The organism is Photobacterium pectinilyticum (genome assembly GCF_024357955.1).
GTDB classification, from domain to species: domain Bacteria; phylum Pseudomonadota; class Gammaproteobacteria; order Enterobacterales; family Vibrionaceae; genus Photobacterium; species Photobacterium pectinilyticum.
Genome location: NZ_JANEYT010000004.1, coordinates 1 through 57,671, shown reverse-complemented (window position 1 = coordinate 57,671; position 57,671 = coordinate 1). Strand labels below are relative to the sequence as shown.

At 49.4% G+C, this 57,671-nt stretch carries 52 protein-coding genes (1 of these 52 running past the window's edge); 16 read left to right on the top strand and 36 right to left on the bottom strand.

What is annotated here, in order from left to right; translation table 11 throughout:
- The 15 genes from rodZ to trmJ form a co-directional block, all read right to left on the bottom strand.
- On the bottom strand, nt 1-281 hold the start of the coding sequence (gene rodZ / locus NHN17_RS02980; protein ID WP_255040646.1) for a cytoskeleton protein RodZ. 697 nt of this gene lie to the left of the window's left edge; 281 of the gene's 978 nt are visible here — the first part of the coding sequence; its start codon is at nt 279-281; its stop codon lies beyond the left edge, outside the window.
- Complete coding sequence (gene pilW, locus NHN17_RS02975; protein WP_255040645.1) at nt 271-1,029, bottom strand: type IV pilus biogenesis/stability protein PilW; 759 nt, start codon at nt 1,027-1,029, stop codon at nt 271-273. Before pilW ends, rodZ begins: the two co-directional genes overlap by 11 nt.
- A gap of 77 nt (nt 1,030-1,106) precedes the next feature.
- Nucleotides 1,107-2,228: a dual-specificity RNA methyltransferase RlmN gene (gene rlmN, locus NHN17_RS02970; RefSeq protein WP_255040644.1), complete on the bottom strand. Its 1,122-nt coding sequence runs from the start codon at nt 2,226-2,228 to the stop codon at nt 1,107-1,109.
- 319 nt (nt 2,229-2,547) lie between these two features.
- Nucleotides 2,548-2,976, bottom strand: a complete 429-nt coding sequence (gene ndk / locus NHN17_RS02965; protein WP_255040643.1) for a nucleoside-diphosphate kinase — start codon at nt 2,974-2,976, stop codon at nt 2,548-2,550.
- Nucleotides 2,977-3,007: 31 nt separating this feature from the next.
- Nucleotides 3,008-4,285: an aminopeptidase PepB gene (gene pepB / locus NHN17_RS02960; protein WP_255040642.1), complete on the bottom strand. Its 1,278-nt coding sequence runs from the start codon at nt 4,283-4,285 to the stop codon at nt 3,008-3,010.
- A 53-nt stretch (nt 4,286-4,338) separates the two neighbouring features.
- A complete protein-coding gene (gene pepB / locus NHN17_RS02955; RefSeq protein ID WP_255040641.1) occupies nt 4,339-5,634 on the bottom strand; it encodes an aminopeptidase PepB in 1,296 nt (431 codons plus the stop codon).
- Nucleotides 5,635-6,001: 367 nt separating this feature from the next.
- Nucleotides 6,002-6,202: a Fe-S cluster assembly protein IscX gene (iscX, locus tag NHN17_RS02950; RefSeq protein ID WP_255040640.1), complete on the bottom strand. Its 201-nt coding sequence runs from the start codon at nt 6,200-6,202 to the stop codon at nt 6,002-6,004.
- Between the two features lie 140 nt (nt 6,203-6,342).
- Nucleotides 6,343-6,681: an ISC system 2Fe-2S type ferredoxin gene (gene fdx / locus NHN17_RS02945; protein WP_255040639.1), complete on the bottom strand. Its 339-nt coding sequence runs from the start codon at nt 6,679-6,681 to the stop codon at nt 6,343-6,345.
- Between the two features lie 2 nt (nt 6,682-6,683).
- Nucleotides 6,684-8,534 (bottom strand): Fe-S protein assembly chaperone HscA, encoded by a 1,851-nt coding sequence (hscA, locus tag NHN17_RS02940; protein ID WP_255040638.1) that lies wholly within the window; start codon nt 8,532-8,534, stop codon nt 6,684-6,686.
- Nucleotides 8,535-8,572: 38 nt separating this feature from the next.
- On the bottom strand, nt 8,573-9,088 hold the full coding sequence (hscB, locus tag NHN17_RS02935; protein ID WP_255040637.1) for a co-chaperone HscB: 516 nt from the start codon (nt 9,086-9,088) through the stop codon (nt 8,573-8,575).
- Nucleotides 9,089-9,181: 93 nt separating this feature from the next.
- On the bottom strand, nt 9,182-9,505 hold the full coding sequence (gene iscA, locus NHN17_RS02930) for an iron-sulfur cluster assembly protein IscA (RefSeq protein WP_255040636.1): 324 nt from the start codon (nt 9,503-9,505) through the stop codon (nt 9,182-9,184).
- 18 nt (nt 9,506-9,523) lie between these two features.
- Entirely contained in the window at nt 9,524-9,910 is a 387-nt protein-coding gene (gene iscU / locus NHN17_RS02925) for a Fe-S cluster assembly scaffold IscU (protein ID WP_107350527.1), read from the bottom strand.
- Between the two features lie 36 nt (nt 9,911-9,946).
- Nucleotides 9,947-11,161, bottom strand: a complete 1,215-nt coding sequence (locus NHN17_RS02920) for an IscS subfamily cysteine desulfurase (RefSeq protein ID WP_255040635.1) — start codon at nt 11,159-11,161, stop codon at nt 9,947-9,949.
- A 31-nt stretch (nt 11,162-11,192) separates the two neighbouring features.
- Nucleotides 11,193-11,699, bottom strand: a complete 507-nt coding sequence (iscR, locus tag NHN17_RS02915) for a Fe-S cluster assembly transcriptional regulator IscR (RefSeq protein ID WP_255040634.1) — start codon at nt 11,697-11,699, stop codon at nt 11,193-11,195.
- Between the two features lie 113 nt (nt 11,700-11,812).
- The gene (gene trmJ, locus NHN17_RS02910) at nt 11,813-12,544 is read right to left on the bottom strand and encodes a tRNA (cytosine(32)/uridine(32)-2'-O)-methyltransferase TrmJ (protein WP_255040633.1); all 732 of its coding nucleotides are present in this window, start codon (nt 12,542-12,544) and stop codon (nt 11,813-11,815) included.
- Between the two features lie 234 nt (nt 12,545-12,778).
- Here trmJ and suhB point away from each other — a divergent pair, with 234 nt between their 5' ends.
- A complete protein-coding gene (suhB, locus tag NHN17_RS02905; RefSeq protein ID WP_255040632.1) occupies nt 12,779-13,579 on the top strand; it encodes an inositol-1-monophosphatase in 801 nt (266 codons plus the stop codon).
- A 301-nt stretch (nt 13,580-13,880) separates the two neighbouring features.
- On the opposite strand, the gene NHN17_RS02900 is transcribed toward suhB, so the two are convergent.
- Nucleotides 13,881-15,125 carry an RNA-guided endonuclease InsQ/TnpB family protein gene (locus NHN17_RS02900; protein ID WP_255040631.1) on the bottom strand — a complete coding sequence of 415 codons (1,245 nt, stop codon included), beginning with the start codon at nt 15,123-15,125 and terminating at the stop codon, nt 13,881-13,883.
- A 37-nt stretch (nt 15,126-15,162) separates the two neighbouring features.
- Between NHN17_RS02900 and tnpA the strand changes: the two genes are divergently transcribed.
- Complete coding sequence (gene tnpA / locus NHN17_RS02895; RefSeq protein WP_255040630.1) at nt 15,163-15,558, top strand: IS200/IS605 family transposase; 396 nt, start codon at nt 15,163-15,165, stop codon at nt 15,556-15,558.
- A 124-nt stretch (nt 15,559-15,682) separates the two neighbouring features.
- Here tnpA and secF read toward each other — a convergent pair whose 3' ends face one another.
- From secF to NHN17_RS02865, 6 genes are all read right to left on the bottom strand, one after another.
- Nucleotides 15,683-16,630, bottom strand: a complete 948-nt coding sequence (gene secF, locus NHN17_RS02890) for a protein translocase subunit SecF (protein WP_255040629.1) — start codon at nt 16,628-16,630, stop codon at nt 15,683-15,685.
- Between the two features lie 12 nt (nt 16,631-16,642).
- Nucleotides 16,643-18,490: a protein translocase subunit SecD gene (secD, locus tag NHN17_RS02885; RefSeq protein ID WP_255040628.1), complete on the bottom strand. Its 1,848-nt coding sequence runs from the start codon at nt 18,488-18,490 to the stop codon at nt 16,643-16,645.
- A gap of 25 nt (nt 18,491-18,515) precedes the next feature.
- Nucleotides 18,516-18,848, bottom strand: a complete 333-nt coding sequence (yajC, locus tag NHN17_RS02880; protein ID WP_255040627.1) for a preprotein translocase subunit YajC — start codon at nt 18,846-18,848, stop codon at nt 18,516-18,518.
- 16 nt (nt 18,849-18,864) lie between these two features.
- The gene (gene tgt, locus NHN17_RS02875) at nt 18,865-19,995 is read right to left on the bottom strand and encodes a tRNA guanosine(34) transglycosylase Tgt (protein ID WP_255040626.1); all 1,131 of its coding nucleotides are present in this window, start codon (nt 19,993-19,995) and stop codon (nt 18,865-18,867) included.
- Nucleotides 19,996-20,259: 264 nt separating this feature from the next.
- The gene (gene queA, locus NHN17_RS02870; protein ID WP_255040726.1) at nt 20,260-21,312 is read right to left on the bottom strand and encodes a tRNA preQ1(34) S-adenosylmethionine ribosyltransferase-isomerase QueA; all 1,053 of its coding nucleotides are present in this window, start codon (nt 21,310-21,312) and stop codon (nt 20,260-20,262) included.
- 102 nt (nt 21,313-21,414) lie between these two features.
- Nucleotides 21,415-22,512, bottom strand: coding sequence for a S1 family peptidase (locus tag NHN17_RS02865; protein ID WP_255040625.1), 1,098 nt, complete (start codon nt 22,510-22,512; stop codon nt 21,415-21,417).
- Between the two features lie 228 nt (nt 22,513-22,740).
- Here NHN17_RS02865 and NHN17_RS02860 point away from each other — a divergent pair, with 228 nt between their 5' ends.
- Together NHN17_RS02860 and NHN17_RS02855 are read left to right on the top strand one after the other, a co-directional pair.
- On the top strand, nt 22,741-23,199 hold the full coding sequence (locus NHN17_RS02860) for a CBS domain-containing protein (protein WP_255040624.1): 459 nt from the start codon (nt 22,741-22,743) through the stop codon (nt 23,197-23,199).
- Between the two features lie 49 nt (nt 23,200-23,248).
- Nucleotides 23,249-23,827: an acyl carrier protein phosphodiesterase gene (locus tag NHN17_RS02855; protein ID WP_255040623.1), complete on the top strand. Its 579-nt coding sequence runs from the start codon at nt 23,249-23,251 to the stop codon at nt 23,825-23,827.
- A 74-nt stretch (nt 23,828-23,901) separates the two neighbouring features.
- Here the strand turns inward: NHN17_RS02855 and aceA are convergent, their stop codons facing one another.
- From aceA to NHN17_RS02840, 3 genes are all read right to left on the bottom strand, one after another.
- Nucleotides 23,902-25,209: an isocitrate lyase gene (gene aceA, locus NHN17_RS02850; RefSeq protein ID WP_255040621.1), complete on the bottom strand. Its 1,308-nt coding sequence runs from the start codon at nt 25,207-25,209 to the stop codon at nt 23,902-23,904.
- Between the two features lie 170 nt (nt 25,210-25,379).
- Entirely contained in the window at nt 25,380-26,978 is a 1,599-nt protein-coding gene (aceB, locus tag NHN17_RS02845; protein WP_255040620.1) for a malate synthase A, read from the bottom strand.
- Between the two features lie 680 nt (nt 26,979-27,658).
- A complete protein-coding gene (locus tag NHN17_RS02840; protein ID WP_255040619.1) occupies nt 27,659-28,555 on the bottom strand; it encodes a hydrogen peroxide-inducible genes activator in 897 nt (298 codons plus the stop codon).
- Between the two features lie 131 nt (nt 28,556-28,686).
- Between NHN17_RS02840 and NHN17_RS02835 the strand changes: the two genes are divergently transcribed.
- From NHN17_RS02835 to NHN17_RS02810, 6 genes are all read left to right on the top strand, one after another.
- A complete protein-coding gene (locus NHN17_RS02835) occupies nt 28,687-29,295 on the top strand; it encodes a peroxiredoxin C (protein ID WP_036817749.1) in 609 nt (202 codons plus the stop codon).
- Between the two features lie 245 nt (nt 29,296-29,540).
- Entirely contained in the window at nt 29,541-30,287 is a 747-nt protein-coding gene (locus NHN17_RS02830; RefSeq protein ID WP_255040617.1) for a copper homeostasis protein CutC, read from the top strand.
- Nucleotides 30,288-30,476: 189 nt separating this feature from the next.
- A complete protein-coding gene (gene ppk2, locus NHN17_RS02825; protein ID WP_255040616.1) occupies nt 30,477-31,280 on the top strand; it encodes a polyphosphate kinase 2 in 804 nt (267 codons plus the stop codon).
- 84 nt (nt 31,281-31,364) lie between these two features.
- Nucleotides 31,365-32,306: a LysR family transcriptional regulator gene (locus tag NHN17_RS02820; protein WP_255040615.1), complete on the top strand. Its 942-nt coding sequence runs from the start codon at nt 31,365-31,367 to the stop codon at nt 32,304-32,306.
- 148 nt (nt 32,307-32,454) lie between these two features.
- Nucleotides 32,455-32,979: a porin family protein gene (locus NHN17_RS02815; protein WP_255040614.1), complete on the top strand. Its 525-nt coding sequence runs from the start codon at nt 32,455-32,457 to the stop codon at nt 32,977-32,979.
- 124 nt (nt 32,980-33,103) lie between these two features.
- Nucleotides 33,104-33,664, top strand: a complete 561-nt coding sequence (locus NHN17_RS02810) for an outer membrane beta-barrel protein (RefSeq protein ID WP_255040613.1) — start codon at nt 33,104-33,106, stop codon at nt 33,662-33,664.
- Between the two features lie 53 nt (nt 33,665-33,717).
- Here the strand turns inward: NHN17_RS02810 and phoU are convergent, their stop codons facing one another.
- The 4 genes from phoU to NHN17_RS02790 form a co-directional block, all read right to left on the bottom strand.
- Nucleotides 33,718-34,428: a phosphate signaling complex protein PhoU gene (phoU, locus tag NHN17_RS02805; protein WP_255040612.1), complete on the bottom strand. Its 711-nt coding sequence runs from the start codon at nt 34,426-34,428 to the stop codon at nt 33,718-33,720.
- A gap of 10 nt (nt 34,429-34,438) precedes the next feature.
- Nucleotides 34,439-35,257 carry a phosphate ABC transporter ATP-binding protein PstB gene (pstB, locus tag NHN17_RS02800; protein WP_255040611.1) on the bottom strand — a complete coding sequence of 273 codons (819 nt, stop codon included), beginning with the start codon at nt 35,255-35,257 and terminating at the stop codon, nt 34,439-34,441.
- A gap of 18 nt (nt 35,258-35,275) precedes the next feature.
- On the bottom strand, nt 35,276-36,889 hold the full coding sequence (gene pstA, locus NHN17_RS02795) for a phosphate ABC transporter permease PstA (RefSeq protein ID WP_255040610.1): 1,614 nt from the start codon (nt 36,887-36,889) through the stop codon (nt 35,276-35,278).
- Between the two features lie 64 nt (nt 36,890-36,953).
- Nucleotides 36,954-39,173 (bottom strand): ABC transporter permease subunit, encoded by a 2,220-nt coding sequence (locus NHN17_RS02790; RefSeq protein WP_255040609.1) that lies wholly within the window; start codon nt 39,171-39,173, stop codon nt 36,954-36,956.
- Nucleotides 39,174-39,434: 261 nt separating this feature from the next.
- Between NHN17_RS02790 and NHN17_RS02785 the strand changes: the two genes are divergently transcribed.
- The 3 genes from NHN17_RS02785 to ppx are packed head-to-tail and all read left to right on the top strand — an operon-like array spanning nt 39,435 to nt 43,581.
- Complete coding sequence (locus tag NHN17_RS02785; RefSeq protein ID WP_255040608.1) at nt 39,435-39,938, top strand: glycine cleavage system transcriptional repressor; 504 nt, start codon at nt 39,435-39,437, stop codon at nt 39,936-39,938.
- A gap of 32 nt (nt 39,939-39,970) precedes the next feature.
- On the top strand, nt 39,971-42,061 hold the full coding sequence (ppk1, locus tag NHN17_RS02780; protein ID WP_255040607.1) for a polyphosphate kinase 1: 2,091 nt from the start codon (nt 39,971-39,973) through the stop codon (nt 42,059-42,061).
- A complete protein-coding gene (gene ppx, locus NHN17_RS02775) occupies nt 42,058-43,581 on the top strand; it encodes an exopolyphosphatase (protein WP_255040606.1) in 1,524 nt (507 codons plus the stop codon). The genes ppk1 and ppx overlap by 4 nt, the downstream gene beginning before the upstream one ends.
- A gap of 217 nt (nt 43,582-43,798) precedes the next feature.
- Here the strand turns inward: ppx and NHN17_RS02770 are convergent, their stop codons facing one another.
- The 5 genes from NHN17_RS02770 to NHN17_RS02750 all read right to left on the bottom strand — a co-directional run bounded on the left by NHN17_RS02770 (nt 43,799) and on the right by NHN17_RS02750 (nt 52,408).
- Nucleotides 43,799-44,794, bottom strand: a complete 996-nt coding sequence (locus tag NHN17_RS02770) for a PstS family phosphate ABC transporter substrate-binding protein (RefSeq protein ID WP_255040605.1) — start codon at nt 44,792-44,794, stop codon at nt 43,799-43,801.
- Between the two features lie 92 nt (nt 44,795-44,886).
- On the bottom strand, nt 44,887-46,191 hold the full coding sequence (gene phoR, locus NHN17_RS02765; RefSeq protein WP_255040604.1) for a phosphate regulon sensor histidine kinase PhoR: 1,305 nt from the start codon (nt 46,189-46,191) through the stop codon (nt 44,887-44,889).
- A gap of 218 nt (nt 46,192-46,409) precedes the next feature.
- Nucleotides 46,410-47,099 carry a phosphate regulon transcriptional regulator PhoB gene (gene phoB, locus NHN17_RS02760; protein ID WP_107350498.1) on the bottom strand — a complete coding sequence of 230 codons (690 nt, stop codon included), beginning with the start codon at nt 47,097-47,099 and terminating at the stop codon, nt 46,410-46,412.
- Between the two features lie 195 nt (nt 47,100-47,294).
- Nucleotides 47,295-51,137, bottom strand: a complete 3,843-nt coding sequence (locus tag NHN17_RS02755; protein ID WP_255040603.1) for an AAA family ATPase — start codon at nt 51,135-51,137, stop codon at nt 47,295-47,297.
- Nucleotides 51,134-52,408, bottom strand: coding sequence for an exonuclease SbcCD subunit D C-terminal domain-containing protein (locus NHN17_RS02750; protein ID WP_303629308.1), 1,275 nt, complete (start codon nt 52,406-52,408; stop codon nt 51,134-51,136). The genes NHN17_RS02755 and NHN17_RS02750 overlap by 4 nt, the downstream gene beginning before the upstream one ends.
- Nucleotides 52,409-52,561: 153 nt before the next feature.
- Between NHN17_RS02750 and rdgC the strand changes: the two genes are divergently transcribed.
- The 3 genes from rdgC (at nt 52,562) to NHN17_RS02735 (ending at nt 55,375) form a co-directional block, all read left to right on the top strand.
- Nucleotides 52,562-53,473 (top strand): recombination-associated protein RdgC, encoded by a 912-nt coding sequence (gene rdgC, locus NHN17_RS02745; RefSeq protein WP_208113437.1) that lies wholly within the window; start codon nt 52,562-52,564, stop codon nt 53,471-53,473.
- 250 nt (nt 53,474-53,723) lie between these two features.
- The gene (gene trhP, locus NHN17_RS02740) at nt 53,724-55,115 is read left to right on the top strand and encodes a prephenate-dependent tRNA uridine(34) hydroxylase TrhP (protein WP_255040601.1); all 1,392 of its coding nucleotides are present in this window, start codon (nt 53,724-53,726) and stop codon (nt 55,113-55,115) included.
- A gap of 5 nt (nt 55,116-55,120) precedes the next feature.
- Complete coding sequence (locus NHN17_RS02735; protein ID WP_255040600.1) at nt 55,121-55,375, top strand: YfhL family 4Fe-4S dicluster ferredoxin; 255 nt, start codon at nt 55,121-55,123, stop codon at nt 55,373-55,375.
- A gap of 49 nt (nt 55,376-55,424) precedes the next feature.
- On the opposite strand, the gene mepA is transcribed toward NHN17_RS02735, so the two are convergent.
- Both mepA and NHN17_RS02725 read right to left on the bottom strand, forming a co-directional pair.
- Nucleotides 55,425-56,264, bottom strand: a complete 840-nt coding sequence (gene mepA, locus NHN17_RS02730; RefSeq protein ID WP_255040599.1) for a penicillin-insensitive murein endopeptidase — start codon at nt 56,262-56,264, stop codon at nt 55,425-55,427.
- A 109-nt stretch (nt 56,265-56,373) separates the two neighbouring features.
- Nucleotides 56,374-57,354, bottom strand: a complete 981-nt coding sequence (locus tag NHN17_RS02725; RefSeq protein WP_255040598.1) for a sugar-binding transcriptional regulator — start codon at nt 57,352-57,354, stop codon at nt 56,374-56,376.
- Between the last annotated feature and the right edge of the window lie 317 nt (nt 57,355-57,671).

Below are 57,671 nucleotides of genomic sequence, written 5' to 3'. Positions count from 1 at the left end.
TGAGGTTGAGCGTGACCTTGCTGGTCAAGTTTGGCCAGTATCTCAGCCTCATCAAGGCCGACAAATTTGGCATAGGAACGCACATAACCACGAGTAAACGTGGCCAGTTGCGCTTCTTCGAAATGGTTATCTTCGATATCACTGACAACCGAGAGGCGGAGCCTCAATCGGCTTGCAACATCCTTCTGTGAATAGCCTAGCTTCTCTCGAGCCTGACGCAGCATATCCCCTGGAAGAATGATATCTTCTGTTGATCGTTCTTCGTTCTGTTCAGTATTCATTGGCTAGATATTTTTGATATTGCTGAGAGTTTGGGTATTGGGCTTTGAGAATACCAGCGTATTTATCCGCTTGGCTATCAGAGCCAGCCAGCTGCTCTAGCTGGATCAACAGCCAAAGGCTGTCGGCTTTATACCCGTATCTTTTGTTAAATTTAAACAGCCTGACGCGGGCTTCCTTGAAGTTCTGCGTCTCAATGTCCAACTTCGACAGATTCAGCATCGACCTTGCCCGGTATGGATCGTAAGACAAGGCCTTTTCAAAGTAGCCGCGAGCTTGTGGTTGGTTGCCTTGCTCTAGACTACACAGTGCTGCATTTTCATAACTGGCCGAAGTCAGGTAGTAATATGGTTGCTTGATAGCACGCTCAAATTCATTGATCGCATCATCATAGCGCCCCTGACTACACAAGAATACACCATAGTTGTTTCTTACATCGCCATTTTTTGGCGAATCTTTCAGCGCCTGGCGATACATGGTTTCAGCTGATTCAGGTTCGTCCACCCGCTGGTAGTAATAAGCCATCGCATTTTGCGCCCGGTAATAACGTGGCGCATAGCGCAGGGCGAGCTCAAAATTATCACGCGCCCGCTGCCATTGTCCTTTCTCTAAATACCCCAGCCCAAGAGTGACTCTGGCTTCTGAAGCCTCAATCTTGTTCATGCTCTGGGGAACATTGCCAGACTCGTCGACGGTAACACAACCGGCCATAAAACTACACAATAATAGGTACATCGTCCATCGCACCATCCCAATCTCACCTTAATATCCATATTAATGTGCAGCCAAAGCAGATATCCTCTCCGCCTTGGCTAGGTAATTTTCTATTAGACTGATTTTACCGGGATTTGTTCAGCTTTTTGAGCCTTAGCTTGCGTGCGTTTCGTGCGGTCAATCACATCACCTACCAATTGTCCGCATGCCGCATCGATATCATCGCCACGGGTCTTACGAACGGTTACCGTAAAGTCGTATTCCATCAACGTTTTCATGAAACGGTCAATACGAGAGTTACTCGGTTTCTTGTACGGAGAACCTGGATAAGGGTTGAATGGGATCAAGTTCACCTTGGCCGGCGTATCTTTCAATAACACACCCAACTGACGCGCATGTTCCATATCATCATTAACATGATCAAGCAGTACGTATTCCACGGTCACACGGCCACGGTTTGCATTGGATGAATCAATGTAACGGCGAACCGACGCGAGAAAATCTTCGATATTCCAACGATCGTTGATTGGCATGATTTGCGAACGCAACTCATCGGTTGGTGCGTGCAAAGAGATCGCCAGTGCCACATCAATAGTGCCCGTCATCTGGTCAAGGCCTGATACAACACCTGATGTTGATACCGTAACGCGGCGCTTAGAAAGACCAAAACCAAGGTCATCAAGCATGATTTCAAGTGCTGGGATCAGGTTCTTCATGTTCAGCAGCGGTTCACCCATACCCATCATGACAATGTTGGTAATAGGGCGACGACCGGTTTCTTTCTCGATACCGATCTCTTTAGCAGCACGCCAAACCTGACCAATGATTTCCGACACGCGTAGGTTACGGTTGAAACCCTGCTGGGCCGTTGAGCAGAACTTACATTCCAAAGCACAACCTACCTGAGAGGACACACACAATGTCGCACGGTCCTCATCAGGAATGTAGACCGTTTCCACATCCTGATCACCGACTTTCATCGCCCACTTAATAGTGCCGTCGCTCGAGTGCTGGGCCTCTGCGACATATGGCGCACGAATTTCTGCCACTCGTTTGAGTTTTTCACGCAATTTCTTGTTGATGTTCGTCATCTGATCGAAATCATCACAACCGAAATGATAAATCCACTTCATTATCTGATCAGCGCGGAAGGCTTTTTCACCCAGTTCATCGGCAAAATACTTACGCAGCCCCTTGCGATCAAAATCCAGCAGATTTGTTTTAACAGTTGTCATCGGTTGTTGCCTCTTTAAATTACGTGACGTTATCTGTGCCTTGGGCATACCGGTGCACGGTATACGACAGGACCTTTAAGCCCAAACTGTGGTCATGCGCTATGAAATAACCCACCTGTTGTCAGTTTGGTTTTATACCCGGGTAACTGCAAGGTGCCTATTTCAGCGAAGATTACCTGAAGCCCCTGAGTATAAGGCGCGAAATTGTACAGGCTTTGGCAGTGAGATGCCACTTGTTCACTCGGCAGGGGTATCGCGGACAAATAAAAACGGGAAGCCTTGGCTTCCCGTTTCTTTACTTAAGGCTTAACCTCGTCGCTTAATCGCGAGCACAAATCTCGTCATCAGCAAAGAAGTAGGCAATCTCACGTGCAGCAGACTCTGGGCTGTCTGCACCATGTACCGAGTTATGACGCAGGCTGAGTGCATAGTCGGCACGCAGGGTACCGCATGCCGCATCTTCCGGGTTGGTCTTGCCCATCAGCTCACGATATCGCACCACGGCATTGTCACCCTCCAGCACCTGAACCATCACCGGCCCCGACGTCATAAAAGCCACCAGATCATCAAAAAACGGCTTACCCTCATGCTCGGCATAAAAGCCTTTGGCCTTGTCGGCATCCATGCGGATCATCTTGGCGGCGACCACATGTAGCCCCGCCTTTTCGATTCGGTTATAAATAGCACCAATCAGATTACGCTTAACAGCATCTGGCTTTACGATTGAGAATGTTCTTTCAATTGTCATTATTATAGTTCCCTCTGGCTAAAATCTACGGCTAAAGCAGCATCGCTGCAATGTTGGCAACCCCAACTCCCGTCGCACCAGCCGCCCAGCGGGCGTCCGCGCTATCTCGGAAGCAAGCCGCCAAATCAAAATGAACCCAACCGCAATTGTCAGTATCAACAAAACGCGACAAAAAGGCAGCCGCATTGGATGCACCACCCATTCCGCCACCTTTCTGCACCCGGCTATTGGCGGTATCTGCGTAGTATGACGGGCAGTTGGCCTGATGCCAGCTCTCCAACGGCAACGGCCATGCTGGCTCATTGACCAAGTCAGACAACTGCTGTGCTTTGAATACCAGCGCCTTGTCCAAGCCAAACAACGCATTATAGTCAGTTCCCACCGCCATCATCGCAGCGCCGGTCAGGGTCGCCGCATCAATGATGAGTGGCGCTTTGGTTTCACTGGCAGCAATCAAACCATCCGCCAGTACCAAACGTCCCTCGGCATCGGTATTCACAATTTCTACGGTCTGGCCATTCTTGTACGTTAGCACATCACCTAGTTTATAGGCGTTTCCGGCAATCATGTTTTCGGCACAACACAAGATCAACTTCACACGTTGACGTAAACCTTGCTCTATCGCATAGCCCAACGCTGCGGTTACCGTGGCGGCACCGCCCATGTCGCACTTCATGGTCACCATGCCGGCGCTCGACTTAATGCTATAGCCGCCCGAGTCAAAGGTGATCCCCTTGCCGACCAAGCACGCCGATACTGGCGCGTCGGTATCCCCTGTTGGGTTGAAGTCCACAGTCAGCATGACCGGTGGACGGCTGCTGGCTCGGCCCACACTGTGGGTACCAATCCAGCCTTGTTCGGCTAGGGCATCGCCAACGACAACCTCGTGAGAAAGGGCTTCGCCAGCAATCGACGACAAGAAGGATACCGCTTCATCCGCCAACTTCTCCGGATACATGTCTTCCGGCGTAGCATTTACCACCTTGCGCACCCAGTCGGCACTACGACGGCGAGCGTTGAGCAACTCCAGTTCGTCCTCATCGATAGAGGCCCAGCGCAACTGGACCTCGGCTTTCGGTGTTGCGAAACCACAATAAAACGCCCACTGGCGCTCATAACTCCAACCTTCACCGTCAAGGCTAGCTTGCGTGATCCCTTGCGACTGTAGCTGACGAGCAGCCTGTTGAATACGGCGTAGCGGGTACTCACCAGCAAAATGTACAACGGCACCCTCGGCTTCATACGCCACCAATGCCTTTTCTCCCCATACTCCCGAGTGTGGGACTGACGATAATGAAATCTTTAACATTCTTTCTTCCTGAAAAACTGCCGCTCATTGGCAGCAGCATTATATTTTTAGTTTTAGTCTTGTTCGTGGTCACACAGGATATTTGCTAAGGTGCGGACCCCCATCCCTGTCGCTCCTGCCGCCCACTTATCATTGGCAGATTTGCGATAGGTACCACTGGCATCAATGTGCATCCAGCCATTCTGGTAATCTTCAACAAAGTAAGACAGGAAAGCCGCAGCAGTGCTGGCTCCCGGAAGGAATTCACCCTGTGAGATATTGCTCAGATCTGCAAAATTCGACGGCATCATCGCGCGGTGTTGTTCAGCCAGCGGTAACGGCCATAGACCTTCATTTTCATCACTGGCTGCCATCAGGGCTTTCTGGGCCAAACCGTGATCGAAGCTGAACAGCGCATGGTAGTCATTGCCCAGTGCATTCTTCGCCGCACCGGTCAGAGTGGCACAGTCAATGATCAGTTCTGGGTTCTGGCTACTCGCATAGATCAGACCGTCAGCCAGTACCAAACGGCCTTCGGCATCGGTATTGAGCACTTCAACGGTTTTGCCATTCTTGTAAGTAATGATATCGCCCAGCTTGAACGCGCGACCTGATACCATATTTTCGGCACAACACAGGATCAGCTTGATTCGCTTGTTGGTACCACGGGCAATAGCCAGTGCCAGCGCACCGGTAGCCAACGCCGAGCCCCCCATATCAGCCTTCATCGCAATCATACCGGCAGAAGGCTTCATGCTGTAGCCACCTGAATCAAACGTAATACCCTTACCTACCACACACGTGTGTACAGGCGCATCGGCATTACCGGTTGGATTGTAGTCAAGGCGCAGCATTGCTGGTGAGCGCTCAGAACCACGGCCGACGGTATGGATACCGTTCCAGCCCTCATCCAACAGGTCGTTGCCCTTGATAATTTTGTAAGTCACATGCTCCGGCGCTAGTGACTTGATCAGCTCCCCAGCTCGGGATGCCAGTTGCGAAGGACGAACCACTTCTGCTGACTGATTGATAATATCGCGAACCCAGTTGGTTGCCATTAGGCGTGCCTGCAGCTCAGCTTCATCAGCATCTGACAGCCCGCTCCAGCTTATCTCATTCCCCGGTTTGGCATTGCGGTGTCCCTGCACAAAGGCCCAGATACATTCCAGATCCCAGCCGTCACCAATTAGCTCGATGTTCTTGATACCTTGCGCATCCAGTTTACGGCCAGCACGTTGAATGGCAGGCAATGCATTTTCTTCTGTCAGGTGGACTACCGCACCATCAGCTTCGAAGGTTACTAGGGCATTTTCGCCCCATTTAGCGTCAGCTGCTTCCGTAGACAGTAGCACACTCATTTTGGCAGACATGAAAGACTCCTTGGATTGTTGTTACTCCACCATGTTACGGCGCAGTAACGGGATGTGATAGGACGAACCTAACGCCTGAATACATTATCTTGCACGCATTTAGATAACAAATACATGACAATGGCGTTACCCGTTATAACAGATGTTATTGGGGCGCATTTCGGCATTACAAGGGGTTTCAGCACGTTCCGGGCTGTCTTCCCTAGCAAGACAAGACATGACAGATGAAAATAAGGCCATTGATCCAATTTTCAGGATTTATCTTACTCTGCCTTGGTTAATGTCAAGAAACAAGCTGTTTACAACGAGAGTAGGAGCAAGATCATGGCGGGGGAATTAGTGGGAAGGGCGTTTGGAAGAAAGCGGGTTAATCCGCCTCTTCAATCCAGTACATCTGTACGGCTTCGAGCACCCGCTCGCTGCAATGCTCGGGATCATCATCAAATGCCTCCAGTGCCAGGATCCATTCCCTTAAATCAGTAAAACGTAGTGTCACCGGATCAACATCTGGGTGTTGCTCGGACAGCTCGATCGCCAACTCCCGCGAGTCAATCCACTTCAAGCCCATAACGACCTCCTATTCTTCCGTCCATAGCCTTTAGCCAGAATAATTTTAGTTTGGTATTAGTGTAGCTAACCGCAAAGCAGTAACATAAAAAAAGCCCTGATAAATTCACCATCAGGGCTTTCAATACATATCCGTGGGTATTAGTGATTTTCCGACGCTAGGTTCAACGTGTATTTCGGAATTTCCACCACCAAATCCTCATCGGTTACTTTAGCCTGGCAGCCCAAGCGTGATTCAGGCTCCAGTCCCCATGCCTTGTCCAGCATGTCATCTTCCAGCTCATCACTTTCTTCTAGTGAATCAAAACCTTCGCGCACAATACAGTGACACGTGGTACACGCACAGGATTTTTCACACGCATGTTCAATGCCAATACCGTTGCGCAGTGCCACGTCAAGAATAGTTTCGCCTTCTTGCGCTTCTAGCACTGCCCCTTCCGGGCAAAGCTCATCATGGGGTAATACAACAATTTTAGGCATGCCTAAACCTCATCTATCGACTGACCAGCCAGTGCACGGCGGATAGACTGATCCATCCGGCGTGATGCAAATTCCTGACTCGCCTTATCTGTTTTCTTAATTCCGACTTCAATCGCGTAAGGGTCAGTACCCTGACGCAGCTGAACCAGCTCCATCATGACGGCTTCCAGCTCGTCGCGCTCTTCTTTGCTCAGCAGGGATTCACCATCCTGAGCCAGCGCTGCAATCAACCCTTCCAGAACACGATCCGCTTCCACTTGTTGTTCGGCAAGTGCGCGGGCGTCTTTATCGTCCTGGGCAAAAGTCATTGAATCGCGGAGCATCGTCGCGATCTCATCATCACTCAGGCCGTAAGACGGCTTAACCTGAATAGAAGATTGTACGCCACTGCTCTTCTCCATCGCGGTTACTGACAGCAAGCCGTCGGCATCAACTTGATAGGTCACACGAATGTGTGCAGCACCTGCAGCCATCGCCGGGATACCACGCAAGGTAAACCGTGCCAACGAACGACAATCACTGACCATTTCACGCTCGCCCTGTACCACATGGACTGACATCGCAGTTTGACCGTCTTTGAAAGTCGTGAATTCTTGGGCACGGGCAACAGGGATAGTGGTGTTTCGCGGGATAATCTTTTCAATCATGCCGCCCATGGTTTCGATACCCAAAGACAGCGGGATCACATCCAATAGCAACATATCAGCATCTGGCTTGTTACCCGCAAGGATATCAGCCTGAATCGCTGCGCCAATTGCCACGACTTGGTCAGGGTCAATCGATGTCAGCGGATCTTTACAAAAGTAGCCGCCCACCATTTCACGAACCAAAGGCACGCGGGTCGAACCACCGACCATGACAGTTTCAATCACCTCATCGGTTGTCACATCGGCGTCCTTCAACGCACGACGGCATGACATCAAGGTCTTTTTAACCAGCGGTTGGATCATGGCATTGAACTGCGAACGAGTCACATTCCCCTGCCAACCCAACACATCAACCGCGACCTCGTCAGCATCAGACAATGCTTCTTTGGCTGCCTGTGCCGCATCTTGCAGTTTACGCTGTACAATCGCATCACGTTCTGTAATACCGGCTTGCTCGGCTAGCCAATCCGCCAATAGGTGATCAAAATCATCACCACCCAGAGCCGAATCACCACCTGTTGCCAACACTTCGAATACGCCTTTCGACAATCGAAGAATGGAAATATCAAACGTACCGCCACCCAAGTCATAAACGGCAATCACCCCTTCTTGGCCTGAATCCAAACCATAGGCAATCGCAGCGGCTGTTGGCTCGTTGAGCAAACGAAGTACATTAAGGCTAGCCAGTTTGGCGGCATCTTTTGTACCGGCACGCTGAGCATCGTCGAAGTAAGCAGGGACAGTGATCACCACACCTTCAAGTTCACCGCCAAGGGTGTCTTGAGCACGTTGATTGAGCGTCTTCAAGATTTCCGCTGACACTTGCACAGGATTAACATCACCGCCACGGGTGATCAGCTGTGGCAACCCGTTATCAGTTGCACTGAACTGGTATGGCATATGTGGATAACGCGTTTGAATATCAGCCAGCGAGCGACCCATCATACGCTTAACAGAAATGATGCTATTGACCGGATCCTGCTGGGCAATCTCGCGGGCCTCATGGCCGACAACAATGCCGCTTTCGCTGTAGTGAACCGCCGATGGCAAAATCGCCCGGCCGTGGTCGTCTTTCAGGGTTTCCGGAACGCCGCTGCGTACTGCAGCCACGAGAGAGTTAGTAGTCCCCAGATCAATACCCACCGCCAATTTATGTTGGTGCGGCGCAGCGCTTTGACCGGGTTCAGCAATCTGTAACAGTGCCATTTTCGTTCCTGTGGTGTTTATACCGGGCTTGGATAAAATCAATCAAGCAGGCTATCTTCCAAGCGCTCAACTTCTTCCCGCAGCTTAACAATAAATTTTAGCTTGCGCACGGCGTCAGCCGCCACTTCCCAGCGTTCATCAACAAGTAATTGTTCAAGCTCAGTCAACTGTGCTTTGTAGAGCGTAGAGGCGTGCTGCTCAAAATCAAACAACGCGCTTTCTGGATCACTCGATTCAGGGATCTCTTCCAACTCTTCACGCAATTCCATTTGTTGCATCAAAAAGGCCGGATCCTGCAGCGTTTTGTTCTCACTGCGGATATCAACACCGTTGACCGACAACATGTACTCGGCACGGGAGATAGGGTTTTTCAATATCTGGAAGGCATCGTTGATCTGCGCGGCTTTCTGGACTGACAACAAGCGATCTCGCTCGGAAGCCGTAGCAAATTTGTCTGGATGGAAATGACGTTGCAATTCGCGGAACTGAGTTGCAAGAAGGCTACCGTCCAGCTGGAACTGAAAAGGTAGCCCAAAGAGTTCGAAATGATTCATATCGCGTGAGTTTCTGTAAAGACTGAGTCTAAAATAACTGAACCTGATCCTCCCTTAAATAAAGGCAGCAATCAGGTCCAATTGGCTCAGCGATTATACGTTGAAGCTTTCACCACAGCCGCATTCGCTGGATACGTTAGGGTTGTTGAACTGGAAGCCTTCGTTAAGACCTTCTTTGGCAAAGTCCAACTCGGTGCCATCCAGATATACCATACTCTTGGCATCGATGATGATCTTCACCCCTTTTTCTTCAAAGATCTGATCACCTTCATCTAGCTGGTCGACAAATTCCAGTACATAGGCCATTCCCGAACAACCTGAGGTCCGGACACCTAACCGTAGGCCGATGCCTTTCCCTCGGTTTTCCAGGAAACTAGCTACGCGACTGGCTGCCGCTTCAGTAATCGTTATGGCCATACAACAACCTTTAGAAAATTAATGTTCTTCGTGTTTCTTTTTGTAATCGCTAACTGCTGCTTTAATAGCGTCTTCCGCTAGGATTGAGCAGTGAACTTTTACAGGTGGAAGCTCAAGTTCCTCGGCAATTGCAGAGTTCTTGATACTAGCAGCTTCGTCCAGCGTCTTACCCTTAACCCACTCAGTGATCAATGAGCTTGAAGCAATCGCAGAACCACAGCCGTACGTTTTGAACTTGGCATCTTCGATAATACCTTCTTCAGTCACTTTGATCTGAAGTTTCATAACGTCACCACAGGCAGGTGCACCTACCATGCCGCTACCTACGTTTTTGTCGCCTTTATCAAATGAGCCTACGTTACGTGGGTTCTCATAATGATCAATAACTTTTTCACTATATGCCATGACAGTTTCCTCGAATACGTGGTGATGACCGCAAGATTAGTGGTGTGCCCACTCGACCGTGTTCAGGTCAATACCTTCCTTATACATATCCCATAGCGGAGACATGTCACGTAGTTTCTCTACCGCACCGCGGATCTGTGAAACTGCGTAGTCTACTTCTTCTTCTGTCGTGAAGCGACCGAAAGAGAAGCGAATTGAGCTGTGTGCCAGTTCATCGTTCAAGCCAAGGGCACGAAGAACATAAGATGGCTCCAAGCTGGCTGATGTACATGCAGAGCCTGATGATACTGCAAGATCCTTCAGTGCCATCAGTAGTGATTCACCTTCAACAAACGCAAAGCTGATGTTTAGGTTGTTCGGTACACGTTGCTCAAGATCACCATTGATAGTCATCGCTTCAAGACCTTCAAGACCTTTCAGCATACGTTCACGCAAAGCAAGTGCGTGTTGGTAATCTTTGTCCATCTCGACTTTAGCAATGTGGCAAGCTTCACCCATACCCACAATTTGGTGAGTCGCTAGCGTACCAGAGCGGAATCCACGCTCATGGCCGCCACCGTGCATTTGTGCTTCTAAACGGATACGTGGCTTTCGACGAACGTAAAGAGCACCAATACCTTTAGGGCCGTAAATTTTGTGCGCAGACAAAGAGATCAGGTCGATTTTCATTTCCTGAACATCGATTGGCAGCTTACCTGCTGACTGAGCAGCATCAACGTGGAAAATCACTTTCTTGTCACGACATAGCTCGCCGATAGCGGCAATATCTTGGATAACACCGATTTCGTTGTTCACGTGCATGATTGAAATCAATACCGTGTCTTCACGCATCGCGTCACGCAGCTTAGCCATGTCAATCAAACCGCTTTCTTCCGGCTCAAGGTAAGTCACCTCATAACCTTCACGCTCTAGCTGGCGACATGGGTCAAGTACTGCTTTATGTTCAGTCTTACAGGTGATGACGTGCTTGCCTTTCTTACCGTAGAAATGGGCCGCACCTTTGATAGCCAGATTGTCTGACTCGGTAGCACCTGAAGTAAATATGATTTCGCGTGGATCGGCGTTCAGCAGTTCAGCAATTTGCTCACGGGCGGTATCAACCGCCTCTTCAGCCTGCCAACCGAAGCGGTGAGAACGAGAAGCCGGATTACCGAAGTTTCCATCCATGGTCATGCATTGCATCATTTTTTCTGCAACGCGAGGATCTACTGGGCAAGTAGCGGAATAATCAAAATATATTGGCAGTTTCATCTTCATCTCCGAAAACACGGACGTCTGGTCTCTAGGAGCGAACATCGACACCGATTACGGTGCTGTCGTGTGTATTTTTATGTCCAAATGACGACTTAGTTAGAACCTGATCCTGACGATCTGATATTTCTTGTACGTCATTATCTTGCATCAACTCACCAAGAGTGATGTTGTTCAAAAAGCCGCTGATACGGGAGCTTAAATCACGCCATAGCGTGTGTGTCAGGCATCGAACACCACCTTGGCAATCAGCTTTGCCGTGACACTTTGTCGCATCTACCGACTCATCGACCGCAGCAATTACCATCCCTACAGCGATATTGTTGGCATCTTCGCCGAGGCGATAACCCCCACCCGGTCCACGAACACTGGCAACAAGGCCAGCCTTGCGCAAGCGAGAAAATAACTGTTCCAGATAGGACAACGAAATCCCCTGTCGCTCTGAAATATCAGCGAGAGGAACCGGACCATCCTGAGAGTGCAAAGCCACATCTAACATGGCCGTGACTGCGTATCTTCCTTTTGATGTCAATCTCATAACACACCGCTACCCACGTTTGTCTATGAGAGGGAGTGTCGCATACCCGACTAAAATGGTCAAGTATTTACCTGACTGTTTTAGTCAGGTTTTTAACCATAAAGTTAATGTGTCTATTTGTCTTTATGTTCGAGCGATTTTTCAACCGAGGATAAGATACCGCGCAGAATATTCAACTCCTGGGACTCAGGGCGAGCACGGGTAAATAAGCGACGAAGCTTCGCCATTACCATGCCAGGGTGCTTCTTATTGATAAACTGAGTTTGCTTGGCCACTTTTTCAAGGTGCTCGTAGAACATTTCTAGCTCTGCGGCACGCGGGTACTCTTCGACCAACCCATCGTTGGCGTGTTTTTGTTGCTCGAGAAACGCCATGCGCACTTCATAGCTAACAGTTTGCACCGCCATCGCTAGGTTTAACGAGCTGTATTCTGGATTCGCAGGGATATAGACGTGGCAATGACAGCGCTGCAGCTCTTCATTGGTCAACCCTGTTCGCTCACGGCCAAATAAAATAGCCACATTGTGGGACGGCGCCTCAGCAATGGTTTTGATACCGCATTCGCGAGGGTCTAGCTGTGGCCACTCAAGGGTACGTGATCGTGCACTGGAGCCGATAACCAAACCACAATCGGCAACTGCCTCATCAAGGCTAGAGACAATTCGTGCTTGCTCAACAATATCGGCTGCACCCGCCGCCAACGCGTAGGTTTTCTCATCAACCTCACAGGCTGGATCAACCAAAATCAGGTTGGTCAATCCCATAACTTTCATCGCTCTGGCCGCAGAACCAATATTTCCGGGATGCGATGTTCCCACAAGAACTACACTGACTTTATCTAACATAGGAGGTGCAACTTTCAACTCTATCAATCGAACCGACAGATTTTAACACAGAGATTTTAAAAATGGTGAAAACATGTAAAAACTTTATACCTAAACGAGCTCAGTAGTGGAGAGGATCCTGGCCGTTGACTTTACAGCGACTGCGCGAATAAAAAATAACCACTTCCCTTTTGCCCTAGCTCTGATATACTCGCCGCCGCTTTTTAGTTCTTTAACATCCGTTGGGAAGATCCTATGCATCCTATGCTGAACATTGCCATTCGTGCTGCACGAAAGGCAGGTGACCATGTCATTAAATCTCTAGAAAAATCACAAGCTATTGAAGTTGCCAATAAAGGCAATGATGTTGTTACCAACATCGATAACGAAGCAGAAGCTATCATTATCGACACTATCCGTAAGTCTTACCCTGACCACTGCATCATTGCAGCGGAAAGCGGTACGATTGAAGGCAAGGACAAAGAATGTCAATGGATCATTGACCCAGTGGATGGCACCAAGAACTTCGTTCGTGGTTACCCTCACTATGCAATCTCTGTTGCACTACGCATGCGCGGCCGCACTGAAGTCGCAGCCGTTTACGACCCTATGCGTAACGAGCTTTTCACTGCTACTCGTGGCTCAGGCGCACAGCTAAATAGCCAGCGTCTACGTGCTTCTCAGCCTCGTGACCTTACCGGCACCACTCTAGCAACTGGCCTACCGTTTGATGCTAAACAGCACGCTGAAAGCTACCTCAAGATTCAGAGCGCTCTATTCGTTGAATGTGACGATATGCGCCAATCAGGTTGTGCAGCTCTAGACCTATGTTACCTAGCAGCTGGCCGTGTTGACGGTCTATTCCGCCTAGGTCTTAAGCCTTGGGAAATTGCCGCTGGTGAACTAATCGCGCGCGAAGCTGGTGCTATCTGTACTGACTTCACTGGCAACACTAACTACCTTGTATCTGGCAACATCGTAGCTGGTAACGCTCGCGTAGTTAAGCCACTGCTTAGCAAAATCCGTGAACACGGTAGCGAAGCACTAGCGAAGTAATTCTCGCTAAGCCAAAACAACAAACGCCCCGGTGATGAAAATCACCGGGGCGTTTTTTTATATTTATACCAATCTGGATAAGTAGTTGATCAAGTATTTATGTAGGTTGGTATTAAACAACGCCACTTCTCCTGCGTACCAACAATGCCCAATGAGGCGGTTGCGGTAAAGCCGTAGACGCTACCATGACAGGATCTTCAGCCGACAAGAAAGGCGCAAAACCGAATAGCCAATAGCCAATTCTACCCGTGAACTACCCAGCGACTCGCTGAAGCGAGATCACAGGGCTTCGGCGGCATTCTTATGCCGCTTTCTTTTGCTCAGGTTCCAACTGCAACTTCACACCTGAACGGGTGAAGACTCTCGTTTTACCGCAGAATTTCGTCTGAGCTACGGGTGTTAACCCGTCTTGATGCACGACTATCCCAGCCGCACTTAATTTTGTTTCGCCCTTACGCTCAATGGTTATTGCCGCAGCCTCATCACGCATCTGCACTTCTTCACAATTCAGGCATTTAAAATGTCGCTGCTTCAATGACAGACGATGTTCCGTACCGCAAACATGGCAAACACCTGTCGAACGCTCATAGCGCCCTATTTGTTCAAACACACCACCTAGCCGAGCCACCTTGTACTCAGTCAGGTTGGTGATTAGACCCATGACATTATCCTTAATCATGTGTCCATTCCACTTCTGCATAGCCTTCACATTCAGATCTTCGAAAACGACAATATCACTACTCTTGGCTATCGTGCAGGACACTTCGTGCGCAAATGCGAGGCGCTGATTTCCGATCTTTTTGTGCTGTTTTTGCAAGCGGAGTTTTGATTTATTCCAGCGATTGGAGCCTTTCTTGCGACGACTCAACTGGCGCTGCAACTGTTTTAATTTATCCTTTGATTTCTTGAGAAACTTTGGGTTTGGGACGTAGTATCCGTTCGAACCAACAACTGTGTGCTCGGAGTTAATGTCATAACCAACGATCCCTTTAAGAAGCTCTTTTGCTGAACGACAAGCGACCTCTTGAGTAAACGATGCGTACCACTTACCAGCTTGGTAGATCACTGTGCATGACTTGATTAAATTCGGCAATGCTCGATGCTGTCGGATTGGTACAAATCCAATCTTAGGAAGCCTTAAACGTCCATCTTCGATACGAACAGAGTTATTAGTATTTACGCACCGGAAGCTATCATTATTTAACTTTTTCTTACGGTAGGTAACTTTATGCTTCGGGAAAGCTTTCTGGTTGACCTTGTCGGTGCCTTCACGGATAGCCTGATCTAAGTCCCGTGCGACCTGTTGTGCCGCCGCCGAATCAAAAGACTTTAGCCACTCAAAGCCACTTTGAGGTTTAAGCTCTTTGAGTTTATCTGCAAACTGTTTGTAAAAAAGAAAAGTTTTATCTTTCTCGTATTGTTGAGTAGTCTCACAAAGGAGGAGATTCCAGACGCCTCGGTTCCACGCGCCAAATTGCGCAAGCTGTTCAGCTTGTGCTTCGGACGGGTCGAGTCGGTATTTATACCGGAGAGTCTGGGTTATCATGGCCTGTATGCTACTGGTTAAATATACAGGTTTCAATATGGAATACTCAACGTCTTCACATACTAAGTTTCTTTTACTCATCCATGTGATTCTAGTGGTAAAATATCGAAAACCTCTGCTGATTGGAAAAGTAACAGAAACATTAAAACTTTCTCTTGCCGAACTTGCTGATAGGTCTGAGTTCACCACTGAGGAAATGGAAGTTGACCGCGATCATCTGCATGTCTTGATAGCGATCACGCCTCGTTATTCTGTATCTCAATACGTTCGTCGTATTAAGCAACAGACGACGTTAACGTTATGGAAGGAATTTCCATTTTTGTATCGACATTTCTGGAGGGAGAGAACCTTCTGGTCAGATGGGTATTTTGCTTGCTCAATAGGTAATGCTTCTGAAGAAACTATTCGACGTTATATTCAGGAGCAAGGTTGATATTTAAGAGCACCCCGATTCATCCCAGCGACTCTTCGAGATCACTGGGTTTTCTCGGGGTATTTGGATAAAAAAACGGAGCACATTGGCTCCGCTTTTAATTCAAAGAGTTAACACACCACCATTAAGGCATGGCATCAAACTCTTCACCTTCTTTGTCTACTTGTGGTGGCATCAAGTGCTCACGGACAATACCCAGCTTCAGTGCCAGTGCCGAAGCGACGTAGATAGACGAGTAAGTACCGACAGTGATACCAATCAGCAAAGCTGCGGCAAAACCGTGGATCATGGTACCGCCTTTCAAGAACAGCGCAATAACCACAAACAAAGTGGTCGCCGAGGTGATCAAGGTACGGCTCAGGGTTTGAGTCACCGAGTTATTCATGACCTCTATGGCATCACCCTTACGCATCTTGCGGAAGTTCTCTCGGATCCGGTCGAAGACAACAATGGTATCGTTGAGCGAGTAACCAACAACCGTCAGCAAGGCTGCTACGATAGTCAGGTCGATCTCGATCTGAGTAAACGAAAAGATACCGATGGTGATAATCACATCGTGCGCCAATGCCAGTACTGCACCAGCCGCCAGACGCCATTCAAAACGAACGGATACGTATAGCAAGATACAGATCAGCGACACCAAGATCGCCAAGCCACCCGCTTCGGCCAGTTCGTCCCCAACATTCGGGCCAACAAACTCGATACGGCGCATTTCTACTGGTTGACCGGTACCCACTTTCAATGCATCGATGATCTGGTTACCCAGCTTCTCGCCTTTTGCATCTTCACGCGGCTGAAGGCGAACCATGACATCCCGTGCAGTACCGAAGTTCTGCACTATGGCATCACCAAAACCTGCATCTTCCAGCGATTCACGGATCAGGCCTAAATCGGCAGGCTGTTCAAAGCCCACTTCAATCAGAGTACCGCCGGTGAAATCCAAGCCCCAGTTTAGTTTCTGGGTGGTCACGGTACCAATGGCCGCGAGAATCATAAGAACCGAAAGGACAAATGCCACTTTCGACCAGCGCATAAAGTCGATCACCTTATCCGCTTTCATTATCTGAAACATGTCAGCGTCTCCTTAGATCGACAGTTTATCGACGCGCTTACCGCCGTAAACCAAGTTAACCAGTGCACGAGTACCAATAATGGCCGTGAACATGGAAGTCAAAATACCAATTGATAACGTCACAGCGAAACCTTTAATCGCACCGGTACCCACGGCAAACAAGATAATTGCAGTGATCAAGGTGGTAATGTTGGCATCGGCAATCGTACTGAAGGCATTGGCATAACCCTGCTGAATCGCATGCTGCGGGCTGCGGCCCTCGCGAAGCTCTTCACGGATACGTTCGAAAATCAGTACGTTGGCATCAACCGCCATACCTACCGTCAGAACGATACCGGCAATACCCGGCAAGGTCATGGTTGCACCCGGGATCATCGACATCACACCGATAATCAGTACCAGGTTCATCAATAGCGCCATATTGGCAAATAGACCAAAGCGACGGTAGTAAATAAGGGTAAACAGCATAACTGCAACCATACCCCAGATCATCGCCTGGATACCCATATCAATGTTCTGCTGACCCATTGATGGACCAATGGTACGTTCTTCGACAATTGAGATAGGAGCAATCAGTGCACCAGCTCGTAGCAGTAGCGCCAAGTTATGGGCTTCAGCCTGCGAGTCGATACCGGTAATACGGAAGTTACGGCCTAGCGCAGTCTGGATAGTTGCCTGGTTAATCACTTCTTCGTGTTTTTCCAGGATAACCTTGCCACTTTCTTCACGCTCGCCACTGTCTTTATATTCAGTAAAGACAGTCGCCATCAGCTTGCCCACGTTATTACGCGAGAAGGCTGTCATCTTGCTACCACCTTCGCTGTCTAGCGAAATGTTTACCTGAGGGCGGCCATATTCATCGGCACTTGAGCTGGCGTCAGTAATGTGAGAACCCGATAGGATCACACGCTTTTTCAGCACAACAGGACGGCTATCACGAGTGAACTTCACTTCGCTACCCGGAGGAACACGGCCAGAAGCCGCTGCCGCTAGGTCAGCCGAGTTATCCACTTCACGGAACTCAAGCGTTGCTGTGGCACCGAGGATTTCCTTGGCACGGGCAGTATCTTGAACACCTGGAAGCTCCACTACGATGCGGTTGGCACCCTGGCGCTGAACCAATGGCTCGGCCACGCCCAGTTCGTTAACACGGTTACGCAGGATAGTGATGTTCTGGTTGACTGCGTAATTACGGATTTCCTGCAGGCGCGCATCGGTGAATGTCGCACTTAGCAAGAAGCCGCTAGTTGTGTCGGTAAACAACATATCCGGATGAAGACGCTGTAGCTCACGCTTGGCTTCTGCCAATTGCTCTACATTACGCAGACGAACTTCGACAGCCTCATCGGTTTTGCTGATTGCGCGATAACGAATTTTCGCTTCACGTAATTCAGTACGGAATGTTTCTTCTTGCTGGCCCAGCAATTTTTCCATTGCTGCGTCCATATCGACTTCCATCAAGAAATGCACACCGCCACGCAGGTCAAGACCCAGTTTCATTGGGTTAGCGCCGATGGATTCAAGCCAGTCAGGAGTCGAAGCGGCAAGGTTGAGGGCGACAACGAAATCGTCACCAAGCTGTTCGTTAAGAATATCGCGAGCACTGATTTGGGTATCAGTGTCGTTAAAGCGGACCAGGACAGTACCGTTTTCGAAAGCGACTGATTTATAAGAGATTTGATTTTGTTCCAAATCTTCGGTGACGGCATCCAGCGTGGACATATCTGCCGAGGCGCCACGCGCCCCGGAGATTTGAATTGCTGGATCTTCACCGTATACATTGGGAAGTGCGTAGAGCAAACCGATAAGTAATGCGAACACTACCATCAGGTTCTTCCACAAGGGATAACGGTTTAGCACTGCAGTGATCCTTCAAAGCAAATTTTTACAGAGACTTCATTGTGCCTTTTGGCAGAACGGCAGTAACGAAGTCTTTTTTGATAGTCACTTCGGTAGTATCGTTCAGACCGATAACAATGTAGTCGTTTTCTTCAGAAACCTTGGCGATTTTGCCAACAAGGCCACCGCTGGTAAGCACTTCATCACCTTTGCCCATAGAAGACATCAGGGTTTTGTGCTCTTTCACACGTTTCGCCTGCGGGCGGTAAATCATGAAGTAGAAGATTACGGCAAAAAGGCCAAGCATGATAAATAGCTGCATACCGCCGCCCTGTGGTGCACCTTCCGCTGCCGCGTGTGCTTGAGAGATCAGACTCATTTACTAACGTCCTCGATTATTTGTTGTCATTTAATGGTGGAACTTCACGGTTGCGACGTGCATAGAATTCTTCTACGAACACATCGAAACGATCTTCTTCAATCGCACTGCGGATACTTTCCATCAAACGCTGGTAGTAACGCAAATTGTGGATTGTGTTAAGGCGCGCACCCAAGATTTCATTACATTTATCCAGGTGATACAGATACGCCTTCGAATACTTGCGACAAGTGTAACAGTCACAGTGCGGATCGAGAGGGGTTGTATCCGTTTTATGTTTCGCATTACGGATCTTGATCACACCTCCGGTCACAAACAGGTGGCCGTTTCGGGCATTTCGAGTCGGCATCACGCAGTCGAACATGTCGATACCGCGGCGAACACCTTCAACCAAGTCTTCTGGTTTACCCACGCCCATCAGGTAACGCGGCTTGTCTTCAGGTAGCTGCGGACACGTGTGCTCAAGAACACGGTGCATGTCTTCTTTCGGCTCACCGACAGCAAGACCACCTACCGCATAACCGTCAAAGCCAATTTTAGTCAGGCCTTCAACGGAAACATCGCGCAAGTCTTCATATACACCACCTTGGACGATACCAAACAGTGCATTTTTGTTACTAAGTTTGTCAAAGTGATTACGGCTACGCTGTGCCCAGCGCAGAGACATCTCCATCGACTTCTTCGCTTCGTCGTGTGTCGCCGGGTATGGCGTACACTCATCGAAGATCATAACAACATCAGAACCTAGGTCCTTTTGAATTTCCATCGACTTTTCTGCGTCCATGAAAATCTTGTCACCGTTTACCGGGTTACGGAAGTGAACACCTTCTTCGGTGATTTTACGGATATCGCCCAAGCTGAATACCTGGAAGCCGCCTGAATCAGTCAGGATCGGCCCCTGCCACTGCATAAAGTCATGCAGGTCACCGTGCATTTTCATGACTTCTTGGCCAGGACGCAGCCAAAGGTGGAAGGTATTACCCAGCAAGATTTGCGCGCCGGTTTCTTCCACTTCTTCCGGAGTCATACCCTTAACGGTACCGTAAGTACCCACAGGCATGAAGGCCGGTGTTTCTACCGTACCACGCTCAAACTGCAAACGACCACGACGGGCACGTCCCAGGGTTTTATCTAATTCAAATTTCACAAAGCCTCCAACAGCCAGAGAAACAATCTGACATAAATGTCCCCATCCCGCTAAGGTCAGGGACACAACAATGGCAGCACCAGCACACGCCAGTCCTGCCTAAACATACCTGCCAATAAGAGTGCAGGTGTTCCACTCCGCCCTAAAGCCTAGTGGAAGAATATGTCATCGTCTGGGCTTTTCGCCGAGAGATGAAACGTACAAAGGCTGCATTTTAACAAATGCAGCCTTAAGTAACACTGACTTCGTCAATGAAAAATACGATTACACGGTTTTGCGGGTAATGAACATCGAGTCACCATAGCTGAAGAAACGGTATTTATTTTCAACAGCTTGCTTGTAAGCGTTCATCGTATTCTCGTAACCAGCAAAAGCACTCACCAACATGATCAGAGTAGATTCTGGCAAGTGGAAGTTGGTGATCAATACATCAATCAACTGGTACTCATAACCTGGGTAGATGAAGATTTCGGTATCGCCGAAAAATGGCTTCAGCTCTGTGCCTTTCTGCTTAGCATCTTGGGCGGCACTCTCCAGAGAGCGTACCGATGTCGTCCCTACCGCAATGACACGCTTGCCATTGGCCTTGGTGGCATTAATTGCCGTAACAACGTCTTCAGGCACTTCAACATATTCGGCATGCATGTGGTGGTCGTTGATATTATCAACGCGCACCGGCTGGAAAGTTCCTGCGCCAACATGCAAGGTAACAAAGGCAAAGTTCACCCCTTTCGCCTTGAGATCTGCCATCAACTCATCGTCAAAGTGCAGGCCGGCCGTTGGGGCTGCCACCGCTCCCGGCTTGGCGTTGTATACCGTTTGGTAGCGCTCTTTATCAGAGTCTTCATCAGGGCGGTCAATATAAGGAGGAAGCGGCATGTGGCCTACTTCTTCTAGGATTTCCAACACCGTTTTGTCGCTGTTAAAGCGGATTTCGAACAATGCGTCATGGCGGGCAACCATTTCTGCCTGATACTCATCATTCTCACCAAGGAACAATTCATTACCCGGTTTAGGTGATTTTGACGCACGTACGTGGGCAAGAATACTCTTGTCATCCAGCATACGCTCAACCAAGACTTCCATCTTACCGCCAGATGCTTTGCGACCAAATAAACGCGCAGGGATCACTCGGGTATTGTTGAACACTAACAAATCACCCGGTTCTACCAGATCCAGTACATCCTTAAAGCCTTTGTGCGCCAGCTCACCAGTATTACCGGTCAACTGTAACAAGCGGCTAGCAGTACGCTGAGGTTGTGGATAACGAGCAATCAGCTCATCAGGTAAGTCAAAGTCAAAATCGGAAACTTGCATCATTAGGGCCCTAAATTACAGCAGGCAGCTAGTATAGGCTGCCACACTGCAATATCAAGCAAAGATCACCTTGACAGGCCGGGGCTGGAGTCGATGCAAAGGCTAAATCGCAACGCGACGGCGTAACCCGATAACAACACTCAGCAATACCAAACTACCGATCCCTATCATTCCCCCCCCGCCGCTACTGCTATTACCTCCGCTGGCGACCGACTGAGAGCCTTCGACGGCATCACCCGCCCCGTCGTAATTGGCGAGGAAGGGATCAACGGCAAACTCCGGTGTCATCTGATTGAGGAAGCCCTGGCCTATTTCTCCCTCCAGCCAGGTCGTTTGACCCGCCACTTCCGAATAGACACCAGGCAGTCGCCCGGCACAGCCTTCGCCAAAGCTGACTAGCCCAACTAAGCGTAAACCGAAGTCGCTATCTCCAGCGGCAAGCGGATCCTGCCACACCAAAGGACCTCCCGAATCGCCGAAACAACTGTCTCTGCCAAGCGTAGGCGATACCGAGCCTGCACAGAGAAAAATCTCAGATTCGCCACTGTTGATATTGCTCCCCCACATAGAGTTAGAGCGACAGATATTATCCGGCACCCCTGAAAGCAAGGTTTGCTGAAGCCGGGTTGCCCCGGAGCTGGAATCATTGGCATCGGTGCTCCCCCAGCCGGATACCAATAGGTTAGGCTGACGCTCACCATCTGTTACCCAACCATTGGCAAAAGCCTCGTCAGCACGCTGCTGCTCAGCCGTAGAGGCGAGGCGAATAGGTAAGGCGTCGTCCGGTAAAGTGCTGGATAGCTTGAGGATGGCCATATCATTGGCAAACCGAGAAGAGTTGTAATTAGGGTGGAGTACGATTTCACTCACTGACACAGAATTTAGCGAGCCAGCACTGAATATACTGGTAATGCCAGCCCACACCCGCACATTTTCGGGTTTGGCCGTCTCGCTACCGTTTCGCATGCAGTGGGCGGCGGTCAATACAACATCAGCACTGATGACAACACCACCACAGATAAATGTCCTTTCGTCCGATCCCTCGCCGAAAGTCATATTAAGGTAAGCCTGCCAAGGAATTTCATTCGTTCCAGACTCAATTCCACCAATAATTTTGGCTTGCGGCTCGGGGTCATCACTGTAAACAGAGAATGGAAACAACATCGCCCAAGACAGCAAAATAAACAGCAGCTTACGCATCGACTCATTCCTCTACGGCATCATTTTATTGAGTATACGACACAATCTCTTTTTTAACTTATGAGAAACAAATGAGAAACAGTGAAATAACTTGCCATTCTTTGACTGGCGTCATAGGTCGTGCAGTCAGGATTAGCTACATTCATAGAGAAAGCAAAATAAAGAAAGTTATACAGCCTGCAATGCGGGCAATAACAACAAATAGCTCACCGTTATTGAGGAGGCTCTATGTTTACCGTTTCCGACATGATGACGCCCTGCCCCCATACCTTGACCGCATCCCACACTCTGGCCGATGCCAAGCGGATAATGGCAAAACATCATATCCATCATGTACCTATTACCGACAAAGACAACCACCTTATTGGCTTAGTTAGCCAGCGAGATATCTTATCAGCGCAAGAGTCTAGTCTTGAGCAAATATCCAAAAGCACCTTTATCTCAGCTCTAGATATCCCCCTTGAGCAAACCATGCACCGTAACCTGAGAAGCGTCGAGCCGACGGCTGGGCTGAAAGAAGCGGCACTCTACATGCAGAAACACCAGATTGGCTGTTTACCCATTGTCGACCACAATAAACTAGTAGGGATCATCACTGATACTGACTTTGTCTCCATCGCCATCAATTTACTGGAGCTGCAAGAAGAGGTCGAACCGATTGAAAGCGACTCTGCATCCACCTACTGAAACATCAGCCAAGCACTGTGCCAGAAAGCCCAGCGATATTTAGCCGCGCATGAACTTTCTGGCCCACCTCCACCTTGCCCAGCAGTGCAATAGCCACCTCGCAGGTAACCTGCTAGCCGATTTCGTCAGGGGTGATCCCTATCGGCAATTCGAACAAGACATCGCAGATGGCATCAAGCTTCACCGCTTCGTCGACAGCTATATCGATGCGATGCCGGAGGTACGCCAATGCCGGCAACTGTTTGGAGCGGACACCCGCCGGGTCAGCGGTATCGCCCTCGATATGGTCTGGGACCACTTTCTGGCTCGTCACTGGCAGCAATTCCACCCTCAGACACTGCCTGATTTTGTTCGCGAAGCCAGGGCCGAAGTCGAGCAATATCAACACAATATGCCAGAGAACTACCTCCTTACAGTGAACCGGATGTGGCAGCAAAACTGGCTTTTTAAATACCAGTACCCCGAGTCACTGGAAACATCTTTAACCCGGATGGCCAGCCGTAGGCCACGGCTCCACCAACTCGCCCTTACTCCCGCCGTTTTGATGATTAACTATAACGAGTTAGAGCAACAGTTCTTTTCGATTTACCCGCAAGTCGAACAGGCTGCAAAGCGCTTTCGACCTTGAAAAAAAGAGCGCCAATAAGGCGCTCAAAAATCAAAAATAGATTGTCAAAAATACTAGGAGGTTTGGTATACCAGTTATTTGAACTGCTCTTCCTCAGTCGAGCCAGTCAAGGCTGTCACCGACGAGTTGCCCCCCTGAATGGTATTGGTCATCTTATCGAAATAGCCGGTACCCACTTCCTGCTGGTGAGCGACAAAGGTATAGCCTTTATCAGCTGCTTCGAATTCTGGACGCTGCACTTTCTCGACATAATGACGCATGCCTTCGCCCTGAGCATAAGAGTGAGCCAGTTCGAACATGTTGAACCACATATTGTGGATACCAGCCAAAGTAATAAACTGGTACTTATACCCCATATCCGATAGCTCCTGCTGGAACTTAGCAATAGTCTCTGCGTCCAGATTCTTCTCCCAGTTGAAAGAAGGCGAGCAGTTGTAAGCCAACAGCTGGTCTGGGTACTGGGCATGGATAGCCTCGGCAAATTTACGTGCCTCTTCCAGACAAGGGGTGGCCGTTTCACACCAAATCAAATCGGCATAAGGTGCATAGGCAAGGCCGCGGGCAATCGCCTGATCAATACCGGCACGCACGCGGTAGAAGCCTTCTTGAGAGCGCTCACCGATAATAAAATCTTTATCGTATGGGTCACAGTCTGAGGTCAATAAGTCAGCAGCATTGGCATCGGTACGGGCAATAACCAAGGTTGTAGTACCTGCCACATCCGCAGCCAGGCGTGCGGCAACCAATTTCTGTACCGCTTCCTGAGTCGGCACCAGTACTTTACCCCCCATATGACCACACTTCTTCACAGACGCGAGCTGATCTTCAAAATGCACACCGGCTGCCCCGGCGTCAATCATGTTGCGCATTAGCTCATAGGCATTCAATACACCACCGAAGCCGGCTTCGGCATCCGCGACAATTGGCAGGAAGTAATCAATACCTTCTTCAGGTGAACTACCGGTTGACCATTGGATTTGGTCCGCACGGCGGAACGAGTTATTGATGCGCTTGACCACAGCCGGAACTGAATCTACCGGGTACAGCGATTGATCAGGGTACATGCTTGAGGCTGTATTGTTATCGGCAGCGACCTGCCACCCGGAAAGATAAATCGCTTCGATACCCGCTTTGGCCTGCTGTACCGCCTGACCACCGGTCAATGCGCCCAAACAGTTAACGTACCCTTTTTTTGCGTCACCGTTGACCAGATCCCACAGTTTGTCGGCACCGCGTTGGGCTATGGTGTTGGCCGGGGCAAAAGAGCCGCGTAGGTTAATGACCTCTTCCGCAGTGTAGGTACGCTTAACATGCTTCCAACGTGGGTTTTCCGCCCAGTCCTTTTCCAATGCTTCAATTTGTTGCTGGCGAGTCAATGTCATAATGATGTCCCTCGTTTCATTTGGCGATAATCGCATCACATTTTGTTATTGGCGAAACTGACTTTTTATTGGCCCGATAAGATTAAACGGTCACGGGCCTTTTCTCGTTATTGGCTTTTTTAATGTTGCTAATTGGTGTACTTATTTCTTTCGGTGCGACCTATCCACCGCTATGAAAGATACTCATAGCCCGGTAAGGTCAGGAAGTTAACCAGCTCATCACTGGTGGTCAGCTGTGACATCAATACCGCAGCCTCGTTGTATCTTCCCTGTTGGAAATGCTCACTGCCCAGCTCCTGCTCAAGCACTTGCATCTCATCTTTCAGCATTTGTTCAAACAGCGCTTTGGTTACCACACTGCCGTTACTTAGCGATTTACCGTGCTTGATCCACTGCCAGATTGAAGCCCGTGAAATTTCAGCGGTTGCCGCATCTTCCATCAGACCGTAGATAGGTACACAACCATTACCGGAAATCCAAGACTCGATATATTGCACGGCCACACGAATGTTATGGCGCATCCCCTCTTCGGTTCTGTCCCCTTGGCATGGCTCAAGTAGCATATCAGCGGTGATCGGAGCATCGTCGCTGCGCGAGATATCCAGTTGGTTAGTACGCGATCCTAATACCTCATCAAATACCGCTCTGGCGGTGCTGGCAAGCCCTGGGTGAGCAACCCAAGTCCCATCATGGCCGTTGTTGGCTTCCAGTGATTTATCGGTTTGGATCTTGTTAAGTACCCATTCATTACGCTCAGGATCTTTGGATGGAATAAAAGCGGCCATTCCCCCCATCGCAAATGCCCCACGGCGGTGGCAGGTTCTGACCAGCAGTCGTGAATAAGCATTGAGGAAAGGCTTTTCCATCGTCACGACTTGACGATCCGGCAAAATGCGATCGGGATGATTGCGCAATGTCTTGATGTAGCTGAAAATATAATCCCAGCGTCCACAGTTAAGACCCACAATATGCTCTTTGAGGCTGTAGAGGATTTCTTCCATCTCAAATACTGCTGGCAAAGTCTCAATCAGAACCGTGGCTTTAATCGTGCCTCTGGGCAGCTCAAAGGAATCCTCGGTATAGCTGAAGACTTCACTCCACCATGCAGCTTCCTGATAAGCCTGTAGCTTAGGAATGTAGAAATAAGGACCGCTGCCTTTCTCTAGCAGTTTCTGATAGTTATGATAGAAATACAAAGCAAAGTCGAGCAGGCAACCTGGAATGGGCTCCCCCTGCCAAAGCAGGTGTTTTTCAGGTAAGTGCAAACCACGCACCCGGCAGATCAACACCGCAGGGTCGTCGTTAAGTTGATATTGTTTGCCTGATTCGGGATTAGTGTAGGAAATCGTGCCGTTAACGGCATCTTTGAGATTCTGCTGCCCAGCGAGTACCTCTCCCCAAGCAGGTGCGAAAGAATCTTCAAAATCGGCCATGAAGACTTTGACATCGGCGTTGAGCGCATTGATCACCATCTTGCGCTCGACAGGGCCAGTGATCTCAACACGGCGATCCTGCAAGTCTTGCGGAATATTTTGTACAGTCCACTCGCTATTTCGGATTTCAGCGGTGTCTGGCAGAAAGTCGGGTAGGCTACCGGCGTCAATAGCAAGCTGACGGTGCTCTCGGGTCGCCAATAGCTCAGAAACCCTGCCAGCAAAGCGCTGTACAAGCCCCTCTAAGAAAGCCAACGCTTCATCATTGAGGATGTCAGCCTGCTCTGCCGATAACGGTGTCTGTAGCGATAGCTTCACTTCATGGTTAGTAGACATATCGTTTTCCATTCCTCACGCTCCCTTACGAATGTAACTTAATCACCACCCAAACCAAGTACGCTTTCGTCTACACGCAAACAAACTTGACTTTAACGCCCTATTTACGTTGCCGTAACATACGCCCAATTGCAAGACATGACAATTTGAGCTCGCTAGTGACAGCCCACTCATAACCATTAAAAACAATAACTTATTAAAAGTAGAGCAATAACTCAAAACACTGAATTGAAACAAATTTTAGGCAAAAACTCGGTTTTCATGACCGGATCTTAATTCCCGCCATTTCGTAACTACTTACGTAATTAAATTACACAAAACTATAATTCAAACACTTGTCCTGATTTGCGTTTCAAACATCGTTGATTTTTTTAAAAGCAGTTATATGCTTAAAAAATAATCATAAAGTAGACCTAAATGTCTATTTTTTATACACAGCAAGCATAGTACCTTAATCAACAGGTTTCATTTATTTTTAGAGCGAAACATAATAAACCTACAAATTAAAGGCAGTTTCATCAGATTGGGTTATTGGAAAATACCAACAGGAGATAAGAAATTAGCATTTTGTGCTGAGATAGACGGTTTTATCCAAGCACTTAATTCTCAGAAGGGAAATAAGACAAAGAAGCCGCAAAACTTGCGGCTCCATACTAAAAAATGGCGACAGAATGAAGTGCTTACAGTAATTCTTCGACAATATCAGCAAGTTGATGGAAGGTGCGGGTCCGGCTGGACGTCGGCCGCCATACTAAACCTATTTCGCGGTACGCTTCCTGACCCGGAGGTTCGACCACAACCAGATTTTGGTTATGCAGCAAACCATGATCAATAGCCATCTGCGGGATGAAGGTCGTTCCAAGCCCATTGGCGACCATTTGCACCAGCGTATGGAGGCTGGTCGCGGTGAACGGATTGATCTTCTCTTTGGTAGTCAGTTTACAAGCTGAAACCGCATGGTCAGTCAAGCAATGTTCTTTTTCTAGCAAGAATACTGACTCATCAGGTAAATCAGCATAGCGTAATGGCGTGGTAACCAGCTCAGCCTGATTGCGGCTGATCACCATCTTGAAGGCATCACGACCGACCACTTGGCTATGCATGCCTTTAATCTCTACCGGCAATGCCAAGATCAGGACATCCATCTCGCCGCTGCGCAAAGCAGCCAGCAAATTAGTCGTAGTATCTTCGCGCAACAATAAGTTGAGATTTGGGTGCAACCGGTTCACTTCCTGTACCAAATCGCAGAGCAGGAAAGGGGCGATTGTCGGGATACACCCCACCCGCAACTGGCCTTCCATGCCATCTCCCATACAATTTGACAGCTCCATCAAATCTTGGCTTCTGGCTAGCAACTCCCTGCTACGGGCGACGACATCTTCGCCGGTCGAGGTAAAGACCAAAGACTTATTGTCCCTTTCAATCAGCTGACAACCTATCAGCTCTTCGAGATTCTGCACCCCGGAGCTCAACGTCGACTGACTAACAAAGCAACGCTTGGCTGCGTCACCAAAATGCCGGGTTTCAAATAAAGTCACTAAATAGTGCAATTGTTTTAGAGAAGGAAACTTGTTCATCGTAAATTTCGATTACATCAATCTATTTATTCCGCTTTTTTGAATTTATCAGTTTCGTTATAGTTTGTCTCGTCCAAACAGAGAGCCGACCGGAAAGGTAGGCGACAAACCGAATATTTAGGAGCACCAAAATGGTACTAGTAGGTCGTCAAGCACCAGATTTTACTGCTGCAGCTGTTCTAGGTAACGGCGAAATCGTTGATAACTTCAACTTCGCAGAATTCACGAAAGGCAAGAAAGCTGTTGTTTTCTTCTACCCACTAGACTTCACGTTCGTATGTCCTTCTGAGCTAATCGCTTTCGACAAGCGTTTTGAAGACTTCCAAGCGAAAGGCGTTGAAGTAATTGGTGTTTCTATCGATTCTCAATTCTCTCACAACGCATGGCGTAACACTGCTGTTGAGAACGGCGGTATCGGTCAGGTTAAGTACCCACTAATCGCTGACGTTAAGCACGAAATCTGTAAAGCTTACGACGTTGAGCACCCAGAAGCAGGCGTTGCTTTCCGTGGTTCTTTCCTAATCGACGAAGACGGTCTTGTACGTCACCAAGTAGTTAACGACCTACCTCTAGGTCGTAACATCGACGAAATGCTACGCATGGTTGACGCGCTAAACTTCCACCAGAAGAACGGTGAAGTTTGTCCAGCACAGTGGGAAGAAGGCAAAGCAGGTATGGACGCATCTCCAAAAGGTGTTGCTGACTACCTATCTGAGCACACTGCAGACCTAGCTAAGTAATTAGCAATTAACACCACGCTCACGGTGTTAATCAGGCAACAAACGCAATAGCGTAAAGCCAAAGTCAGCCAATAGGCAAAAATAGAATGAGGCCCGGACACACCGGGCCCTTTTTGTATCTGGACGATGTCATTTTACCCACCTTCCACCTTACATCTTCCATTCGGTTTTTGATCTGACTAAGCGTCTCAAAACCCAATATCATCTACACTGCTTGACACCCCCCCCTTTGTACAGTCGTTGCTATGACCGTTGACCATATTGAAGTTTGTATCGACAACATTGAATCACTCCACCTTGCCCAACAAGGCGGTGCCACCCGTATCGAACTCTGCTCTTCACTCACGCTTGGAGGGCTCACCCCCAATGCCGGATTAATGCAACTTGCCGCCAAACACGCCAAGGTGCCGGTTTACGCCATGATCCGCCCACGCCAAGGTGACTTCTTGTTCTCGAGCCAAGACAAGGAAATCATGCTGGCAGATGCCCATACTGCAAAACAGGCCGGGCTCGATGGGCTGGTGATCGGTGCGCTAAACAACGACAGTACCGTTGATGAGGATTTCCTTACCGAGATCCGGCGCCAAGCCAGCGGAATGGGACTGACCTTCCACCGTGCTATCGACCAGTGCCTGGATCCAATGGCTGCCTTGGACATCATCATGAAGCATAACTGCGAGCGCGTACTCTCTTCCGGGCTCGAAGCCAATGCCTTCGACGGCATCCCAATGCTGCGCAAAATGGTGGCGCACTGTGGTGCACATGTCGCAATTATGGCGGGAGCCGGTGTCAATGCAGGTAATGTCGCACAAATCGTCCAACAGGCAGGCATCAGAGAAGTGCATTTATCGGGTAAATCCACCCGCCCTTCCAAGATGCGCAGCTATGCCAACTCTGCCCATATGGGCAATGCCGATATCGATGATTTCGCTATCCCGGTCACTGCACCGGAGAAAATTGCTGACGTGATACGTGCATTAAGCGCCCTTTAAATCACCGCGATTATGTGTGTCTTTCGAGGCCACTGGTCCATACCAATCTAGATAAGTCGTTGATCTCGTATTTATCTAGATTGGAAAAATAGTGCTATCTACCTCAAGCAATTCGCCATCTCATTCGTCAAATTCCAGTTTCCGAGTTACTCTTTTTCTATCAAGTTGAAGCTAAAATAGAGACTCGCTATGCCTTTTGTCCCACCAAAGAAGAAACTCAAAAAAAGCGATTACGACGCCGAGCTGGAACGGCTGCAAATTGAACTGGTCAAGCTTCAGGAATGGATCAAGCAAGAAGGTCTGAAAGTCGTAGTGGTCTTCGAGGGGCGAGATGCCGCAGGGAAAGGCGGAGTCATCAAGCGGATCACTGAAAAGCTCAATCCACGAATAAGCCGTATTGTCGCGTTGGCAAAGCCTACCGAGAGAGAGCGTACTCAATGGTACTTCCAACGCTATGTCGCACATCTTCCAGCAGAAGGTGAAATGGTACTGTTTGATCGCAGCTGGTACAACCGCGCCGGTGTCGAACATGTGATGGGATTTTGTAGCGATGATGAATACGAAGAGTTTCTCCGCTCCTGCCCAGAGTTTGAAAGGATGCTCAAACGCTCCGGGATCATCTTACTCAAATACTGGTTCTCCGTCTCAGACGAAGAGCAAGAAAAACGTTTCATGGAACGCATCAACACCCCGATAAAGCGCTGGAAGTTCAGCCCGATGGACTTGGAGTCCCGTAGCCGCTGGGCTGCCTACTCTGCCGCCAAAGATCGGATGTTCGCTTACACCGATACCAAGCAATGCCCTTGGTGGGTCGTCGATGCCGACACCAAGAAGAAAGCCAGGATCAATTGTATCTCCCACCTCTTGAGCCAAATCCCCTATCAGGATATCCACTACCCAGATATAGAATTACCAGAGGTCAACAAGGAAGGCTACATTCGAGCACCGGAAGAAAACCAGACCTTTGTTCCCGACTTGTTTGCTGATGAGTAAATGCACCAACAATAAAACAATGTTTTAATTGTTGTGTTTCATGTACTATTCCGGATATTCAGTAGTAAAGGAGTAATTGCACTCATGGCCAAGGATTTATCAGCAAATCTTGATTTAAACTTGCTTAAAACCCTACTGGTCATCTATCAGGAGCAAAACCTGCGCAAGGCATCAGAGCGCCTGTTCGTTACCCAGCCCGCCGTCAGTCATGCCTTGCAAAAACTCCGGCTGCATTTCGAGGACGATCTGTTTACCAAAACCCGTACGGGGCTGACTCCGACTCCCTATGCTAAACAACTCTGCCAGGTATTAGCACCGGCACTTGATGGGCTTTTCCAAGCAGTGAACAACAACCAGGAGTTTGATCCACAACAGCTCACTGGCAAATTGCGCATCGCGCTGGCACCACAGTTTCTTTACGCATTGGGCAGTAAAGTGTATTTAGCCATTCACCAACAAGCCCCCAATTGCCAGATAGAAGTATTTACCTGGAATGAAGCGACGTTTAGCGAACTGCTCAATGGCCAGACCCATATAGCCCTTAATTATGATGTTGCCAACACCAGCAAAGAGCTGTTCCGAAAGCCAATCCCCAAAAGTCACCCCGTCATTATTGTCCGAAAAAATCATCCTTACTCTGGCTCGGAACTAGGTGCCACCAGTGACTATGCTGCCAGCGCTATCTGGGCTTGCTTAATCGTGCCGGAGCGAAATGAACTGCTGACCGATGTAGAACAGTACTATGCCCAACATAATCTAACAGCCAACATCGGTTTTCGTTCCAGTTCACCAGAGTCAATTTTGCAAGTGGTTAAACAGTCTGATCTCCTCTTTCCGACCCTCGATATAATGGTACCTGATGATCACCCCGACTTTCGTAAACTCAAAGCCCGCATCGACGGCCCACCCATTGATCACACCACCGTTTGCTATTATCACCAATCAAAGCAAAATGATCCTAAAACCCAATGGTTATTTAAGCTTATCGAAAGTTTGCTCCTCAAAACTAAAACGGCCGAACAATAAAAACACCATGCAATAAAACCCACTAATCAGTGATATCAACCAAAGTAATTAGATTGTGTACAGCGTTCAATTTAATATTATTGCTATCGAAACGGGATAACACGTTTATCTGTACGCACCATATCTAACTAACTTTATGAGACTTCACATGAAAAAGACGGTTTTTGCTCTAACCATTGCTTCTCTTCTATCGGCTCCAGCTTTGGCATCGAAAGAAGGCTTCTACATTGGTGCTGACTTGGCATCTAACAGCCTAGATGGTGACTCATTTGATACCGGCGTTGGCTTAGTCGCAGGTTATGACTTCCAAGTGTCTCCTGACGTCGTAATTGGGGTTGAAGGTGAATACCGTCATTATGGTGAGGACAGCGAGTCTTACCTTGGTGACACCGCAAAACTAAAGGCTTACTCATACGGTATCAACGTAAAACCGAAATATTATTTCAACGACAACTTCTATGCCGGTGCCCAAGTAGGTCTGCACAACCTAGAAGAAGAGCTAAAGCTTACCATTGATGGGCATAGCGGAAAGTTTTCGGACAACAACACTGTCCTATCGCTTGGCGTAGAAGCTGGCTACGACTTCAACCGCAACGCTTCTGTCAAAGGCGGTTACAAGTCACTCGATTCAGACTACGGTAGCTTCTACATCGGCGCCAACTACAAGTTCTAACTCTTTCCAAGCTGGCGGTAGCATACCGTCAGCTCTCATACCAACCTACATAAATATTTGATCAGTCTTGCAGGTTAAAATCGCTGTTCTCTGCGTTAGATATTTTGTAATTAGAGCCACTAGAATGAAATCACGTATTGTATTGCTACTTGCTGCACTACTCTCGACCAGTGCTTTTGCCAGTTCGGTTTCAGGGCCATATGTAGGTCTGAAGCTAGGATTTACCGATTACAGCAAGTCAACCCTACCTGGCCAATACGGCCTAACGGCAGGCTATGCGTTTGACATTACCCCAAGGGTAACAATGGGGATGGAACTCAATGCCACTGAGCTTGGAGATAGTATTTTCTTCAAAGGTTTTACTGGAATCGACTATAAAACCTATAGCTACAGTGCAGTATTGAAGCCCAAATACCACTTTATGGCATTAGGTCATCAACCTGGTTATGTTGCTGCGGTTCTGGGAGTAAGCCGAATAGAGGAAAGCCGAAAGTACTATGTTGGGGGAGGTGAATATCAAAAAGATCGCGATCAGGATACGACAGGAGTCTATGGCTTCGAGGTAGGTCGTGAAGTCACACTCAACCTTGAAATCATTGGCTATTTCAATTACCAAAAAGCTGATTTGTTCGGTGAAGACAACTATTACCGTAGTTATGGAATGGGGATTAATTACCGGTTTTAGTTCGATAAATAATGGCTCGCCATTCACCGAGTATGACGAGCCCCTCGAAACCGCTATTTAAGGATATTTTCCAACTCTTCCTGACTGGTATGGCGAATATCTTTACCCTTAACGAAATAGATAATGTATTCGCAAATATTCTGGCAGCGATCACCGACCCGCTCAATCGAGCGTGCCGACCACATTACCTGCAAGACATTCGGGATAGAACGCGGGTCTTCCATCATATACGTCATAAGCTGGCGGATTATCGCTTCATATTCACGGTCGATACGGTCATCTTCCTGATAAACATCAATCGCCGCCTTCACATCCATCCGGGCAAAAGCATCCAGTACCTCATGAAGCATACGTACCGCACTCTGACCCAATGCCTCCAACGACACCAACAAGTTATATTGCTTGTTAGTGAAGTTTTCCAGCGCCACTTTAGCAATACTTTCAGCGACATCGCCGATCCGCTCAAGATCCGTGATGGTTTTGATAATCGCAATCACCAAACGTAAATCGCTAGCCGTCGGCTGACGCTTGGCAATAATACGAGTGCAGGCTTCATCAATGGCCACTTCCATTGCATTAACCTTGTGGTCGTCTTTGATAACCCGGCGCGCCAATTCAATATCTTGCTTGTGCATTGCCTTTAGCGCATCGGCCAACTGCTGTTCAACCAACCCCCCCATCGCCAACACATGGGTACGAATACTTTCCAACTCGGCATTAAACTGGCCAGAGATATGACGGCCAAGGTTCAAACTATCCAACATTACTTTCTCCTTAACCGTATCGACCCGTGATGTAATCTTCGGTACGTTTTTCTTTCGGGGTGGTGAATATATCATTGGTACTGGTGTATTCCACCAGCTCTCCCATGTGCATAAAGGCGGTATTATCGGATACCCGTGCAGCCTGCTGCATGTTGTGAGTGACGATAATCACCGTATATTTGGTTTTCAGATCGTTAATCAGCTCTTCAATAGTCAGAGTGGATATCGGATCTAGCGCCGACGTCGGCTCATCAAGCAGTAGAACCTCCGGCTCAATCGCTATTGCCCGTGCAATCACCAAACGCTGCTGCTGGCCACCTGAAAGGCCAAAAGCATTTTCATGCAGACGATCTTTAACCTCGTCCCACAAAGCAGCACCACGGAGCGAGCTTTCCACCGCATCATCCAACACCCGGCGATTCTTGATTCCCTGGAGTCTAAGGCCATAAACCACATTTTCATAAATAGATTTAGGAAATGGATTCGGCCGCTGGAACACCATGCCAACCCGGCGGCGCAGCGAAGCGACATCAACTCGGCCGTCGTAGATATTCTGCCCGTGCAGCATCACTTTACCGTCAACCTTACAGCCTTCAACGAGCTCATTCATTCGATTGATACAGCGCAATAGTGTCGATTTGCCACAGCCTGACGGGCCGATAAATGCCGTCACCTGGCCTTTGGCAATCCGCATATTGATATCATACAGGGCCTGATGGGTACCGTAATGGAGATCCAGCCCCTCGATTGACAGCGCCGTTTTCTCTTCCGGTAACGCTGACAAATCAACAGGCTCAAACAGGCCAATTGGGGAATTAATTGAAAACATACTCTTTCCTGAATCTCACTATTGCTCCAAGGAGCGGAATTTTTCACGCAAGTGGTTACGGATCCCAATGGCTGTCAGGTTCAAACCCACAATAACGGTGACCAACAAAAATGACGTGGCATACACAAGCGGTCGTGCTGCTTCCACATTCGGACTTTGAAAACCGACATCATATATATGATAACCGAGATGCATAAATTTTCGATCCAAATGCAGGTAAGGAAATTGGCCGTCGATCGGTAACGATGGGGCCATTTTCACCACCCCCACCAACATCAAAGGTGCAACCTCGCCAGCAGCCCGGGCAACCGCCAAGATCAAGCCCGTCATGATCGCCGGACTTGCCATCGGCAACACAGTTCGCCACAGAGTCTCAGCCTGCGTCGCTCCCAGTGCTAGTGAACCATGACGGATAGACGTGGGTATTCTGGCCAAGCCTTCTTCAGTGGATACAATCACCACTGGCAAAGTCAGAATCGCCAGGGTCAACGCTGACCATAAAATACCCGGTGTACCAAATGTCGGTGCAGGTAGCTGATCGGCAAAGAACACATCATCAATTTGCGCCCCAACAATATAGACAAAGAAACCTAGGCCGAAGACGCCGTAAACAATCGAGGGCACACCCGCGAGGTTAATCACGGCAACCCTAATCAACTTGGTAAAGATACTTTTCCCGGCATACTCATGAAGGTAGACCGCCGCCAACACCCCCAGCGGAGTCACAATTACACTCATCAGCAACACCATGAACACGGTGCCGAAAATAGCCGGGAACACACCACCTTCGGTATTGGCCTCACGGGGATCATCGCTGACAAAGTGGCCTAGCTGGCTGAGCCAATGGCCTAGCTTACCTGCAGTCGTAAAGTCATTGGGATACCAGTAATCCAAAATCTGCTCGAGCGGCAGCGTAATTTCCTTCCCTGTCATTTCCCGAACAATCAAACTGTCACGATTAAGTTTCTGATGTAACGTCAGCAATTGTTGCTCAATGTGGGTGAACCGCTGCTCGAGCAACTGTCGCTCACCAATCAGTTGAGAAGGATCATCGTATTGACGAGCCTTGTCATTAAGCAACTCAAACTGCTGGTTCAGTTTAACCAGATCCGATTGCTCAATTTGACGGATTAAATCACGAACAATATCAGCTTGCTCCAGGCTGTGCTCAAGCTCTTCGAGTGGGATCGCCTCACCATTATCGATAAGGCCAACCGGATAACCATAGAAGCGCCCATTCTTCAGCCGTTCTATCACGGCAATACCAGCTGCTGGCTCTTGGCTGACAATATGCGGGCCCAGTATGGTTACAAAGTCACTACCCAGCACATCTCGGTTACCGGTTTTGATAACGTAGCGGATAACAGTGTCGCCATCAAAACTCGTGGTATTGATACCGGCTTCTGTCAATTGCTCAACAGGGACCGTTTTACGCTCATACACCTCACCAATAACCGTGCTTTGGTGACCGTTTTGCTGGATTTCAAACTGATAAACAGGCGCAGGCCAGAAGTAGCCAAGCCCCTTCCAGCCAATCAATAGCAATAAGCCAAGCACCACGATCAAGCTAAGGCTAACAGCACCGGCGGTTAGCCATATCCAAGGTGCGCCTGATTTTAACCATCTATTCATTAAATGCGTAATTCATTGTTATTACTGTTTCCAGATCATTCATGGGTGCCTACTTTGTAAGAAATTACAGGGAGCTGTATTTTTCACGTAGACGCTGACGTACTAACTCAGCGACGGTATTAAACATAAATGTAAAAACGAACAGTACAAAAGCGGCCAAGAACATGACCCGATAATGAGAACTTCCGACTTCACTTTCCGGCATTTCAATCGCGATTGTCGCTGACAATGTGCGCATGCCTTCTAAAATGTTCCAATCCATGATTGGTGTATTACCGGTAGCCATCAGCACTATCATGGTTTCACCGATAGCCCGCCCAAGTCCCATCATAATGGCCGAGAAGATCCCCGGACTTGCCGTTAACAGTACAACGCGTGTCAGCGTTTGCCAATGGGTTGCCCCCAAGGCCAATGAGCCGCTGGTCAAATGGCCAGGAACGGAAAAAATCGCGTCTTCGGCGATAGAGAAAATGGTCGGTACCACAGCGATCCCCATCGCAATCCCTACCACTAAGGCATTACGTTGATCGTAACCAATCCCCCACTCGTCGCTCAGGTATGCCCTGACATCTCCAGCAAACCACATTTGTTCAAGCCAAGGACTAAGGTCAAAACAGGCATAGGCTATCAAGACGATCACCGGCATCAGTATGAGGACGTGAAAGCCATTTGGGATCCGACTTCGCCAACTGTCCGGCAGCAAAGACCAACCAATACCGGCCAGCAACATCCCTACAGGGAACATCACGACCAAAGCAACCATGCCGACTAAATGGGATTCCACTATCGGCGCCAGCCAAATACCAGCGAGAAAGCCGAGGATAACGGTCGGTAGTGCCTCCATCAACTCCACGGTGGGTTTCACTATGCCGCGCATCCGCGAAGACATGAAATACGCCGTATATATCGCCCCCGCCAGCGCTAACGGAACGGCAAACATCAAGCCATATAACGCGGCTTTCAACGTACCAAAGATCAATGGTACCAAACTTAGCTTAGGTTCGAATTCATCACTGCCCGATGTCGATTGCCAGACATAATCCGGCTCAGGGTAGCCCTCGTACCAAATTTTCTGCCACAAAGAGGCGAACCCTATCTCGGGGTGAGGGTTATCGACATCAAAAACCTGCCAATCATTGCCCTTTAGCGCGACTAAGCGATCTGCCCGTGGCGAAATCATAATTTGCTGCGGTGGGCCATCAGCAAAAACCGGTTCGCGGTATATCGCCCCTTTTACCGTGGTATAAAATGCCGATAGCTGTCCATCCTGCTGCAGGGCAAAAAAGCCCTTGCGGGTATACTCAGGGATCAAAGCGGTTACCGGGCTATCACCAACGGCAAAATTGCGGGTTCTGACCAGTTCACGCTTACCACCTTTACGGGTTTCAAACCACTGGGACAACGATTGATCACTGTGACTGATTAGCAGAGAGTTGGCACCCGATAGCAAAGCCAGCTGTTGCGCCTGGCTACCTGTAGGTTCAATCTCAACCACTTCACGAACCCAGCCTGAAGTACTACCAAACGCGATAACGTATACCTTTTCACCCGCGAGAACATAGGCTGTACGGGCATCAGGTGTCACCGCAATGTCTTTGACTTCAGTTGGCAATCCGCTGATAGCAAAAGAAAAAGATTGCCAATTCGTTCCATTCCCACCCAGCACATTGCTCGTTTCAGAAAATAACGCCGCTCTGGCCCGGCCATCAGCCGTGATCCCGAGAATGATAGCCTGCGTATCTCGAACCGACGCCGCTAAGCTCACAATCGGCTGGCCTTTGGGGTCTAATTGGATCCGCTCGTGACCTAATGGATAGCTCAATGAAAGGGCGTTATTACCCTTTGTCACAGCCAAGGAAGGTTTGGCAATCAGTACCTCACCGGACTCGCCTCCCAAAGCATATAATTGATCGGCAGGGAGCGTACGGCCAATACTGACCACATCGTCGAGAAGATTAACCGTACCAACAACGTCTCCCGCAGCGGTTCCGGTAAGGCTTATCGCACTCAGGGAGCCGTCGCCAGCAAGACGGAACAAATGGTCATTGCTGTCACTGACACGAATATCAGCAGCCTTGGTGGTAAAAGCGGTGGTAAATTGCTGCAGGGAGGTCACCTTGACCGATGAGAAGATCGGCAGGATCACATAGAGGAGGTAGAAAAAGATCAAAATGAGGGTAACAAGGACAAAGATCCCACCGGACGTCACACCATAACGAACCAATTTATCTTTTACCTTACGGCCAGGACTCTCTCCCATCAATATCGCACCGGCCTTTGCCATCATTACCTCAATAAATTTACACGTTTACTAATAATATTTCCTTTAGATGACAATTATATGACAGGGCGCCTTTTCCGTCATGTCGACCTCTTAGACTTGAATGACATAAAAGTGAAATAAAAAATATTTATTATTCATTTCTGTGATTTCGTAAAAAATTCAATATCTTGATCGGCCTGTAAGCCTAGACAGGTTCTGCTCATGCTCACATAATAGTCAATATAGAACGGGCAATGACGCCACTTGTATAAGGATATCGTTATGAAGCATCTGATCATTACTGTCATCGGCCAAGATCGCCCTGGCCTAGTAGAAACGCTGTCAGACACGGTTTATCAAAACCATGGCAACTGGCTTTCAAGCAGTCTCAGTAAGTTAGCCGGTCAGTTTACCGGTATCCTGCAAGTAGAAGTCGCCGACCAATATGTCGGCGTGCTCAGCAATGCGCTCAAACAACTTGATGCCCTTCAAGTTCAGGTGGTCGAAGAAGAAAGCAAAACCCTGCAAACTTCGGTTGTGCACCATCTATTGGTCACAGGTAATGACCGCTCAGGTATTGTCAAAGACGTCACGACCAAGCTCAACCAGCTTGGGATAAATATTCATAAACTCAAAACACATTCTGACAGTGCACCCAACTGGGGCTACCCCATTTTTTCTGCCCGTTTCCAATTAGAGTTGCCTAGCAGTCTGAGTATTGAGTACGTACAAGAAGAGCTGGAGAAGATCGCCGATGATCTCACTGTAGATATCGACGATAACTGATCCCTCAATGCCCCATAGCAAGTAGGAAGACAATGAGCGCTGAACCTCTCTATACCGACAAAGAACTGAGTTGGCTATCTTTTAACGAGCGCGTGCTGCAAGAAGCCGCGGATAAGTCTGTCCCACTGATTGAGCGGGTCCGCTTCCTCGGTATCTACTCGAGTAATACCGATGAGTTCTATAAAGTGCGCTTTGCGGATGTCAAACGCCGTATATTGATCAACGAGGAGCAAGGCAGCAGTGACCGGGCCAAGGATCTATTAAGCAAGATCCAAAGCCGGGTACTCAAGCTAAATCAGGATTTTGATACCCTGTACAATGAAATCCTGCTCGAAATGGCGAGGCGCCATATCTTCCTGGTCAACGAGCAGCAACTTGATGACCACCAGCAAGTCTGGCTGAGAAAGCATTTCCGCACCCGTATTCTGCCTCATGTCACCCCTATCTTGCTGACCGACGACATCGACCTGCTCCAGTTCCTCAAAGACGAATACTCGTACCTTGCTGTAGAAATGCGCCAAGGCAATAGCAAGCGTTACGCCCTGATTGAAATCCCAACCGATCAGCTACCGCGGTTTATCCAGTTGCCTGAGGCCAAGGGAAAGCGACGCAAGACTCTCATATTTCTTGATAACATCATCCGCTTCTGTCTGGACGACATCTTCAGTGGCCTGTTCGAATACGATGAGCTGTCTGCTTATGCGATGAAGATGACCCGCGATGCCGAGTACGACCTGAACCTGGAAGTTGAGCACAGCCTGCTCGAGCAGATGTCTGAAGGTTTGGACCAGCGCCTGACCGCCATGCCGGTCCGATTTGTCTATCAGCGGGATATGCCTGCCGATATGGTCGACGTACTCTGTGGTTTACTGAAAGTCTCAAGCTACGACAGTATCATTCCGGGCGGGCGCTATCATAACTTCAAGGACTTCATCGGATTTCCGAATGTAGGCCGGGACTACCTTGAGAACAAACAACTACCAGCACTCGAAAGCGCCCAGTTTGTAAATGCCCGCAATGCCTTCGATGCGATCAAAAAACAAGATATCCTGCTGTACTACCCGTACCACACCTTCGGCCATATGACTGAGTTGGTTCGCCAGGCCTCCTATGATCCGAAAGTACGCAGTATAAAAATCAATATCTACCGTGTGGCAAAAAACTCACAAATCATCGAATCGATGATCGATGCCGCTAACAACGGTAAACAAGTCACGGTAGTGGTCGAGCTTCAGGCTCGGTTTGACGAAGAAGCCAATATCGAGTGGGCCCGCCGTCTAACAGAGGCGGGTGTACAGGTGCTCTTTGGCGTGCCGGGGCTCAAGATCCACTCCAAACTTTGCCTCATTACCCGCAAGGAAGGCGATGATCTGGTGCGCTATGCCCATCTCGGTACCGGTAACTTCCACGAAAAGACAGCACGGATCTATACCGATTTCTCGCTGATGACCTGCCGCAAGGAAATCACCGATGAAGTCAGGATGGTCTTCAACTACATTCAAAACCCTTACCGTCCGGTGAAATTCAACCATTTGATTGTCTCACCGCGCAACTCCCGCTCACGCCTCTATGACTCGATCGACCGAGAAATTGCCCATGCCAAGCAAAACTTACCATCCGGTATTACACTAAAGGTGAATAACCTTGTCGATAAAGGCCTGATTAACCTGCTTTACCAAGCCAGTAATGCCGGTGTGAAAATCAAGCTGATTGTTCGCGGCATGTGTACTTTGATCCCGGGGATCAAAGGGATTAGCGAGAACATCACGGCGATCAGTATTGTTGACCGTTTCCTCGAACACCCCCGGGTTGTCGTCTTCGAGAATAACGGCGAACCTGATGTGTACATTTCTTCTGCCGATTGGATGACACGAAACATCGACAACCGAATTGAGGTTGGCTGCCCAATTTATGATTCAACGCTGAAAAAGAAGATTATCGACATACTCAATATCCAGCTTTCTGATACCGTTAAGGCCCGTATTATTGATAAAGAAATGTCCAATAAATACGTTCCACGAGGTAATAAACGCAAGATCCGCTCCCAGTTAGCGATCTACGACTACCTCAAACAATCAGAAAAACAGCTTAAGAAAAAAATTAAGAGCGAAAGTAATACATGACAGAGCCTGTACGCCCAAGAGAAATCGCTGCGATAGATATTGGATCGAACAGTTTCCATATGGTGGTTGCCCGTATTGTCGGGCAAAGCCTACAAATCATCAGCCGCCACAAGCAGCGTGTTCATTTAGCCTCTGGGCTAGATAAACACCAAAACCTCGATCAGGCCGCCATTCAGCGCGGTTTAAATTGTTTAGCGATGTTTGCTGAGCGCCTGCAAGGATTTGAACCGGAAAATGTTCGCATTGCCGCCACTTACACCTTACGTCAGGCTAACAACGCCCATGTGTTTCTCAAGCGCGCTGAAGCCCTGCTTCCCTACCCAATAGAAATCATACCCGGTACTGAAGAAGCTCGCTTGATTTACCTTGGTGTCACCCATACCCAACCGGACAGTGGGCAAAAACTGATTGTGGATATCGGAGGGGGTAGTACAGAGCTCGTTATTGGCGATGGCTTTACCCCTCAACTGGCTTACAGCAAACACATGGGCTGTGTCAGCTACAACAAGCATTATTTTGCCAAAGGTAAAATCAGCAACAAAAACATGGCAACAGCGCAACTTGCCGCCCAGCAAAAGCTCGAGAGCATCGCCAGCCAGTACATTCGCAAAGGCTGGCAGACCGCAATCGGCTCTTCAGGCACCATCAAAGCGATTCGGGAAGTCCTGATAGGCCAAGGACACAGTGATGGCGTGATCACGGCTAAGCGCCTACAGCAACTTTATGATGCCACCCTCACCATCAAACATTCGGATGAACTCGATTTTGCCGGTCTTAGCGAAGACCGCAAACCGGTCTTTGCTGCCGGGGTCGCCATTCTCAGTGCCGTTTTCAAGTCGCTGAATATCGATGAGATGATTTTTTCAGACGGTGCCCTACGCGAAGGCTTACTGTATGAAATGGAAGAGCGTTTCCGCCACAGTGATATTAGAGTCAGAACCGCGACATCGATGGCCAAACAGTACAACGTCGATATCGCCCAGGCCAACCGGGTTAAAGCAACCGCCGAGCTGCTTTACAACCAAGTAGAGCCGCAACCGGGGCTCACCAAGGTCGAGCTGGCGACCCTGCTCAACTGGGGGGCATTGCTTCACGAAGTGGGGCTGAGCATCAGCTACCCCGGATTCCACCGACATTCAGCCTACCTGCTTCGCTTCAGTACCATGCCGGGGTTCAACCTCGAGCAGCAAACAGTCCTGGCAACTTTGGTTCGCTTCCAGCGCAAGAGCTTAAAGCTAGAGGAAATGCCGGAGCTGAGTATCTATAAGCGCAAACACCTCTACCCGCTGATCCGTACCCTTCGGTTAGCGGTCGCTCTCAATGGCCAACGCAGTGATGACCCACTACCGACGATCACTGTCGATGCCGATAAAGAGAAGTGGCAACTAACCTTGCCTGAGGGTTGGGAGGAGAGTAACCGCTTACTGGCCGCAGATTTGCGCAAAGAGCAGGATTACTGGCGTAAAGCCGGTTGGGAGTTAGCGCTAACCCCTGATAGTGATACCAATCTGGATAAGTAGTTGATCAGGTATTTGCACTGGAAAAATCGTTGTTATCAAGGCAGATTTTGCAGTAACTAGTGGCTCTAATTACAAAATATCTAACGCAGAGAACAGCGATTTTAACTTGCAAGACTGATCAAATATTTATGTAGGTTGGTATGAATAGCCTCCAGCTTTCCTGAATCGATAAAAAAGCCGGAGGTCATCTCCGGCTTTTTTATCATCAATTGTCCCGCTAAAGGCCCAGCTCAATCAGTGTTTGCTTCACCGCCTCGGCAGGCAAGGGAACATAACCATCCTTCTTCACCAAATCCTGGCCCTGGTACGACAGGATAAAGCGGATAAATTCACTCTCAAGCGGTGGCAATGGCCGCTCAGGATGTTTATTAACATAGATATACAGGTAGCGCGCCAATGGGTAACGGCCACTGGCCGCATTCTCTATGGTCGGCGCAACATAATCACTCCCTTTGCGGGAGATGGGTAACGCCCTGATCCCGGTGGTTTGGTAGCCGACACCGGAATAACCGATAGAATTAAGCGACGTCGATACAGATTGCACGACCGAGGCCGAGCCCGGCTGCTCGTTGACGTTATTGCGAAAATCCCCTTGGCACAGGGCTTTTTGCTTGAAATAGCCATAGGTGCCGGAGACCGAGTTTCGGCCGAAGAGCTGGAGCCCCCGCGTTTCCCAACTGCCTGTTAGCCCCAACTGCCCCCAGCGGGTAATTGATTGGTTACCACCACAGCGCAAGGTTTGCGAAAAAATGGCATCAAGTTGAGTAAAGTCCAGGCCTTGCAGCGGATTATCCTCGTTGACAAACACCGCCAACGCATCGATAGCAACTCGGATCTCCGTTGGCTTGTAACCGTACTCCTGCTCAAAGGTCGCAATTTCCCTTGCCTTCATCCGCCGGCTCATCGGCCCAAACTGGGCGGTAGCCTCAATCAAAGCAGTAGGTGCCGTTGACGATCCAGCCGCCTGTACCTGAATATGCACACTCGGATAGGTGCGCTTGAACTCTTCTGACCAATAGGTCATCAAATTGGCAAAGGTATCCGAACCAACCGAGGACAAATTACCGGAGATCCCTTTCACCTTTTCGTAATGAGGCAACGGGCTATGATCTGCATGAGCGGGGACAGCTGCGACAAAGGCAGACAGAGGAAAAACAAGAGTGATTGCTATTTTCTGCCATCGGCTAATGGCTTGCCAGATCCGATTAATCATTCGGTTATTGTAACTCCTTAAAACGACAACAGCGGCCCTTAGGCCGCTGAATACTTTAGCATGTTTCACCGCCAATTCGGCGTGTTTTGTACTTATGCCGCGTTTGCAATCAAGCGCTGTGGCAAAGTAAATGCGAACGTACTGCCGACATCCACTTCACTCTCGATCTCAAGGTGTGAATCATGGTGGCTCAAGGCATGCTTAACAATCGCCAAACCTAACCCACTGCCACCAGTCTCACGTGATCGTGCCTTATCAACCCGGTAGAAACGCTCGGTCAGACGGTGTATATGCTGCGGCTCGATACCCTGCCCTTGGTCAGTGACTTCCAGTCTCGGGCCTGCCGACGTCAGGAACCAACGCACCTTCACTTCTGCATCCGGCGGCGTATGCTTAACCGCATTGTAGACCAAGTTGGAAATCGCACTACGCAGTTGGTCTTCATCACCCAACACTTTGAGCGAGGAATCCACTTCAAAGGTAAATAACTGCTCTTTACCACCGCTGAGAGAAATGGCCTCTTTTTCCAACACATCCAACATTGCCGGAACATCAATCGTCTCTTCGAGTTCGATGTTCGGTGCCGCCTCGATCTTTGACAAGGTCAACAGCTGCTCAACCAAAGAGTTCATTCGGATCAGCTGCTCGGTCATCACCCCGTGGGCTTTATTCCACATCGGGCCCACCAGCATTTCTGGGTCTTTCGACATTTCCAGATAACCTTGCAGCACCGTCATTGGTGTTCTCAGCTCGTGAGATACGTTAGCAAAGAAATTGCGGCGCATACCTTCAAGCTGCTTCACCTGAGAAACATCCCGCACCACCATCAAGTATTCACCTTCGGTGTAATGCATGACCCGTAGCTCAAGAGTACGGTCATAATTGAGCGGCGATGTAATTTCGAGCGGAACCTCAAAAGATTGCTTACTCAGGTAACGAACAAAGTCCGGACTCCGGAGCAAATTACTGATTGGCTGACCGGCATCATCCGGCCAACGGAAGCCAAGCAGGTGCTGGGCTAGCTTGTTACACCACACTATATTCCCTTCGCTGCGAAAGACAACAACAGCATCAGGAAGGGATTCCGCACCGTTTCTAAAGCGTCGGATCAAGGTTGCCAGCTCTTTGCGACGACGTCTGTTACGTTGCTGCAAACGGTAAATACCATTGAAAAGAGGCTCCCAGCTGCCCGATCCCGAAGGAGGCGTCAGACTCCGCTCTTTCCATAACCAATTAGACATCTTCAACAAATTATGAAAATGCCAAATCAACTGGATCCATGTTGCGACCAGCAAAAACCAGGGCATATAACCAAATACCCACCCCAGTGCGATCCAAGGCAAGTAGAAAAAGAGTAGTTCCCAGACTAACTTTTTCCACGAAAGCCGCTCTACCATTTATAACTCCGTCACCACGTTACCCGCAGTGCGCCTGCTTGATTGTTACTGATACCAATCTGGATAAGTAATTGACCTATGTATTACGCAGGAAAAATGGTTGTTATCAAGGCAGAGATTGCAGTAACTAGTGGCTCTAATTACAAAATCTCTAACATAGATAGCAGCGATTTTAACCAGTAAAACTGATCAAATACTTATTTAGGTTGGTATTACTACTAAACTCGGGTCGAGAAACGGTAACCCGCTCCACGCACCGTCTGAACCAATTTATCATGACCACCAGTCTCTAGTGCTTTACGCAAACGACGGATGTGAACATCAACGGTTCGGTCTTCAACATACACGTTGGTACCCCAAACGTTATTCAGCAGCTGCTCGCGGCTGTATACGCGCTCTTGGTGAGTCATGAAGAAGTGAAGCATCTTGAACTCGGTTGGCCCCATGTCCAATGGTTGTTCGTTAGAGGTTACGCGATGGGATACCGGATCAAGCTTCAGGCCCTGAACATCAATCACGTCATCAAGAGATGTCGGTGAAACGCGGCGCATTACCGCCTTCAGGCGTGCCATCAACTCCTTCGGGGAAAATGGTTTGGTGATGTAATCATCCGCACCCACTTCCAGACCACGTACCTTATCTTCTTCCTCGCCACGGGCTGTCAACATAACAACCGGGATCTGACGAGTCATTTCATCACGCTTCAAGTGCTTGATAAGATTAATTCCTGAGCCACCTGGCAACATCCAATCGAGCAAAATAAGCTCGGGATAAGGTTCGCACAGTTTCTCAAGCGCCATGTCATAATCTTCAGCTTCAACAGCCTGATATCCCTTCTGCTCAAGAACGAAGCAAAGCATCTCGCGAATTGGAGCTTCATCCTCTACAACAAGAATCCGTCTTACCATCGTAGTCAATACCTATTAATTGCTGTCTTTCGGCGCCATTATGTGTGTTAAGTATGACACTTTTGTGACTTTCATGGAGAAATACGTAACTGAACGTATATCATACTGTCATATAGCACTTTGTAGCACATAACAGCAACATATTGATAAAAAACGTGATTAGGACTGCCTCACTTTTAATGAGCAAGCAGCCCATCACCCCCTCACTGTGATCTGGCTCCGGCCTCCTCCTTGAGCCTCCACTGCAACCTGTACACCAATACGTTCAACCAGCGTCCCGACATGGGAAATAACCCCGATCTGGCGCCCATCAGCCTGCAAGGCATCAAGGCAAGCTAGTGCCATTTCCAGGCTATCGGGGTCGAGGGTACCGAACCCTTCATCAATAAACAGCGAGCCAAGCTGGCGAGTATCTGCCGCCAGTGACGCCAATGCCAGTGCAAGAGCCAAGGAAACCAGGAAACTTTCACCACCGGACAGTGACTCCACGCTGCGCACTTCATCGCCCATATCATGGTCAATCACCTGCAGCGCCAACGGGCTGCCCGGTACGGGCTGCAAGGCATAGCGCGGCGCCAAGTCATGCAAATGCTCGTTGGCCAATACCACCAATTGCTGCAGGGTCAGTCCCTGCGCCAAGGTACGGAACTTGTTGCCCGTCGCCGAGCCAATCAGCTCATTCATCTGGATCCACAGTTCAGTGGTAGCTTGCTGGCTTTTGAGTTGTTCGGTCAACGCCCCGGACTGCAACTCGGCTTGCTCGGCCTGTGCCAAGCGCTGCCGACCCTGGAAGATTTGTTCATCCAACGCTGCCTTCTCCGTTTCCCAGCCCGAAACAATCGGTGAGGCAACAGGCTGTGCCGCGCCACTCTGATCAGGTTGAATGCCGCTATCGTCAATATCGATGCTATGCGCAGTCAGCCATTGCTGAGCGATAGCCAACACCGGTTGATGTTCGACCACCGCCAACTCTCTCTCGGACAATACTGTGTTCGCCGCGGCCAGCGCTTGCTCCAACTGCTTCAAGGCTTCACGCTCTTGCGCTAGCCATCCTTCGTTATGAGCCAGCAAGGCTGTCAGAGCCTCATCAGTCAGATCAAATTGCATCAGCCATTGCGCCCACTGGGCTTGCAACTCAGTTAACACCTGCGTGGCATCACCATGCTGTTGTTGCATCGCTTTCAAGGCGGCATCTGCCGCTGCCATGGCTTCACCCGATTGGCGCTGTTGCTGCTGGGCATGATCCAAGGCTAGCTGCTGGCTATGAATGGCCTGCTTGTGCAAGCTTTCAACCGCCGGGAGATCCTGCTCGCCAATGAGGGCGACACGTTGCTGCCACAGTTGTTCTTTCTCCTTAGTCAGCAACGTCATTGCCGCCGTAATTTCCGCACTACGCTGCTCCGTATTACGCAGCGCCGTTTGTACTTCTGCCAGTTGCGGTGCCAACAGCCCCAACTGTTTTTCCGCCTCAGCCAATGCGGTTTGATTGACCGAAAACTGCTGTATCTGGGTATGGAGTTGGGTAAAGAAAGCTTCTTCCCCAACATTTTTCAGCTGCACTAACCACGCATCATTACCGTACTGGCCATTCAGTGCTTCTGCGCGCGCCGTCAAGATTTCCGTTTGGGTTGCTTGCTGTTGCTCTAGTGACTGCAAGCGGGATTGCCATTGCGTCTCTTTCTGAGCATGACTATGCTGCTGATCAACAAGCAGGCTCTGGGCCTGTTGTAACTGCTGCCACTGTCGCTCCAGCTGACGCCCTTGATCAATACGGCGCTGACGCTCTTCACCAGCTTGTTGCAGCTGCTTCAAGGCCATATCCACCTGTGCGACATCCACTTGCCACTGTTCAAACAACGCGGTTACCCCTGCCAGATCCGATTCAGCGGTTAGTTCCGAAGTGGTTCTCTCCGAAGCCGTTTTCTCCGAAACCATGCTCTGGCACAGGGCCGAAAAGACCGTTTCATATTGCTGGTAGACCTGCGCAATCTGCTTCCCCAGCAACTGCCGTTCAGCCTCTAGAGCAGTCAAACGCGGCTGCTCAGTTGCCTGTAGCTGCTGCAGTTGCTTTATTTGCACTTCTGCTGCCAACTTCTGTTCAGCCAGCTCAGACACTCGCAGTTGCTGGGCCTGCAGCAGCCCTTCAACAACAGGATTGTCTGTGGCATAGGGGTGTTCGAGCGAACCACACAATGGGCAAGCTTCACCGCCTTTTAATTCGGCCCGGTAATCGTCGAGCTGCATTACCGCACGGCTTTGTTGTAGCATGCCTTCAGCTTCTTTGTGCTGTATCGACAAAGTCGCCAACTGAGGCATCAAGGTTGTTAAACGCTTTGTGGCATCGGCAACGCGTTTGGTGGTGTCTTTCCATTCCCCATCAGCCTTATCCTGTTGCACCAATAGCGATTGCCATTCTTTCGAACCAGAAATACCTTGGCGCAAGGTATCACGCCATTGCAGCTTGTCTGCGTAATGCCCCCGCTCTTGGCTCTGCTGTGCTTCCAGAGCCACGACGTCAAGACTCTGGCGTTGTGCCTCGCACGCCTGTTGCTGCTGTTGTAGATCTTTAACCTTTTGATCTAGGGTGACTTTAGCCTCGGCATGAACCTGTAACTCATGTCCGATCTGTTGCTGCTCTTTACGCAAATCACTATTGGCCCGATGAGCGGCAAGATAGCGTTTCACATTGTCTTCAACCGATGAGGCTTGCTCAGCCAAACGCTTTACATCGGGATGCTGCGCAAAATAGGCCTGTAACTGTTCGGCTTGCTGCTGGTAGCGCTGTTGCGCGTGTTGCAGTTGCGTCACAAGCAGCTGCTGTTCTTGCTGGGTATGGCGATGCTGCTGGCATTGCACATCGAGCTCACGCCACTGATCGTGTAACCCCGATATTTTCTGATCCCACTTGGCAGCGTCTTTTAACTTGGGCTCAACAGCCTGCCACTGTTGTTCCACCTCTTTGAGCGCACCTCGCGCTGCCACCATCTGCTGCTCAGCCGTCTGATGAACTTGGTTTTTTGTCGCCAAAGCCACTGTCGCAGTCGTTAAGCCATCAGTGACTTTTTTGAGCTGTGTCTGCGCTTGCTGCAACAATGAAAAATCGCGCTGAGCGGGTTGTACCTGCTCAATCAAGGTCAATTGCGTATAACGTGGCTCCGCCTCGGCTTTTTGCTGGCTCGCTGCAACAGACTGAGTCTTCGCCTGTTCGACACGCGTCGCCAACATAGCTGCGGTCTGCAATGCCTGCTTATGCTGTTTGAATGCTTGCAGCTGGCTATCAAGTTGTTCCACCTGCTGTTTCAAGGTTGCTATTTGGGTCAATAAAGCATGCTTTTCTTCATCAGACAGCAGCACAATATCGCCCAGTTTGTCTTGCAATTGCGTTAAAGCTAGCTTTTCTTCGCGAGCACGTTCATAAGTGGCAACCGAAAGCTGGCCGTAGATTTCGCCGCCTGTCATGCGCTCCAGTAAGGCAGCACGATCGTCGGCGCCCGCTTTGAGGAAGGCCGCAAATTCACCTTGGGGGAGCATCACCGCCCGGCGAAACTGCTCGAAGGTCAAGCCAATCAAACGCTCAATCTCGGCTTGAAGCTCTTGCTTTTTCCCTGCAAACCGTTGGCCAGTATCGATATTTTCCAACCACTGCTCAGCGGCCTGCACACGGCCTTCTGCCCGACCCCGCGCACGGCGGACATGCCAGTGTGCTCGCCAATGGCTACCGTCATTGGCGACAAAGTCGACTTCCGTGTAAGCCTCAGCTTTACCGCGCGATAAAATGCTGCGCACATCGTTGGCTTTGATGCGGCTGCTGTCACCGTCACGGCCGATCTCCGCATCGTTTTTCTTGTTGGATTGCAAACGGGGAATACGGTCGTACAGCGCCAGACAAATGGCATCAAGCAAGGTCGATTTGCCTGCCCCGGTTTTACCGGTAATCGCAAACAAACCAGCGTCTCCCAAGCGCCCGCCCGCAAAGTCTATTTCAAAATGGCTCTGCAGGCTCGCCAGATTTTCACCACGTAAGGCTAGAATTTTCATTGTTTTTCTCCCTCTCGTGACGCAGCATCAGGCTCATTACCCGCCTCATCCTCAACCTGGATCAATAGCTGTTCAAAAGCCGATGCCATTGCAGCATCCGGCTCCCCGTTATATTTTTTAGCCCAACTCAGCGCAAACACTTGCTCAGGGGAAACCTCCGATAAACGACGGTGGTTCAAGCCATCCTGTTGCTCTTGCTGCTGATAATGCGGGGTGATTTTGGCTAAGCGCACCGCTTTACCCTCAATAGCCTGCATGACTTTTTCACGCAGCAATGCCTGAGGCTTATCAAGCAGTACATGCACTTCCAAGAAAGGCTGCTGCTCACGCGGTACATCTTCTACTTCCAAGGCCTCAAGTTCAGCTAACACCGCGTCCAACGAGGCAGGCTTAGCTGGCACTTTGAGCATATCAACCACACGAGGGATCAATAACGGCTTAATCGCTGTTACCTGCTGACCCTCGAAGTCAACCAAAACGACTTGGTGCTTGTAGCGACGTTCAGACATCGACAGTGGTAACGGCGAGCCGCTGTAGCGAATATGATCCTGTTTGGTCACCATCTGCGCCAGGTGCAAATGCCCCAGCGCAACATAATGAATCTCTTCGGCAAAAATCGTGGCCGGCAAGGCATGCTGGTTACCACCGAGCACCCGGCGTTCGGACATTTCCGACAACTTGCCCGATGCCATGTAAGCGTGGCCCATTCCGATCAAGGCTTGTTCCGGTTGCTGCAACTGACGCGCCGCAGCAGTTACCTCGCCATACAGGGTTTCGACGCCTTTAATTAGGCGGTCATCCTCTTCGTCCAAATCTTCGGTGCGAAGATCGGCACTGCGCAAGAAAGGCACCGCCAGCACCCAAGCGGCTTGCTCACCCGCCTTGTTAGTCAGCGGAACCATCATCCGCTCGGTATCCAGCTCTCCATCAGGCAGGCGATGAACACCACCGACGATATGTAAGTCAAACGCCTTGAGTAGCTCATGCGGGGCATCAAGTTTACTTGGCGAGTCGTGATTGCCACCAATCATCACCACGTTCAAGGCCGGCATGCTTTTCGCCATCCGCGCCAAGAAGCGGTACAGCATTCGCCAGGCACTCGCCGGGGGGTTGGCGGTATCAAAAATATCACCCGCAACCAGCAGGGCATCGACCTGCTCTTGCTCAAGGGTTTGCGCCAACCAGTCAAGAAATGCCTGATGCTCGAAATCGCGGTTATAGCCGTGCAGCTGGTGACCCAGGTGCCAATCGGAGGTATGGAGGATCTTCATTGCGGTCGATATGCCGTTCTGGAAAAACTGTTCAAGATTGTACCGCACTTTATGATGAGCCCAAGCAGCAGAGCACGAAAACTTAAGACAAAAGCCAACCAATGCAATAAGATTGACAGCCAAATGCACAACCAAGGATTTGTAACAGCCATGATGTGGTTTAAAAACGTACTTACCTATCGCTTCAGCCGCGAGATCGACCTCAATCCTGACCAACTAGAAAAGCAGCTTGAAGAATTCCGGTTCACCCCTTGTGGCAGCCAGGATCAGCAAAAATTTGGTTGGGTCCATGCTCTGGGTAAGCACGGCGATATGTTCACCCATGTGATTGGTGACAACATCCTGATTTGTGCGCGTAAAGAAGAAAAAATGCTGCCAGCGTCAGTGATCAAAGAAACACTGAATGAGAAGGTGGAAGCCCAAGAACTTGAGCAAGGCCGCAAGCTAAAGAAAAGTGAAAAAGACACCATCAAAGATGAAATCGTGATGGATCTGCTACCTCGCGCCTTCAGCCGCAAGAGCCAAACCTACGCGCTGATCATGCCAAAAGAAGGCTACGTCTTGGTTGATGCGGGTAGCTTTAAAAAAGCCGAAGACATGCTGGCACTGCTACGTAAGTCTATCGGTAGCCTACCTGTTATTCCGGTAACCCCAGAGAAGCCTGCAGAGCTGACCATGACCGAGTGGGTTCGCTCGAACACATCTCCAGACGGCTTCACTATCGGTGAAGAGGCCGAGTTGAAAGCAATTCTGGAAGATGGCGGTGTGATCCGCTGTAAGCAGCAGGACTTGTCGAGCGATGAAATCATGGCTCACATCGAAGCCGATAAGCTGGTAACCAAGTTGTCGATAAACTGGCAGGACCGCATTGATTTCGTCCTGGGCGACGACCTGTCAATCAAGCGCCTTAAGTTCTCTGACGAGCTGAAAGATCAAAATGAAGACATCGACCGTGACGAGATGGCTGTGCGTATTGATGCCGATCTTTCTCTGATGGCGGGTGAATTTTCAGCTTTCCTACCGAACCTGTTCGAAGTGCTTGGCGGCCTTGAAGCCAAAGCCTAACAGGCGGTATTGAGTATCGTGGCACTAAGCATCTTGGTGCCACCTTTTTCTATTGCTGTACTTAACCTTGCCTCAAGCTAGTAACGCTCTCTCTTTTCTTGCCTGTTTACACCAGCAAACAATGAATACTTCCCCTGTTTACTGGGTTAGCATTGCTATTGAGGGGTAGATCACAGTAAAATCCCGCCTCAACTCCGTATCCCCCTGCGATACGGCCTGATTTGCAATCAGACACTGGAATTTAAGAGCTATGTTTAAACCTGAATTGTTATCGCCTGCGGGCAGCCTTAAGAACATGCGTTACGCATTCGCCTATGGTGCAGATGCTGTCTATGCCGGCCAACCACGTTACAGCCTTCGCGTCCGTAACAACGAGTTCAACCACGAGAACCTGAAAATCGGTATCGACGAAGCTCATGCTCAAGGCAAAAAGCTTTACGTGGTATGTAACATTCAGCCACATAACTCTAAACTGAAAACCTTCATCCGCGATTTGAAACCGATCGTGGAAATGGGCCCTGACGCACTTATCATGTCAGATCCTGGCCTTATTATGATGGTTCGCGAAAACTTCCCAGAGATGCCAATTCACCTATCCGTTCAGGCTAATGCCGTTAACTGGGCTACCGTGAAATTCTGGTCAACGCAAGGTGTCGAGCGTGTCATCCTGTCTCGTGAACTTTCGCTAGAAGAAATCGAAGAGATCCGTGAACACTGCCCGGAAACCGAGCTGGAAATTTTCGTTCACGGCGCGCTATGCATGGCTTACTCTGGTCGTTGCTTGCTATCTGGCTACATCAACAAGCGTGACCCTAACCAGGGTACCTGCACCAATGCTTGCCGTTGGGAATACAAAACAGAGAAAGCCACTGAAAACGATGCCGGTCAGATTGTCGAAGTACAAGATGCAACGGTTCAGGTGCAAGAAGCTGAAGAGCGCCCAGACAATACATTGGGTCTTGGCAAGCCAACTGACGAAGTCGTACTCCTAAGTGAAGCACACCGCCCAGAAGAAAAAATGGCCGCTTTCGAAGACGAGCACGGCACATACATCATGAACTCGAAAGATCTGCGTGCTATCCAGCACGTTGAGCGTTTGACCAAGATGGGTGTCCACTCTCTGAAAATCGAAGGCCGTACCAAATCTTTCTACTACTGTGCACGTACTGCACAGGTTTACCGCAAAGCGATTGATGACGCGGTTGCCGGCAAGCCATTTGACGAAAGCTTGATGGGTACCTTGGAGAGCTTGGCTCACCGCGGTTACACCGAAGGCTTCCTGCGCCGCCACACGCACGATGCTTACCAGAACTATGACTACGGCTACTCAATTTCTGACAGCCAGCAGTTCGTGGGCGAGTTCACCGGCAAACGCCGTGGTGACTTGGCCGAAGTCGAAGTGAAAAACAAGTTCATCGTGGGTGACAGCCTAGAAGTCATGACCCCGCAGGGCAACGTGATCTTCACCCTTGAAGCGATGGAGAACCGCAAGTCTGAAGTGATTGATGATGCCAAAGGTAACGGCCACTTCGTGTTCATTCCTGTCCCACAAGACATGGATCTAGAATACGCATTGTTGATGCGTAACCTAAACTCAGGTGAGAACACCCGTAACCCACACGCACCTAAAGACGGTAAATAATCGCCATGGCGTTATTGATCACCCAAAAGTGCATTAACTGTGACATGTGTGATCCCGAGTGTCCAAACGAGGCGATCATCATGGGGGCCGAAATCTACGAGATCGACCCGGACAAATGCACCGAGTGTAAAGGACACTACGACAAGCCGACTTGCCAGTCGGTATGTCCTATCACCAACTGTATCATTACCGATCCTGACAATATCGAAACAGACGAAGCTCTGTTCGAAAAGTTTGTCACCCTTCAGGGATTGGCTTAAACGAAAAAAGCGCCGATGGGCGCTTTTTTTTGTATCTTCACACTGAGCATCATCCCTCTACCGGTGTCCGCAGCAAGGCCAAACATTGCGCCGGCGGAACAGGTTTAGGTTTAGGCTTTTTCTTCATCTTGGCGACTTTTTCTTTCTTCGGTTTTGGCTTCGGCTTCCAGGAAGCAAGCTCTGCCCCGCACCCATCACCCGGCGGCGGTGATTGTTGCGCTTTACAGTTACTGTCGCCATCTGGGCAATGGAGCCTGACATGGAAATGGTAATAATGCCCCCACCATGGTCTGACTTTTTGCAGCCATGCCCGATCGGTCCACTCGCGCTGGCATAGTTGTTCTTTGATCACTGGGTGGACAAATATTCGTGCAACCCGCTCGTCGGCAGCTGCCAGCTGTACCATCAGGGCTTGTTTATCGCTCCAGTTCTTCTTGTTGATCTTATACTGTTTGATATGCACCATCGGCAATGGCTGGACATCAATCAGCTCCGACTCATTAAGTGGACGCTCGCCAAGCTTAAGCCAAATATCGGCGTCTAGCCCGGTCTGGTGACTGGCATGGCCAGACGAAAAACGCCCACCACGCGGCATCGCAATATCACCGACCAGCAATTGGCCAAGCTCTAGCTGGTGGACACTCTTCGACAAGTCATGCAGGAAGCGGATCATCGATTCATGACCGTAAAACCGCCCTCGCTGGGAGCGCATTACCTGATAGCCATCTCCCGCCAGCGGCAGAGGCTCAGCCCCAGCCAAGCAACCATTATTGTAAGTACCGATAGACTCCGACTGGCCTTGTGTCGGCGCTTTTACTTGTTCCCATGGGCTGGCGGCTACCGGCAAGCTCAGTGCTAACCCCAACAACAGCACAAAAAAGTACCTCATGACTGATCCTTTTGTCTTTATTTTCTTGCTCTCTTCAGCATAGCAAGCAATAAAAAAACTGCCCGCAGGCAGCTTGATCATTGGGATCAAAAAAAACAAAATACGATCGTTATTTCATTTGCTGATCCAAATTCAAAATGGTCAGGGCATTACTGACGCTGGTTGCCAGCACATCAACAACCCCAGAGCGCAGAGCGCCGAGCAAAGCCAACGCCTTACTGTTCTCCGCCGCCGTAACCACCACAGTCGGTATATGCCTGAGCTCTTCCATACTGAGCCCAATCACCCTGTCGCTCATCATGGTATCGGCACGTCGGCCTTGGCTATCGAAAAAGTCATAACCAGCGATATCGCCAACTACGCCTTTGCGGATCCTCGCCTCGACAATTTCCTGCGGGGTAAACCAGCCCAGCTTAACCATATGACTGTTTTCATTCATGTCCCCGACACCGACCAAAGCCACATCAGCGCGGCGTGCACGATCAAGGGTCTCCTTCACTGTGCCATTCTTCATAAAGGCTTCCCTTACCTTGATATCTTCCACGTAGGCCGGTGCATAGAGAGTTTCACTGATCCCATCGTATTTCTTTGCCAGCAGACGACAGATATGATCAGCGTTAATCGCGTTACCGGAACGATGAGTACCACCAATACCTGAAACAAAGCGACACTTGCGGTGGGGAACAACCCCAACATGGCTGGCAATGGAAGCAATGTTACGTCCCTGCCCTACGGTCACTACCATATCATCGGTCAATATCGAGGATAGGTAGCTAGACACGAGACTGGCCACCTGCAGGCGCTGGCTTTCATCATCAGGCTGGTCAAGGGCAATCAGCGCCCTCTTCAAGTTGAAACGCTCGACCAACTGCTGCTCCAGTTTCTCACTGAATACCGGGTGATACTTCACGGTGATTTCAACCACCCCTTCATCTCTGGCACGGCGTAGTAAACGGCCGACTTTGGCCCTCGACATCCCGAACATCTTGGAAATTTCTTCCTGCGTTGCCCCATCCTGATAATAAGCGATGGCTATCTCGGTAAGCTTGTCGCTGTCAACATGGGTGGTGTCATTCTGGGGCGCTGTCATGGCCATACCTTTGTTACAAATAGGGTTAAAACTAAAGGGCTATTTTAGCCGTTATCGGAAAAGACAGCGAGTCCCAACCTCAGACAGCCCGCCGAAATGAGACTTAAGCCTTCACCCTGCTTGTGCGAACCGCTTTTTAGACATTATGTTCCAATAACAAGAAAGGCTATACAATGCGGACCAAAATCGTCAATCGAAAAAGCCCCGCTATTTCTAGCAAGGCTTCTTTATAATACCAACCTGGATAAGTAGTTGATCAAGTATTTGCACTGGAAAAATCGTTGTTATCAAGGCAGATATTGCAGTAACTAGTGGCT

Coding starts and splice junctions, on each gene's coding strand:
- NHN17_RS02920 (WP_255040635.1), bottom strand. CDS start 11,161: ATGAAACTGCCAATATATTTTGATTATTCCGCTACTTGCCCAGTAGAT.
- NHN17_RS02835 (WP_036817749.1), top strand. CDS start 28,687: ATGGTACTAGTAGGTCGTCAAGCACCAGATTTTACTGCTGCAGCTGTT.
- tnpA (WP_255040630.1), top strand. CDS start 15,163: ATGGAATACTCAACGTCTTCACATACTAAGTTTCTTTTACTCATCCAT.
- phoR (WP_255040604.1), bottom strand. CDS start 46,191: ATGGTAGAGCGGCTTTCGTGGAAAAAGTTAGTCTGGGAACTACTCTTT.
- aceB (WP_255040620.1), bottom strand. CDS start 26,978: ATGTCTACTAACCATGAAGTGAAGCTATCGCTACAGACACCGTTATCG.
- pilW (WP_255040645.1), bottom strand. CDS start 1,029: ATGGTGCGATGGACGATGTACCTATTATTGTGTAGTTTTATGGCCGGT.
- NHN17_RS02820 (WP_255040615.1), top strand. CDS start 31,365: ATGGCCAAGGATTTATCAGCAAATCTTGATTTAAACTTGCTTAAAACC.
- pepB (WP_255040641.1), bottom strand. CDS start 5,634: ATGTCTGCCAAAATGAGTGTGCTACTGTCTACGGAAGCAGCTGACGCT.
- queA (WP_255040726.1), bottom strand. CDS start 21,312: ATGCAAGTTTCCGATTTTGACTTTGACTTACCTGATGAGCTGATTGCT.
- iscU (WP_107350527.1), bottom strand. CDS start 9,910: ATGGCATATAGTGAAAAAGTTATTGATCATTATGAGAACCCACGTAAC.
- NHN17_RS02790 (WP_255040609.1), bottom strand. CDS start 39,173: ATGGCAAAGGCCGGTGCGATATTGATGGGAGAGAGTCCTGGCCGTAAG.
- NHN17_RS02815 (WP_255040614.1), top strand. CDS start 32,455: ATGAAAAAGACGGTTTTTGCTCTAACCATTGCTTCTCTTCTATCGGCT.
- ppk1 (WP_255040607.1), top strand. CDS start 39,971: ATGAGCGCTGAACCTCTCTATACCGACAAAGAACTGAGTTGGCTATCT.
- NHN17_RS02785 (WP_255040608.1), top strand. CDS start 39,435: ATGAAGCATCTGATCATTACTGTCATCGGCCAAGATCGCCCTGGCCTA.
- trmJ (WP_255040633.1), bottom strand. CDS start 12,544: ATGTTAGATAAAGTCAGTGTAGTTCTTGTGGGAACATCGCATCCCGGA.
- fdx (WP_255040639.1), bottom strand. CDS start 6,681: ATGCCTAAAATTGTTGTATTACCCCATGATGAGCTTTGCCCGGAAGGG.
- NHN17_RS02770 (WP_255040605.1), bottom strand. CDS start 44,794: ATGATTAATCGGATCTGGCAAGCCATTAGCCGATGGCAGAAAATAGCA.
- NHN17_RS02725 (WP_255040598.1), bottom strand. CDS start 57,354: ATGACAGCGCCCCAGAATGACACCACCCATGTTGACAGCGACAAGCTT.
- rlmN (WP_255040644.1), bottom strand. CDS start 2,228: ATGACAACTGTTAAAACAAATCTGCTGGATTTTGATCGCAAGGGGCTG.
- mepA (WP_255040599.1), bottom strand. CDS start 56,264: ATGAGGTACTTTTTTGTGCTGTTGTTGGGGTTAGCACTGAGCTTGCCG.
- rdgC (WP_208113437.1), top strand. CDS start 52,562: ATGTGGTTTAAAAACGTACTTACCTATCGCTTCAGCCGCGAGATCGAC.
- NHN17_RS02755 (WP_255040603.1), bottom strand. CDS start 51,137: ATGAAAATTCTAGCCTTACGTGGTGAAAATCTGGCGAGCCTGCAGAGC.
- NHN17_RS02900 (WP_255040631.1), bottom strand. CDS start 15,125: ATGATAACCCAGACTCTCCGGTATAAATACCGACTCGACCCGTCCGAA.
- NHN17_RS02865 (WP_255040625.1), bottom strand. CDS start 22,512: ATGCGTAAGCTGCTGTTTATTTTGCTGTCTTGGGCGATGTTGTTTCCA.
- suhB (WP_255040632.1), top strand. CDS start 12,779: ATGCATCCTATGCTGAACATTGCCATTCGTGCTGCACGAAAGGCAGGT.
- pepB (WP_255040642.1), bottom strand. CDS start 4,285: ATGTTAAAGATTTCATTATCGTCAGTCCCACACTCGGGAGTATGGGGA.
- NHN17_RS02840 (WP_255040619.1), bottom strand. CDS start 28,555: ATGAACAAGTTTCCTTCTCTAAAACAATTGCACTATTTAGTGACTTTA.
- NHN17_RS02750 (WP_303629308.1), bottom strand. CDS start 52,408: ATGAAGATCCTCCATACCTCCGATTGGCACCTGGGTCACCAGCTGCAC.
- ppx (WP_255040606.1), top strand. CDS start 42,058: ATGACAGAGCCTGTACGCCCAAGAGAAATCGCTGCGATAGATATTGGA.
- pstA (WP_255040610.1), bottom strand. CDS start 36,889: ATGAATAGATGGTTAAAATCAGGCGCACCTTGGATATGGCTAACCGCC.
- iscA (WP_255040636.1), bottom strand. CDS start 9,505: ATGGCCATAACGATTACTGAAGCGGCAGCCAGTCGCGTAGCTAGTTTC.
- ppk2 (WP_255040616.1), top strand. CDS start 30,477: ATGCCTTTTGTCCCACCAAAGAAGAAACTCAAAAAAAGCGATTACGAC.
- phoU (WP_255040612.1), bottom strand. CDS start 34,428: ATGTTGGATAGTTTGAACCTTGGCCGTCATATCTCTGGCCAGTTTAAT.
- hscA (WP_255040638.1), bottom strand. CDS start 8,534: ATGGCACTGTTACAGATTGCTGAACCCGGTCAAAGCGCTGCGCCGCAC.
- yajC (WP_255040627.1), bottom strand. CDS start 18,848: ATGAGTCTGATCTCTCAAGCACACGCGGCAGCGGAAGGTGCACCACAG.
- trhP (WP_255040601.1), top strand. CDS start 53,724: ATGTTTAAACCTGAATTGTTATCGCCTGCGGGCAGCCTTAAGAACATG.
- phoB (WP_107350498.1), bottom strand. CDS start 47,099: ATGGTAAGACGGATTCTTGTTGTAGAGGATGAAGCTCCAATTCGCGAG.
- ndk (WP_255040643.1), bottom strand. CDS start 2,976: ATGACAATTGAAAGAACATTCTCAATCGTAAAGCCAGATGCTGTTAAG.
- secF (WP_255040629.1), bottom strand. CDS start 16,630: ATGTTTCAGATAATGAAAGCGGATAAGGTGATCGACTTTATGCGCTGG.
- pstB (WP_255040611.1), bottom strand. CDS start 35,257: ATGTTTTCAATTAATTCCCCAATTGGCCTGTTTGAGCCTGTTGATTTG.
- NHN17_RS02735 (WP_255040600.1), top strand. CDS start 55,121: ATGGCGTTATTGATCACCCAAAAGTGCATTAACTGTGACATGTGTGAT.
- iscR (WP_255040634.1), bottom strand. CDS start 11,699: ATGAGATTGACATCAAAAGGAAGATACGCAGTCACGGCCATGTTAGAT.
- hscB (WP_255040637.1), bottom strand. CDS start 9,088: ATGAATCATTTCGAACTCTTTGGGCTACCTTTTCAGTTCCAGCTGGAC.
- aceA (WP_255040621.1), bottom strand. CDS start 25,209: ATGACATTGACTCGCCAGCAACAAATTGAAGCATTGGAAAAGGACTGG.
- NHN17_RS02855 (WP_255040623.1), top strand. CDS start 23,249: ATGAACTTTCTGGCCCACCTCCACCTTGCCCAGCAGTGCAATAGCCAC.
- iscX (WP_255040640.1), bottom strand. CDS start 6,202: ATGGGCTTGAAGTGGATTGACTCGCGGGAGTTGGCGATCGAGCTGTCC.
- NHN17_RS02830 (WP_255040617.1), top strand. CDS start 29,541: ATGACCGTTGACCATATTGAAGTTTGTATCGACAACATTGAATCACTC.
- NHN17_RS02860 (WP_255040624.1), top strand. CDS start 22,741: ATGTTTACCGTTTCCGACATGATGACGCCCTGCCCCCATACCTTGACC.
- NHN17_RS02810 (WP_255040613.1), top strand. CDS start 33,104: ATGAAATCACGTATTGTATTGCTACTTGCTGCACTACTCTCGACCAGT.